We start from the raw sequence: 57671 nt of genomic DNA on the forward strand, positions 1-57671 counted from the left end.
CACAGGTTCCCCCGATGCGTCGGGGCTGTTTCCGCTACAAAAGCAAGAGAGTTTAGAAATAGATTCTCTTTTTTTATTTCAATTTGTAGCACGTCAGGCTCATATCCGACGTAGCCGACACAGGTTCCCCCGATGCGTCGGGGCTGTTCCCGCTACAAAAGCAAGAGAGTTTAGAAATAGATTCTCTTTTTTTATTTCAATTTGTAGCACGTCGGGCTCATATCCGCCGAGGCGGACACAGGTTCCCCCGATGCGTCGGGGCTGTTCCCGCTACAAAAGCACTATTTGGATAATATTGAATCCGGAACAAAAGGCAGAAGTAACGAAGTAATCATAGCTATTGAGAATAATGGCATGAGAAACTTATTTTAATCTAAAAAATTCGAACACTTACTGTATTGAATTTAACCCATTCTCCACAAAAAAATGTGACCTTTTAAAATAACCTGTGTCAAAACTGTAGAGTTGTGAATGAATTAAATTTTAGTTAGTACCGACATTTGTTTTTTAATTCTAATTAGAGTCATAAGGCTTTAAATTAGCCCCCATCTCAGAGAGAGACAAAAGATTCTTAGCATACAACTTCAATAAATGTCAAATTTTTGGCTGTATCCCTGTGGATGCAGCCATTTTATTTTGGACTGATTTAAAAATCTGTTCAACTCTTCTATTTTTTATTTAACTAATTATCAATTGAGTAAAAAATAAATATGTTAAAAATACACCTTTTTTTGTGACCCGGATATATTATCGGTGTCAAAAGAATGAAAGCCAAATAAGCAAGCTTTGGTATGAAAATAATGATAAATAAAAATCGGTTTCGTTTCGTGAGTAATAGGCAAAATGTTTTGCCCAATGCTCCGTTCTTCCCAAACGAATATGTAGAAGTAAATTCCCATATTTTAAACGGATTGACCGATGGCTCAAAATCAATTGAAAATTCTATCGAATTGCTTCAAAATTTTTATAACTTAGGAATCCGAAATATCCTATGCACTTTCCGTGTTTCAGATGGAGATTTGGATCATCAAACTTCCCGTACGTACGCTTGGTTTGAAAGTTTAAAAAAATGGGCTAACCAAGATCAACACCTGAAAAACCTCACTCTAAATCTGTCGGCTGTTTATGTCCTGGATGACCGTTTTCCGGAAATTTCACAAAAAGGAAAACTTCAATCCTACCAAAACAAATGGGTATTTTTGGAACTTCCCCAGTCCGGTTCCCTTTCAGATTGGAAAAAGCTCATCGGCCAATTACGTCAACAAGGGTATAACCCTATTCTAACTCAAACCGAAAGGAACCGGTGTTTTCATCATGACTTAGCTCAATTTTTTGAGCTAAAGTCAACCGGTTGTTTCTTTCAAATCGGACTGGATTCTTTCACAAAAGAGGAAGATCTGACCGCAAACACCATTTCTCACTGGCTTTTACGAAACCATTTGGTCGATTTTATCACTACCGATTTTTATGCTCCTAACCAATTTTATTTTATACCTAACTTAACCCAAACACCTTTTTTTAAAGAATCATTGGATCCAATGATTCGAAAAACAAAATTCAACTGAAAGGTTGATCAAAAAAGGGAACCAAATCAGGTTCCCTTTATTTTTTCTATACTCAATTGATTAAATCAAATCCTGTATAATTCCTTATTTTTTCCGGAATTTTTATACTCCCGTCTGCCTGTTGATGATTTTCCAATATGCACGCCATGATACGCGGTAATGCCAATGCACTTCCATTTAACGTATGGCAAAACTCGTTTTTACCTTCATTATTTTTAAATCGCAACTTTAATCGATTGGCTTGAAATGTTTCAAAATTGGAAACTGAACTCACCTCCAACCATTTTTCTTGTGCCGCAGAAAAAACCTCAAAATCATAGGTCATCGCCGACGCAAATCCGGTGTCACCACCACATAAACGCAAAATTCGATATGGTAATTCCAGATCTTCCAATAACCCTTTTACATGATCCACCATCGTTTCCAATGCCGCATAAGAATTTTCCGGCTTTTCAATGCGCACGATTTCTACTTTTTCAAATTGATGCAGTCGGTTCAATCCTCGAACATCCTTTCCATAACTTCCGGCTTCGCGACGGAAACAAGGCGAATAAGCCGTGAGCTGTATAGGCAATTGACTTTCGTTCAATAGTTCATCGCGATAAATATTGGTTACCGGAACTTCAGAAGTTGGAATCAAGTACAAATTATCTTCGTTTACAAAATACATTTGTCCTTCTTTGTCCGGCAATTGTCCGGTCCCATAACCGGAAGCTTCGTTCACCATAAACGGCGGAATGATTTCCGTATATCCGGCTTCCGTATTTTTATCGAGGAAATATTGGATCAAAGCGCGCTGTAACCTCGCTCCTTTTCCTATGTAAACCGGAAATCCCGCGCCGGTAATTTTTACGCCCAATTCAAAGTCTATCAAATTGAATTTTTTAGCCAATTCCCAGTGAGGAATCGCATCTGTTTTGGGACTTGCATCTCCATTTGTAAAAACGATTTCGTTGTCCTCTGCAGTTACACCAGCCACTACTTTTTCAGAAGGAACATTTGGGATTTGGTACAACATGGATTTTAAACTCTCTTCGTATTTCACGAGTAAATCCTGTGCTTCTTTGATTTGCGTTTTTTGTTCCGCCGTTTTTTCTTTTAAAACATTTGCTTCATCGGCTTTTCCTTGTTGAAACAATTGTCCGATTTCCTTCGACAATTTGTTGGATTCTGCTAGTAGGTTATCCAGTTCAAATTGGGTTTTACGGCGAAGTTCGTCCATATTTAAAACTTCGTCCACCAATTCCAATTGTTTGAAATTCCTCTTTTTCAGTCCTTCGATGACTTTTTCTTTGTTTTCCTGAATAGCAGATACAACTAACATTTCTTTATTTTTTTCACAAATTTAGACATAAGAGATTATATGATAAACATCTGATCTCAGAATATTTTTTATTTCAAATCCGGTCTTGTGGGACGAACTTCGATTTTGCTCGGTAAAGTTCTCGGATTCATTTTCAAAAGATCCAACACCAATTCCCCGATGTCTTCAGGTTGGATTTTCCATTTGTCAGAATCGCTTGGAACATGGTTATTAAAATTGGTAGCGACAGAACCCGGCATGATGGTCGAAACTTTTATATTGTACTTTCTCAAATCCAACATCGCAGCTTGTGTAAATCCAACAACGCCAAATTTCGTTGCATTGTAACCTGCACCGTTTTCAAAAAAATTGGTTCCTGCCAAACTCGCCAAAGTGATGTAATAACCTTCAGCCTTTTTCAATTCTTCCACACTCGCTTTTAAAGTATGAAAAACACCTGTTAAGTTGGTGTCAATCATCGCATTCCATTCGTCCAAAGACAATTCGTCCACCGGAGCAAAATTCCCCAATCCTGCATTGGCCAAAACCACATCCAATTGACCGAAATGATTTTTGATTTGCTCTATTGCATTGATTTCGTCCTGAAAGTTGGTCACGTCTGACTGAATGCCTATGATTTTAGACTCATCATCCAAACTCGCTGCTGCTTTCTGTGCGTCTTCTAACTTTCTTCCACTTATGGCAACACGCATTCCGGCATCTAGCAAAACCTTTGCAGTTCCAAGTCCTATTCCTTTTGTTCCGCCTGTGATATAGGCTACTTTATTTTTTAAATTCATATTTATTGATTTTTATTGATTTTTATTCGATTTCGTCTGTATTGATTTTTTCCGCTTTTTTTTCTTCTTTAACTGAAAACCCGATGGTTCCGATCATCATCACCAACATCGACCCCAAAATTACGACCAATAAAACTTTTTCGTTGATGGCTTTGCTTTGAAATTGAAATTCAGGAACGGATTGTAATTGCCAAAAAAGCAAAATGGTAATCAATCCACGTGGTGAGAAGAAAATCAAAGCTTTGGAATGATTTCTTTCAATTAAAAGCATATAAACCGCACGGATCAAAAGAATCGCTCCAACAATGATTCCGCCATTCATAAAATCTTCCACATCATAATAATTTCCAAATGTGATGGAAAAACCAAAGAGCAAAAAGAAAAATGTACGGACTAGAAAAGTCGATTCTGCGGTGATCAAATGAAATTCGTTTAGGGAATTTCCGGCTCTTAAAAAATGACGGTTGAGCAAAATAAATTTTGGAAATAATGTTTTGGAATTCCCTAAAAACACACCAAAAATAAATATCGTCACCAGCAGCGGCAAGTGATAGTATTTTCCAACTGCATAAAAAATCATCAAAATAGAGATGATCAAGAAAAACTTTACTTTATGGTTCAATCTTCCCATGAGTTGGAATAAAACCCAAACCAATAATCCTGAAAAGATGATGATTCCTATAATTTTTAAAACCAAAAATCCTAATGAACTTATGCTGACCAATGGTTGATGGCTAGTGAATTGTTCCAAACAATAATTGAAAAACATGATCCCGATTATATCTGAAAATGTAGATTCGTAAGTCACAAAATCCTGATCGTTTTTTCCCAATGCCGTGGCGCTTGGTATCGCAACCGAGCTACTGATCACGGAAAGCGGAATCGCATTTAAAACTGAAGCTTCCCATCCCATGTCCATATAATTCATAAAAATGGTTGTTAAACCCGCAGTTGTCAACAACAAAAGCATGAAAGCCGATAAAAAACTTTTATAAATTAAGGTTAATTTTTCTCGGTTTACTTCTAACTCCAATGCTCCTTCCAGAACAATCAATACTAAACCAACAGTCCCCATGAAAGGGATGATCTGGTTCAAATATTTGATTTCGTAACCCCAATAATCTGCTGCTGCACGACAAATCACACCTGTCAACATCAACAATATGACTGATGGAAATTTGGTCTTCCTAGCAAATAAATCAAATAAATAGGAAAAAACGATTAAAACCGAAATCAGTACGATAAGGTATTGGCTGTTGATCATAGGCAACACGATTGAGCACATCAGAAATGCACAGTTAGAACAAATATATCAATTTAGAAATAATGCTAACCTTGCAAGAATGGCACTAAAAATTTGGTTTTCTTTTCTCCAGAAATGCCGCTACACCTTCTTTAAAATCTTTTTCGTCAAATAATTCTCCAAAAGCCTTGATTTCAGCATCAAAACCTTTGTCCGTATCACTCAAATTGATGACTTGAATCGCTTTTTCAATTGCGGTCGATGAATTGGAAATAATTTTTGAAGCAATGGTTTTGGCTCTTTCGATCAATTCGGATTGAGGAACGACTTCATTGACCAAACCCATTTCATAAGCGCGATTTGCAGTGATCATTTCTGCCGTAAAAATCATTTGGGCAGCTCTTCCTTTCCCAATCAATTTAGGCAATCTTTGCGTTCCGCCATATCCCGGAATCAATCCCAAAGTAACCTCCGGAAGTCCCAATTTTGCGTTTTCAGAAGCAATACGAAAATGTGCCGACATCGCCAGTTCCAATCCTCCTCCTAGCGCAAAACCGTTTATCGCTGCAAGAATGGGTTTAGGGAAATTTTCCACTTTATTGAAAACATCATTTTGACCTTTTGCAGCCAATTGCTCTCCTTGCTGACCATTGAAATCACTGAATTCTTTGATATCCGCACCGGCAACAAATGATTTCTCTCCACTCCCTGTTAAAATGATGGTTCTGATTGCATCATTTTCTCTCGCCCCATCCAAAAATTGACTGATATCTTCCAGCAATCCTTTATTGAGCGCATTCAATGATGCAGGTCGATTTAAAGTTACAACCGCTATTTTATTTTCTATTTCAACTAATAAATTTTCAAATTCCATTTCTCTAATTTGTTGTAAAATAAGCGATATTTTTTAAGAAATCCCATTCTACGTAGAAAAAGCATTTTGAAAACAGATTCAAAACATTGACCTGAATTAACTACCTTTGCTTTTGAATTTTATCATTCTATGAATTTGGATACAGTCTTTATCTTAGAAAATAAATCTGATAAAAAGTTTCTTTCCGGCCTATTTCGGAAGGCAAAAAAAAACTACCCTGACATCATTGCATTCATTGACACACTGACACTTAAGTTAGAGGTAGATGACAATTTTCACAACCGATTTTTAACCGAAATTCACGAAGTTTTTCAAGGCGTTCGGTTCATCAAATACCTGACAACTTCAGGTTTGATGCAAGAGAATTCTTTCTTTTCCCTCATTCGAACCAAAATCTATGAAGTCATCCTTCCGGAAATCGAAGATGACCAAACGCTGACCTCGATCATCAACGATTTATTTTACCAACAATCCAACTTTAAAAATTTCAAACTGATTCCAAAAGATCGTTGGGAAAGATTTTATTCGGCTCTTTTTAGAAAATCAGAAAATGGTGAAATCAATTCGCTTCGCAAAAATCTCAGAAATCAAATCATCGAATCCATCAATATCTTGATGGACCGAATCAGCGGCGGATTTTCTGACAATGAGATGATGCGGTATCGTCCTCCCGGAGAATATGGAAAAACACCGTTTTATAAATTGTCCATCGACATCCGGAACATCATCGAAAATCCGGACAATCCTTTCGACATGTTGGAAATACGCCAATCCATCAAAAGTTGCAGCATTTACTCCAACGATATTTTGACCCAAAAGGACAACAAAGGAATTTCCCTGAAAGTCACGGTAAAAATCAACCGGATCATTCAAGAATTGCAACGACTTCAGGAAATTGTAAAAAATTTAAATGATTTAAAAGGAGATGCCTCAATCGTTACTTTTTTCTCCAATGCATCCAAAATGTGGGCAGAATACTATTCGCCTCGAAATTGGCTTTCCAAACAGGTTTCCGCTACGGTTTACTTGGTCACCTTTTTAGCGACTTATCACAACGGGAGAACAGGTGAGAAATACATAACCACAACTGCGAAAGAATACATTCGATTATTTTTAACGGCATGTGGAGGCGGTTTGATCGTTGCGGTTTGTTGTTACGTCAAACTTTGGGCAGGCCATATCGACAATATGTCACCATTTTCAAAGGCATTTCTATTTAGTGTGAATTATGCAATAGGATTTTCGGCAATCTATCTTTTTCATATGACGCTTGCGACCAAACAGCCTGCCATGACGGCTTCCTTGATTGCACATACTTTAAAAAACGATGACAACAGCAAAGACATCAATTACTCCGAATTTTCAAGATTATTTGCCCGACTCAGCCGAAGTCAATTCATTGCATTTCAGGGAAATGTCATCGCCAGCTTTGTACTTTGTACTTTGATTTTTTGGTTGTTCCGATATGTTTTTGGATGGAAAGTGATGAGCGTCAGCGAATCCTTAAAATACTGGGACGAAATGGCTTACATGGATCCCAAAATATTTTGGTTTGCTTCTATCGCAGGATTTTTTCTATTTGTTTCCGGATTAATTTCTGGACTGGTGATCAATAATCAACGCTATAACAACACACCAAATCGGGTTTACCATCATCCATTTTTAAAGAAATTTCTTCAGGAAAGTAAAAGAAAAAAGTTCGCATCATGGTTTGAAAAAAATTATGGGGGGCTGATTGGAAACGTCGTTTTTGGTTTCATGATGGGATCTGCATTTTTAGTAGGTGATTTTTTAGACATCCACTTTGACATCCGTCACATCACTTTTGCAGCAGGAAATTTGGCGATGGGAATGGCGGGTATCGACTATGGTGGCATCACTTACCTTACGATTTTTACGGCAATTGCTTCCGTTTTTTTAATCGGAAGTTTCAATTTTTTTGTAAGCTTCTTGCTGTCATTGGTTTTGGCAATGCGTTCCAATTCCATTCCGATTCACAATATTTTCTACATGTTTTGGGCGGTTTTCAAAGAATTTTTGAAAAATCCTTATAAATTTTTCTTTCCTCCCTTATTTAGCAAAAAGAAGAAAATCATTTCTTAAATTTTCTATTCCAACTCAAAAAAATAATTTGGAAATCAATTTATTTTACATTTACTTTGTACTTCAAAGTTCTTTATATGAATTCAAATCCTCAAGATCAACTCAAAGAAATTCGCTCATTGATGGAGCGCAGCACCAGGTTTATGTCTTTAAGTGGCTGGACGGGAATTATGGCTGGAATATATTCGCTCATCGGTGCTGTTGCTGCTTATTTTGTGATTTTTAAAATGAATTTCATTTCGACAATTTCTACAACAGAAATTGAAACCTACGGTTCCGGCCGCCCGATTCATTATAATTATTCGAATGGATTATTTGAATTGGCTTCAGATAAAAATCTTTTGCTTTTTTTGATCGCATTTGCTGTGATTTTCCTTTCTGCAACGACCGCATTTTACCAATCTTCCGTTCAAGCCAAAAAACAAGGTGTTAAACTTTGGAACTCCACTACGAAACGATTATTTGTTCAAGTTGCCATTCCGTTGGTGACAGGAGGACTGTTCTGCTTTGCTTTGCTGTATTACGGAAATGCAGGACTGATTGCACCTGCGATGTTGATTTTCTACGGACTTGCTTTATTAAATGGAAGCAAATACACCTTAAAAGAATTTCATTCGTTGGCGCTGTGCGAAATTGCTTTAGGATTAATTTCCTTGTTTTTCATCGGATACGGTTTGTATTTTTGGGCGATGGGATTTGGAATATTGCATATCATTTACGGCATTTTGATGCATAAAAGATACAACAGATGAGTATCATCGACGGACTAAATAAAAATTTTGAAAACCGTGTACGGCTTGGGTTGATGTCGGTATTGATGGTCAACGACTGGATCGATTTCACCGAAATGAAGGAATTGCTCGACGTAACGGACGGCAATCTGGCGAGTCATTCGTCTGCCCTCGAAAAAGCCGAATACATCGAAGTCAAAAAAGAATTTGTCGGCAAAAAACCCAAGACTTCGTATCGGGTAACGCAAAAAGGACGTGCTGCTTTTCAAGATCATTTGGCGGCATTAGAGAAATTATTAGGGAATTGATCTTAGATGTTAGAGAAAATTAAACTTTCAAATATGAACAGAATTCAAAAAAACAAACGCTTAGTTGTCATTTTATCCTTGGCAGCTGTAATCCTGAGCCTTCCTCTCATCGCGATGCAATTTACTTCCGAAGTAAACTGGAACGGGTCTGATTTTCTGATCATGGGAATTCTACTTTTCGGAACGGGAATCCTTTGTGAAATTATTTTACGAATGGTAAAAACGCCGAGACAACGACTGATTTTTTGTGGAATGGCAATTTTTTCTTTTCTAGTAATATGGGCAGAAATGGCGGTTGGAATATTTAATTCACCTATAGCCGGAAGTTAAAAAAATTTAAAAATCAACTTTGAAATTCAAAGTATATGAATCGAAGAAATTTTATTAAGAAATCCTTTTTAGGAACGATTGGTTTGGGTGTAGTCGGTGGAATTTACAGTTGGCAGATAGAGCCGTTTTGGGTGGAATTTATAAAAAAGAAAATGCCCGTTGTCAACTTGCCGGAAAACCTCATCGGAAAAACCATGATGCAGTTTAGCGATTTACATATCGGTGACCGATTTGATTACAATTTCATCATAGAATCTTTTGAGAAAGCAAAGGCATTTGCTCCCGACTTTGTGGTATACACCGGTGATTTTGTAAATTATGAATCACCCGAACAATTGGATCAATTGGAAGAAGTGCTTCCCTATTTTGTTAAAGGAAAATTGGGAACAATCGGTGTTTTGGGCAACCACGATTATGGTAAAAATTGGTTGGAAAATGAGGTGGCCGACGAAATCGCAACTCAATTGGAATCCATCGGAATTCAAATTCTCCGAAACGAAAAAACGGAAGTTTCAGGTTTGGATATCATAGGAATCGACGATTATTGGTCCATGAAATTTGATGCGGAAAAAGCCATGAGAAATTACGACTCCAGAGCTGCCACCGTCGTTCTATGCCATAATCCGGATGTTTGCGATTTGACAATTTGGAATAACTATCGAGGTTGGATTTTGTCGGGACATACACATGGCGGTCAAGTCAAAGCTCCATTTCTTCCGCCGTTTCTTCTTCCGGTAAAAAATCGGAGATATTCGGCAGGTGAAATTGATTTAGAAGATGGGCGCACGCTTTACATAAACCGGGCTTTGGGTCATCTGCATCAGATTCGATTTAATGTACGACCGGAAATAACGGTATTCACATTGGAACAAAAAATTTTATAATTACACTTTGCTTTTCAAAGTTCTTTTAAATAAAAAATTATGAACCTTCGATTAAAATTTATGTTGTGGCTGTACGATTGGTCACAGGTAGTTTACGCCAAAGTTTTCAAACGCAATAAAAAAGCTTGGGGCATTTCCAAATCCGAACTTTTATCATTTCCCGAAGGATCTCTCGGAAGAGCATTGGGAGAGTTCTACCAAACCAAAGGATTTGATGTGATGCCCAAACTGGAAAACCACGATGTTTTCCACATCCTGACCGAAACCGGAACAGAAATCCAAGACGAAATCGCGATGCAATATTTATTGTTTGGAAACGGAAAACGGAGTTTGTATCTATTTTCCATGATCGGAATCGGGACGGTTTTGTATCCGGAATTTTTGAATTATTATGTCAAAACCTATTATAAAGGAAAATCTTTTGCGAAATTCCACGACACGGAATTCAAGGAGTTTTTGGACATTTCCGTCCTCTATTTGCGTAGCTCGATACGCTCAGCTCATTATTTGTTTGTTTAACCCAAGACCTTCCAGGTTTTGAAAACCTGGAAGGTCTGAATTTGTTCATTTACTAGGAAACAAGGATTACATTTTCGTGTTGCGTAGTGGTAAATTTTAACCACAAAGTTTCACAAACCTGTCTGCCGACAGGCAGAGAAGATACAAAGGACACAAAGTCTTTTTTCTTTGATTTCAATTAACCGTCCGGCTATGGCTATTGTTTTAATTTAAACTAACTTCGCAGCAAAATTTTTTACAATGGAAATGATCCAATCCGTTATCGATTTTATTTTGCACATAGACCAGCATTTGGAATATTTTATCAATACGTATGGCTATTGGATTTATGCGATTTTGTTTTTGATCATTTTTGTCGAAACAGGTGTGGTTGTGATGCCTTTTTTGCCGGGTGATTCATTGCTTTTCGCGGCCGGAATGTTAGCCGCACAACCAAATGAACTCAACGTTTGGGTCGTCATCGTTTTACTGCTCATTGCGGCGGTTTCAGGCGATTCGCTGAATTATTCCATCGGAAAACGATTTGGGATGAAGGTCACCCAAGTCAAGATTTTTGGAAAACAATTCGTCCAACAAGAGCACATTGATAAAACCCATTCGTTTTACGAAAAATACGGAAGCAAAACCATCGTCATCGCGCGTTTCGTGCCGATTGTCCGTACGCTTGCGCCTTTTGTAGCGGGAATCGGGCGTATGAGTTATAAAACTTTCATTACGTATAACGTACTTGGAGCGATTCTTTGGGTCGTGGGCGTGACTTTAATCGGATACTTTTTGGGAAATATTCCGATCGTAAAAGAGAATTTCTCCAAAGTAGTCATCGGAATCATCATCGTTTCGATTTTGCCGATTGTGTACGAATTTATCAAAGAAAAATTCTTCAATAAAGAAGTTTCATAAAACCTTTTCAAAACATACACTGCTCTCCACATCCTTGTATGGACCATAGTTGGGGATGATTTGATATTGGGATTTTGTGTATAAACCTACTGCATCAACCATATCTTTTCCGGTTTCGAGAATGGATTTAACATATCCCAATTCTTTTGCCCAGATTTCCAATTCCTTTAAAACCAAAGATGCAATTCCTTTTCCTCTGAATGCCAAAGGGACAAACATTCGTTTGATTTCAACAACTCCAGTTTCGACTTCTTTACATGCGCCACAACCTACAACCCTATCATTTTCATACACCAAAACCACATGATGCAACTTTTCAATTTGGTTGAATTGCACAAAAAAATCGTTATTCTCACCATTTCGGATAGCCAAATACGCATCCAATTCGGCAACCAAACGGACAAAATCCGGATTTTCTGAAGTGGTTCTTTTGATTTGAAAAAAATTCATAATTGATTGAATTGTATAGATTTAGAAACATTTCGTCAGTTCGAGTAATTTTTTGAAATAAAATGAAGAAAAATTGTATTGAGAACCTTTTATTTAAAATCCTATTTTCGATACAATATCGGTTTCACCAAGATTACTCAAATTGACGGATTTTACGCTCTTACCATTAAAGCATTCCAAATTCATCCAATTTCGCTTTCAAATCTTCCGGATTGATAAAATGAATCGTTTCGATTCCAAACTGCCGTGAAGCTTCTACATTCTTTAAATTATCATCGATGAATAGACAATTTTCCGGTTTCAAATTAAATTTCTCCATCATCCGTTCAAATATCTTTTCGTCGGGTTTAATCAATCTCTCTTTTCCCGAAACCAAAATCCCATCAAATACTTGAAAAAATTCGAAACGATCCAATGCAATCGGAAAAGTTTCGGCCGACCAATTGGTCAATCCATACATTTTGTACTTCTTTTTCAGTTCGAAAAGAATATCTACGGTTTCATGGATGGCGTCCTTCATCATCGTTTCCCATTGGCCATAATACATTCTGATTTCTTTTTCCCAGTCCGGATGTTGTGCAACCAAAAGCTCCGTTGCCTCAGCCAAACTTCGACCTCGATCTTGTTCTATGTTCCATTCGTCGGTACAAATATTTGCAAGAAACCATTCCATTTTTTCATCGTCCTGAAAATAGTCACGGTAAACATAACGCGGATTCCAATCGACCAACACGCCGCCGAAATCAAAAATGATGGTATCGATCATTTCGATTTGAATTTTAATAAAGTTTCTTTTGTAAAGTCCGAAAGCACCAATCGGCCGCTCATCTCAGCGCGTTGTTCCATCAATTTCGGTAGATGATCTGTTCCTTGCCAAAATATAGATTTCAAATCGCGCATGGCTTCAAGGCTGTAGACCGATAAATTTCGTGCAAAGCTCAACGTTTCTTCTTCACAAGTTTTAGCATCTGCATAAACATGGTTGTAAATACCTTTTTCTTTCAACCATTGCGGTGATTTCCATTCGGTCGGATTCATGGTCATCTCGGAGAATGCAGTGATTCCAATTTTTCTGGTAATCGCAGGTTCGATGACAAACGGGCCGATTCCGATGGACAATTCGCTCAATCGGGCAGCTGCATTTTCGTCCGCCAATGCATAATCACAAGCCGAAGCCAATCCAACTCCACCTCCCACGACTTTTCCGGTGATGCAACCCACGATGAATTTCGGACAACGACGCATCGCCAAAATCACGTTGGCAAAACCGAGAAAGAATTTTTTTCCTTTGGAGAATTCATCTATGGTCAACAATTCGTCAAATGAAGCGCCGGCACTGAAAACCTTATCTCCTTCACTTTTTAAAATGATGATTTTCACTTCATCGTTTTGACCCAAATCGTCGATCATACGGATCAATTCATGCAATTGTGTGCTTGGAAACGAATTGCTTTTGGGATGGTGAAATTCGATGGTTGCGATACCATGTAAAATATCAGATTTTATGTAGTAAGATTCCATATTTATCGTTAATGGGTTAAACTTAGAAATTAATTTTTAATTTTCAGAATCGTAGTACAATTTATAGAATTTTTTCCCTTCCTCATCTGTTCCCTGCTCTATTCTTTTGCGATCTCCGTGTACATAAATATGGAAATTTTTATCGAGTTTGATGATGCTTTTGAAGAATCTGGCTTGTTTTTTCACTGCATTTTTGGAAATTTCGAAGTGATCATTTACGTCAACTTCATAGACTTCTTCAAATCGTTTTTTATAATCATCAAAACTTTGTTTCAATTCGTCTTGGACCAAAACATTTTCGGCAAATTCATTGATCTCAAATGTATCGGCTTCTTTGAAGAATTTCATGGTATTGTTCAACAAATCAACCTGATCGACTTTACTCACTTCAAATTCCTCCGGCAGTTTGTCCATCACATAACTTTTGCAAAGGTTGAGAGTGTTTTCCGTATCGAAATATTCGTTTTTAAGTTGGGTTACTTGAAGAAATTCATCATTCCAAATCCCAAATTCTTCACCTTTTGAATTGTCCACAGAAGCCACTACATAGCCATCTTCCTTTTCAGCATTAAAAATCAAACAACCTTTGTCTAATTTTGAAAGAAGAATTCCTTGTTCTGACCAAATTTTATAGGCATTTTCGTCGGGTTGGGTTTTCAGAAAATTATGTTTCGTTTCAGATTTAAAAATCCCAACTACCCGAACGTTTTCACCTTCCAACAAAGCATCTGGAAAGAAAACGACAAATAGTTCACCTCCTTTCACTTTTGGATGATGACTGGCTTTAAACAGGTGTTCTGCAAAAATGACCGATTGGGTAAAAAGTTGGGTTGGATCTTCAAATATTTTCTGAATCCCTTCAAAAACCGGATTTTCTTCTTTTTTAAAGTGGAAATATTCTTCGGTTTTAAAAGGTTTCATGAAGAAATTGTACAGCGTATCTGTGAGTTCAGGTGGATAGAAAGTCAAAGTTTTGGACAGGTGGATTCCTTCTTCCGCAGCTCGGTTTCCAACGCGGTGGATCACGAGATCAAATGTTTCTTCTGGATTTACAAAATGCATAGAATTGTATTGAATTGAATGGGCGAAATTAGATTTCTTCTTTCAAATTAAAAAACTTTGGACCAAGGAATTTCATTTCAAAAAAAACCTATTTAACGGTTTAGGAAATAAAAAAAATGATTAGTTTCGCATCATCTAATTTCCTATTCCTAAATAGATTATTACCTAATTATTCCTAAGTCTTTTTGTCCGAGAAGACCCATTTTTATTGAATTAATTTTAAAAGACAGGAATATGAAGTGCCTTCGATTTATTGCTTCAACCCTTTTATTTGGATTTGGTTATCTAAATGTTTGTGCGCAGGATTTCACTGCTGAGGTAGAGAATGATTATCTCAAAAATTCTTTTGAAAAGTCTGTACAGGAGATTTCAAATGAAGAAATTCAGACCCAACTTACGCAAAATTTTCAATTCAATCAAGCTTACTTAAGAGCACCTAATAGCTATATTTATGACCCGGAACTAGCCGAAAACAATCAGTATGCAGGATTGAAAATTCCTGTTACCAAAGCATTTGCTGTTTGGGAAAGCACAGACTGGTTCCTTAATCAACCCCTCAACACCAATCGTACCCTCTCTGCTTATGCCTATTGGGAAGACGTTCCGGGTCTTATTCAAAAAGTCGAAATTGAAACCGCAACTGAAATTGAGAATTCGAAAATCATCGTCAAAGTGAATCCGAAAAAAGGGGAAGGAAATGCATTGATTTCTTTGCATTTAGGCTCAAATGGAAATTCGAAAGATCCGGTTGTTTGGAGTTGGCACGTTTGGGTAACAGACGATCCTTCAAATGGAGTGGTTTACAGTCAAGGAATCGAGACGGACAAAGCCGGAAATCTTTTTGAGGCTAAATATATGGACCGAAACCTTGGTGCTGTTCACAATGAAATCAATGGAGACAATTGGCACAAAACCGCCGGACTCATGTACCAATGGGGACGCAAAGATCCAATCCCACCTTTGGTTCATAAAGATTATACTTTTTATGAAATCAGCGGATTGATCGGCATCGTCCGTAACCGTGAAGAAGGCTCTAGAAGCACCAAACTTCCTGAATACATACGACCCTTTGAAAACATCACCCAAAACTTGCGTCTTTCTGTAAAAAACCCATTGGTTTATTTGTTAAACAATGATACCGGAACTTGGTTTTCGTCTGAACAGTATAAAGTAAACCATTCTGATCCTGCCAACATCATCACTTGGGATTTATGGGGTGATAATTACCGTGGCGGTAATTCCAATGCTGACAGTAGCGATTCCGATAAAAAAAATGACAGCCGCTCTTACGAAAACAAATCGCCTTACGACCCTTGTCCAAACGGATGGCGAATTCCATCTTATATGGGACGAACCACTACCAACAACAGACATGCGCCTTGGGGAAGAAAAAACAGCGGTGGAAATGATGATACAAATCCGTCAAGAAGTGATTTTCTCCCTACTTCTCGCAACATATCTGCATTGGATGTTAAAATCCACAGCGGTTTGGGGATGGATTTTACCGGTTCTACTGATACCGGTGGAAACTCTCGGGATATCGGCGTCATCCCTATGACCGGATATTATGTAGCCTATACTAACAATGGATACCCAAGAGTTGTTTACCAAGATGAAAATGCTATTGCAGCTTTTTGGACGGCGACTTATAGTCTGGGAGGCGCGAGATACATGCGTTTGGTTAGCGACCCTCAAAGACCTGACATTGGGGTGTTTGGATTGAATCAAATCATGGTCAACCAAACTTCTACCAGTATGGAAGCCATGCCTATCCGATGTATGGAAGACCCAAATTTGTCCATTATAGGAAATTTTGAAACCGAATATATTCCGGCAACTAAAACTTATTTTACGGATGGATTGCATAATCCGAACAGCTATATCATCAATGGAGAAACGGAAATTCTGATTCCGGTAAACAAAGCTTTTTCTTCTTATGAACAATTGTTTCCGGAAGAAGATACCCTTCCAAATGATCAATTGGTAGCCAATGTTTATTGGACAGACAATGCTGATTTGGTGCAAACCATCCAAATCGTCAATTCAAGTGGTGATCATAGAAATGACTTCATACGCGTTCAATTGGAGTCAGGACAAAAAGGAAATGCGGTCATTTCACTTCATAATGGCTCAATTTCCAATCCGGTTTATTGGAGTTGGCATTTATGGTCGGTTGCAGATGAAATTCAAGAAATCACTTATGTCAACCAAAACGAACTAAGTGCTACCCATCATTTTGTCCATGCAACCGGAAATGAAAATCCGGTGTTGACCACGACTTTTATGGACAGAAATTTGGGAGCCATCCATGATCTCCCATTCGAAATTATATCCAATCCAAATTCACAAGAACTGCAAAATCAAGTAAAACATTCAGGAGGACTTCATTACCAGTGGGGCAGAAAAGATCCGATTCCTTCTTTCCAATTGGTCGGGGGCGAATCTTATGAAGTATTTGTAGGCGAATCCATTCAATCCAATGGAACGCCAAATTTCTCTTCATTGAATCAATTGAATTATCTCGAACAATTTACTGAAGTTTACTCCAGCTATAGAATGGCTTCAGGATTGGTCAGTGGTGACACCAAATATACTGAAGCCGACAAAATCATCCAATATTCGGTCAACCATCCTTTTACCTTTTTACACAAAGGAACCACCAACCCAACAGACTGGATTTCAGGGGAATTGAATTTAAAAGCGGACAGATGGGGGCATGGAGAAGGAAAATCCATTTATGACCCTTGTCCTGCCGGATGGCGAGTCCCAGACACATTTAAAGTTTATGAAAACGGAAGAGGAAGTTCACCTTGGTACAATGGAAAAAAATTGGGTTCATTACAGGGAAATCCTCAATTCTTAAACAGTCATTATGGCGGTCAGTATTTCCAATATGACAATCAATCCATCGGTTGGTTTTTTGCAGATGAAGATTATTCGATCGGACATTTCCCAACGACAGGGATCATCGGTAAATTCTCCCCGAATTCTATAGGTGGAAATAACATTTCACAATCCATAACAGGCGTATGGACGGCTGCGCACACCCAACAATTAAAAGGTTTGGCACTTGCCATGTCCATAGGTAAAGTATCTGGCTCTGATCAAAAGGTCATTGCGACGGGCAATATTTCTCCGGCTTTCGGGCTTAACGTTCGCTGCGCTAAAGATGAAGTCCGGTATGATGGAACGGTAGGGCAAGACTACTTCAAATTTGACAAACTAAGTAATTCAAAAACGTTCACTGAGGAAGAAATCCAATTTTTCCCCAATCCGGTTAAAGACATTTTGAATATTTCATCAGAGGCAGATTTTCAAATCGAAATCTACGATGTACAAGGAAGAATGGTAAAAAAAGGAAAATTTATCAACCAAAAAATCGACCTAAGTTCATTGAACAAGGGAATTTACATCGGATTATTGACACAAGAAAACACCTCGGAAATCACCACAATTAAAATCATCAAAAAATAATTTCCCCTCATTATATGCTGAAACGTCGGAGCATGTCTTCGGCGTTTCTTTTTTATCATAGAAATTCAAAATAAAAAAACGCTCGATAAAATCAAGCGTTTTAAAAGTGGTGACCTCGACAGGATTCAAACCTGTAACCTTCTGAGCCGTAATCAGATGCGCTATTCAGTTGCGCCACGAGGCCTTAAAATTGGATTGCAAATATACACATTCTTTCTTTTTTCACCAAATTCCTTAAATTGCAATCATGAAATATTTGCATATTTTTTGGATTTCGACTTTATTTCTCGTTGGATGCAACCAACCCAAAAAGGTTATCAATGAAACAGTTGGAACTGAATTAAAATTTTCGACTCAAATATCAATTGAGGAAAAAAATGGGGAAATTCAAATAAAATCGGGTGGAAAAACCACGATTTTTGACACAGAAGACTTACCAATTGCTACTGCAATGGTAGTTCCGGCGGCTGTCAATTCCTATATGGACGTACTCGGATTGGCTGAAAAAATCAAAGGTGTCAGTGAACCGGACTATATTTATAATGAAAAAATACAATCATTGATCCAACAAAAAAAAATTGAAATCATTGGGAATTTTAATGAGTTGGATATTGAAAAGATATTGATGAACAAACCCGATATTTTCATTTCTACTTCCAATCCAAATCTCGCAAAATTCCATGCTCAATTAGAATCCGAAGGAATTAAAATCATTTACATCGACGAATATTTAGAAGAAAGTCCAATCGGAAAAGCCGAATACCTGAAAGTTTTCGGGAAGTTATTTGGTAAAGAAAAAGAAGCCAATCAATTGTTTCAAGAAGTTGAACGTAATTATATGGAAATCCAAAATACGATTGGAAAACAGAAAAAAAATGCTCCAAAAATATTGTCCAATCAAATGTATGGTGATATTTGGTATTTGGCAGGTGGAAAAAGTTATCAAGCCAATCTTATAAAAGATGCCGGTGGGAAATATATTTGGGAATCTGACGAAAGCTCAAGAACGCTCAACCTTTCGTTTGAAACAGTTTTTGAAAAAGCGCATGATGCTGATATATGGGTCAATGCTGGCGATTTCGACTCAAAAGCTGAGCTATTGGCCAGCTACCCAAATTACGCATGGTTTTCGGCCTTCAAATCAGGAGAAATTTACAATTGGAGCAATAGAAAATCTCAGACTGGCGCCAACGATTATTTCGAAATGGGGACTGTACGTCCGGACTGGATTTTAAAAGATTTGGCTGCGATTTTCCATCCGGAATTGTTTCCCGGCCATGAGCTTTATTTCTATAGGAAGTTGGAATGATTAAGTTAATTCATCTTTTTCATCCACACCAAATATTTAGAACGTTATCGAAATTTTAGGTGTAATTATTAGAATTGAGAATAAAAAATTTCTTGAGATGAACTATCACCAAAACAGAACCATAGAAATATACTTCGCACCTACAGATTTCGCTCGATCCCCTTTGACTTAAGGGTCAATAGCAAAACCCGACGCAAAGCATCAAGGAATTTATAGATTAAAACAACTCCGATTTAAACTGTTCCAAAAATCGGATGTCATTTTCCGTATACATGCGGATGTCACCGATTTGGTACAACAACAAAGCGATTCTTTCAATTCCCATTCCGAAGGCAAATCCGGTGTATTCTTCCGGATCGATATTGACGTTTTTCAATACATTTGGATCGACCATTCCGCAACCCATGATTTCCAGCCAACCGGTTCCTTTGGTCATGCGGTAATCGGTTTCGGTTTCCAATCCCCAATACACATCCACTTCCGCACTCGGTTCCGTAAATGGAAAATAAGATGGTCGCAAACGGATTTTGGATTTCCCAAAAAGTGCTTCCGTAAAATAACTCAAAGTTTGGCGCAAATCGGCAAAGGAAACGTCTTTGTCGATGTACAAACCTTCGATTTGGTGAAACATCATGTGTGAACGAGCGGAAATTGCTTCGTTACGGTACACACGTCCCGGTGATAAAATTCGGATGGGTGGTTCGTTGTTTTCCATGTACCGAATCTGAACCGAAGAAGTATGCGTGCGCAAAACTACGTCCGGTGATTGTTCGATGAAAAACGTATCCTGCATATCTCTCGCCGGATGGTATTCCGGAAGATTTAAGGCGGTAAAATTATGCCAATCATCTTCGATTTCAGGACCGTCAGAAAGCGTAAAACCGATACGGGAAAAGATCTCTACGATTCTATTTTTCACACTATTGATCGGATGCCGAGATCCCAATTCAAATGGCTCGCCTGGACGGGTCAAATCCGTTTCTGATTGGGTTGTATTGGTATTTTCAAAAGCCGCTTTATAAGAAGTAACTTTATCATTTACAATCGTTTTCAACTCATTTAAGATTTGACCAAAATCCTTTTTTTCTTCATTTGGCACCGATTTAAATGCCACAAACAAATCATTTAAAATTCCTTTTTTTCCTAAATATTGGATACGAAAAGCTTCCAATTCGGCAGGGGTTTTGGGTGAAAAGACTTTGGCTTCTTCTATGTGTTTTTTGATTTGATCAATCATTTGAATCGGTAATTTAGAACTGCAAATTTAATTTTTCCTATTGAAACAAAAAACTTTGGCACAATCTAGAATTGAACCAAAGTTAATTTGATTTATTATAATTTTTAAACCGTTGTCAATCGAACGGTATTGGTCATTCCTTTTTCAAAAACCGGCATGGCATTTAGATTGATGACATAATCACCTAACTCTACATAGCCAAATTCCATAGCCAATCGATTGACGTCAATGACGGTTTCATCTGTACTTTTATTGACCGGATTATAGTACATGGCTTTCACGCCCCAAAGGAGATTTAACCTCCTCACGATGTGTTTATTAGGCGTGTAAACCAAAATATAAGCAATCGGACGGTAAGAAGAAATTTGAAATGCGGTATAACCCGAATAAGTCAAAGTTGAAATCGCCTTTGCACCGGTTAATTTGACCATTTCAGATGCGTTATAGCAAATGATTTTGGTAACAAATCGATCGTTTTTATTGTTGGGTTTTAAGGTTGGAACATTGATCAATTCCGAATCTTCTACACGTTGGAGGATTTTGGTCATGGTTTCAATTACCTGCACCGGATATTTTCCTACGGAGGTTTCTCCGCTCAACATCACGGCATCTGCACCATCAAAAACAGCATTGGCCACATCGTTTACTTCAGCACGAGTTGGTGTCAAACTGGTGATCATGCTTTCCATCATCTGTGTTGCAACGATGACCGGAATTCTACGCAACTTGGCTTTTGCGATGAGCATTTTTTGGTTTTGAGGCACAACTTCCATCGGCATCTCCACTCCTAAATCTCCGCGAGCTACCATCAAACCATCTACAACTTGAATGATTTCGTCAATATTTTCAAGGGCTTCCGGTTTTTCAATTTTTGCGATGATCGGAATTTTATAATCAGCCTCGGAGTCGATTAATTCTTTTAAATCCATCACGTCCTGAGCCGTTCTCACAAAAGAAAGTGCAATCCAATCCACACCTTTACTGATGGCGAATTTCGCATCTTCAATATCTTTTTCAGTCAATGCGGGAAGCGAAACTTTGGTGTTGGGCAAATTCACGCCTTTTTTTGAAGAAAGCGGACCTCCTTGGATCACTTCTGCTTTTACTTCGTCTTTTTTATTGGTTTCTATCACGCGAAGCACCAATTTCCCATCATCAATTAAAATATTTTCACCAACTTTTACATCGGTTGGAAATTTTTGATAGGTCATGTAAGCCCTTTCTTTATTTCCGATCATTTTTTCATTGGTAAACGTAAAAATATCACCCGCAGAAAGGATCACTCCTTCTTCCATCACACCGATTCTAAGTTTTGGTCCTTGTAAATCGGCCAAAATCGCCGTGTTATATCCGTATTTTTCATTTAACTTAAGGATGAGTTGGATGTTGCGCTCAACGATCTCATAATCGGCATGCGAAAAATTAATCCGAAAAACATCTACTCCTTTGTCCATCATTTCGCGAAGTCTTTCTTCACCATCTGTAGCAGGCCCAAGGGTGGCTACTATTTTCGTCTTCTTTAGATATTTTGGATTGTAATATTGCATTTTAAGTATTTTTTAGGTTAAAAAATTAATCTATTAATGGTTTTTATACCGTCGGTTTCCAATTCGCTGATCAATTGTATGAAATTATTTTCATCAAAAGGCAATTCTTCAGAAGAATCACCGCTAACTTTCAGTAAAAAATTATATTGTTTATAGGCTTGGATCAGAACAGGCGTCACATCAAATAACGTGGACAAATTTCCGAAATTATCGGTAGAATTCAAGGAATAAGATGCATTTTTAATGATATGATAATATGTTCCGGTTTCCAAATTTTCCCATTCAAACACAGGGAAATAGGTGATTTGGTTTTCAATCACCACATCCAAATCTGCACATCTGATAAATTGGGTTTCAAAACTTCTATTGATGTGATAGACCATTTGCGCTGGGTCGGCATAAGCGGACACCAGTCCGTAGAGCTGAAAATCGATGAATTCAGCTTCGTCCAATAATAGAGTTTTAATGGCCATTTAAACCGCGTTTTCCATTTTATTTTGCAGAAAATAGTAGGCTCTTTTTGAAGCATTTTCTTCTGCTCGTTTTTTTGAAGTCCCCCTCCCTTTTGAAATTACTTTTTCATTTAGCCTAACCACCGAAACAAAAACGATTAAATCCTCGGCGTTGTCTTCTTCAAATGTATTGAAACTCAATTTGTTTTTTGTTTTTTGCCCCCATTCGAGAATCAGACTTTTGTAGCTGGAAATGGTTTTTTCCAGTTTTTCCATATCGAAATGTTTGTCGATGATTTTGGTAAAAATGAATTTGGCAGTGGTATCAAAACCCTTGTCCAAATAAACAGCACCGATCAGGGCTTCTACCAAATCACCATTTATATCTTCACCTAAATTAGGATTCCCTGCCGGATGAAGTCTTTTGACAAGTTGCATCTGTTTTCCTACGCCGTTTAATTGGCTTCGCGAAACAATTTTGGATCGCATTTTTGTCAAATAACCTTCTTGTTTATCGGGTGCTTTTTCAAAAATAAAGACTGATATAATCAATCCAAGTACTGCGTCACCTAGAAATTCGAGTCGTTCAAAGTTGACATCGTTTCCATTTTCGTCTTTCACTTGGGCGGATCGATGAACAAATGCTTTTTTGTAAATTGCCAAATTGAGGGGTTTGAAACCGAGAATTTTGGTCAGAAATCTTTCAAGTTCAGGATCTTCTGCTGTATACTTGCGATCGTTCTTTTTCGAAAAATTTCTTTTGAATTTATCCCAAAACAGCATAATCTGATTTAGATTTTTCTAAACACAACGCAAGCATTATGACCTCCAAAACCAAACGTATTACTCATCGCCACATTTACCTCCCTTGTAACAGCTTGATTAAATGTAAAATCCAATTTCGGGTCTAAATTTTCATCATCTGTAAAATGATTGATGGTAGGTGGGACTATATCATGCATAATAGCGCCAACTACTGACAATGCTTCTATTGCTCCGGCAGCACCAAGTAGGTGACCGGTCATCGATTTAGTAGAATTGATCTGAATATTATAGGCCTTTTCTCCAAATAATTTTTGAATGGCTTTTGATTCGGCAATATCACCCAGTGGAGTTGATGTTCCATGCATGTTGATATGATCCACTTCTTCCAAACCGATTTGGGCATCTTCAAGTGCATTTTTCATCACATTATAAGCACCCAATCCTTCCGGATGTGGAGCAGTTAAATGGTGAGCGTCGGCAGACATTCCACCACCTATAAATTCTGCATAAATCTTGGCTCCTCTTGCCTTTGCATGTTCGTACTCTTCCAAAATCACAACGCCACTTCCTTCTCCCATAACAAAACCATCACGGTCTTTATCAAAAGGACGAGAAGCTGTTTTTGGGTCGTCATTTCTAACAGATAGAGCATGCATCGCATTAAACCCGCCTATACTCGCTGCTGTAACAGCCGCTTCAGAACCGCCACTGACGATGACATCTGCTTTTCCAAGTCGGATGAGCATCAAAGCGTCAATAAAAGCATTGGTAGAAGAAGCACAAGCCGATACTGTCGTATAATTAGGTCCCATAAATCCATATTCCATAGAAATATGACCTGGCGTAATATCTGCAATCATTTTAGGAATAAAAAAAGGATTGAATCGAGGCGTACCGTTTCCGGTTGCATAATTGGAAACCTCTTCTTCAAAAGTTTTGATCCCACCTATTCCGGATCCCCAAATCACACCAACGCGTTGTTTGTTGACATTGGATTCAAGGATTCCACTATGGGCAACCGCTTCACGGGCTGCCACTATCCCCAATTGACCACACCGGTCCATCTTTCTCGCTTCTTTGCGATCAAAATGATCCTCTGCATTGAAGTTTTTCACCTCACAAGCAAATTGGGTTTTAAACATTTGGGCATCGAACAGGGTAATGGGTGCTGCTCCACTTACGCCATTGGTCAATGCATTCCAGTACTCCTGAAAGTTATTTCCAATGGGTGTGAGCGCACCTATACCTGTTACTACAACTCTTTTTAATTCCATACAATTGGAAAAAGGATGAAGGAATTATTTATTTAAATCTTCAATATATTGAACGGCTTGTCCAACTGTTGAAATTTTCTCTGCTTGGTCGTCTGGGATTTGAATGTCAAATTCTTTTTCAAATTCCATGATTAATTCTACTGTATCCAAAGAATCAGCTCCTAAATCATTAGTAAAGCTTGCTTCTAAAGTTACTTCACTCTCATCAACGCCTAATTTATCAACGATGATCGCTTTTACTCTTGATGTAATGTCAGACATAATTATTGTTTTAATTGTTTTTTGATTTGGCAAAAATAAAAAACTTTACATAAAGTTTTGAAAAATTATAATGCAAACATAATGAACTGTTCTATCATATCAAACTAATCATTTGGTATTTATTGATTTAAAACCCCAACTTACATAAAAATAACTTCTTAACAAATCGAATATTCTTCACAATAAATCAAAAGAGGTTATAATTATCTGATGAATATCATTATTTTTACCAATTCTAGAAACCACTAATTTTCTAATTTTGGTGTCGAAACGCAAACTTAAAAACAAACAAATAGCTATGAAAAACAGCAATGTAATCCGGGAACTTCATGAACTTGGCATTAAAGGAGATCATGAAGTCGTTTATAACCCGACTTTCGAAGAGCTTTTCAAAGCCGAAATGTCCGAAAAAAACACTGGATTCGAAAAAGGAATTGTTTCTGAATTGGGAGCCGTGAATGTAAAAACAGGCGTTTTTACAGGTAGATCTCCCAAAGATAGGTACATCGTCCAAGATGAGATCACAAAAGATACCATTAACTGGGATGGAAAAGTAAACTTACCCACTACGCCGGAAATTTTTTCACATTGTAAAAATTTGGTAGTAGATCAATTGGCCAAATCCGACAAATTATACGTTGTAGATGCTTTTTGTGGAACCAACCCTGATACCCGATTGAAAGTTAGGTTCATCATGGAGGTAGCATGGCAAGCTCATTTTGTAACCAACATGTTCATCCGCCCATCCAATTATGAATTGGAAAATTTCGGAACACCGGATTTTATCATCATGAATGGCTCTAAAACTACCAATCCAGATTGGGAAAGTCAAGGACTACATTCTGAAAATTTTGTCATGTTCAATTTGACAGAAAAAATCCAGATCATCGGTGGAACTTGGTATGGTGGTGAAATGAAAAAAGGAATGTTTGCCATCATGAATTATTATCTTCCACTCAGAGGAATTGCTTCTATGCATTGTTCCGCAAACGTGGGAGAAGAAGGTGACGTTGCCTTGTTTTTCGGTCTTTCAGGAACCGGTAAGACTACGCTTTCTGCTGACCCTAAACGCTATTTGATCGGAGATGATGAGCATGGTTGGGATGATGAAGGTGTATTTAATTTCGAAGGCGGATGTTATGCAAAAGTGATCGATTTAAGCGAAGAAAAAGAGCCAGACATCTATCGCGCTATCAAAAGAGATGCTTTGCTAGAGAATGTTATGGTAAAAGACAATGGCGAAATTGATTTTACAGACGGTTCTATTACTGAAAACACCCGTGTTTCTTATCCGATTTATCATATCAACAAAATTGTCCTTCCTTCCAAGGCCGGACATGCTAAAAAAATTATCTACCTTTCTGCTGATGCGTTTGGCGTTTTGCCTCCGGTTTCGATCTTAAGCGATGATCAGGCTCAGTATCATTTTTTATGTGGATACACGTCTAAATTGGCTGGAACAGAACGAGGAATCACAGCACCTCAACCATCCTTTTCACCGGCATTTGGTGAAGCATTTTTGACGCTTCATCCGACGATGTATTCTAAAACGCTCATCAGCAAAATGAAAGAACATAACGCCAAAGCTTATTTGGTCAACACAGGTTGGAATGGTACCGGAAAAAGGATTTCGTTAAAAGATACCCGAGCTATCATTGATGCTATCATCGATGGTTCAATTGACGCTGCTCCAAAAACGAAAATTCCGGTATTAAATTTGGAAATCCCTACCAAACTTCCAAACGTATCAGAAGGCATTTTAGACCCAAGAGATACTTATGGTCATGCAGCGGAATGGGAAACTAAAGCCAAAGATTTAGGTGCAAAATACATTGAAAACTTTAAACAATATTGTGATAATCCTGAAGGAGAAAGACTAGTTCCTGCAGGGCCTCAATTGTAAAATAAAATAGATTTAGAGCCCGAAACAAGTTCGGGATGACAATTTCAGCGGAAACCTCGAGGCAAGCCTCGAGGAATTCTTTAGATTAAAAATCGTTTCAGTTGCAAAAGCTGAAACGATTTTTTTTATTTAACCTAAGTTCAATATAAAAACATTAAGATTTAAGGTAGACATGAATTGGTCAAAATTCATATTTATCTATAATTCAATTTATTAAGATTTTTATGATGTCTTATTAAACTTTTTGTCACAATTCAAAAATGACTTAAATCGAACGATGTTATTTATGACTTTTGATTCCGGCTTGGTGCGCAAAATTCTCTGCAAATTCGATGATCGCACCAGCTACTTCATCCTCACTGGTCGCCCGTTGGTAAGAGTTGGCCATGGAAATGAAAATCTGGTGGTAAAACCGTTTCATGTCATCCATCGGCATTTCTTTGGTCCATAGATCGATGCGCAATGCTTCTTTCTCCTTATCATCCCAAACCGAAATCATTGCGGCTTTTGTTTCTTGATGGTCTATTCCACCATCTGTTGCATGCCATGTCATTTTTTCCGGCACATGGTTTTCATCCAACTCTACATCTACTATGATTTGTGTTTTTTTCATTTTCAATTTTTATTAATTCTCGTATTTTTCCAATTCATCATTTGAAGTGCTTTCTTTTGGAGCATAATTCCCTTCTCCTTTTTTGGGTTTGTATTTGGAAGCTTTAAAGATCTCTTGTGTGTCTTTTTGAAGGAATTCTTTCAAAGTAATTTCAGGGTTTTCATCCAAATATTTTCGGCAAATCTGCCAGCCGACCCAAGCACCGATTCTTCCGGGAGATTCGGTTTCAATTTCATTTAAAAATTTGGAGAATGGACCCGGTTGCAAAAATCGCTCTCTGTAGGATTTATCGTTGGAAAAAATCAGGCTTTGTTCGACGAAATAATTCCAAATATCACCTTCATTCCCTATCGCCCATTCCAATTGTTCTTTTGTATAACCAATTTTCAATTCGTCAGCAGATTTGGGTAAAAGCGCATCAGCCAAAATCAATTTTTTCCCTTCATCCACCATCATATCTACAAAAGTTTGTTTCCTCGGATCAAATGGAATGATTTCACGACCAATCGCTTTTACAACTGATGGTGCTATGTCTTCCGGATTCATATTTTTCGCTACATATGGATAAACCCTTTCTTTCTGGTACCAACTACTGTTGCTCCCCAAAAACCCATCCAATGCGATGAACAACATTCCCTCTTTCCTTCCATAAATCACCGGCTCGTAAATACTTTGCAATCCTGAAGAATAGGTATAAATCTGTGGCAGCATTTCTTCAGGGAAATAATGTTTGTAATAGGCAAATAAACTTTCTAATTCGTCTTGATAATTTGACTTTGCAAATGTTTTTTGAACCGAATCAAATACTGCCAATTCCGTAGTATCTTTTCGCTGTTCTTCCCAAACTGCATTTTCTACAGAATTGTCAAAAAAGAAAGGATATTTGGACTGCAGGACATTTAAATTAACCTTTTGATCAAAAAAATCTTTGCTGATGTCTGTAAATTTCAATTCGACTTTTTCTTTTGGTAATTCCACATCCCATCGGTTTTCATTTCCACAGGAAACAACTAGAAAAACCATCAAAATCAATAACCAATTTATTGTTTTCATTTCGTTGAATTTTAATATTTCGCAAAGGTTAAGAAGTTGAACTAATTCTTATCTTTGAGAAATCAAGCCACAAATTTAAACATATAATGCAGACGGAAAAAATTGTAAATCACATTGTCAATTGGTTGACTGATTATTTAAAAAATTCAAAACAAAAAGGATTTGTCATCGGAATTTCAGGCGGAATCGATTCTGCCGTAACTTCTACACTCTGCGCCAGGACAGGCTTCCCGGTTTTATGTTTGGACATGCCGATTCATCAGGCAGAAAATCAAGTTTCCCGGGCTTGGAACCATATCGAATGGCTGAAAAAGAATTTTGAACGAATAGAAGGGAAAACCGTTCATCTTACCCCAGTTTATGATGAATTTGTAAAGGAAGTGGAAAAATCTGAAAACGAATACAGCTACAACCTTTCACTTGCCAATTCGCGAGCGCGTCTGCGGATGACTTCGCTTTATTATTATGCCGGACTCCATGGTTATATCGTCGCCGGAACAGGTAATAAAGTGGAAGATTTCGGTGTAGGATTTTTTACCAAATATGGTGATGGCGGCGTGGACATCAGCCCCATTGCAGATTTGATGAAATCGGAAGTTTATAAAATCGCCGAATTTCTCGGCATCAATCAAGAAATTCAAAAAGCAGCTCCAACCGATGGTTTATTTGGAGACAACCGGACGGACGAAGACCAAATCGGTGCAAATTATGACGAACTTGAATGGGCGATGAAAGCGGTGGAAAAAGGGCAGATTTCAAAAGATTTTTCCGGTCGTGAGCGTGAAGTGATGGAAATTTATGAAAAACGCCATCGCGCCAATTTACATAAAATGGTTCCGATTCCAGTTTGTGAGATTCCGAAGGAATGGAAAATTTAGGTTTTAGAAATAAGAATCAAAACATTAAATTTTAGCCTTTAAATAAAAGACTTTAGTTATTCAAAACCCGAAAATGCAGGTTTAACTCTGCTTTCGGGTTTTTAAATTTACCTAGGATAGGGTATTTTATGAATAACTGAGAATAAATAAATTGGCCAAAAAATAACTTCAACATCCCCCGAAATGAATCAAAAAATTTTTACGATTAAAAAGAAGTCTTTTTTTGGTATATTGATTTTCAGTTTTCTATTGGCTTCCTGTGGAACAAAGTTAACGCAGGTAAAATTTGGGAAAATTGCTACTCCCGATGTCACGATCAAGGCGGAAGACGGCTCTTTTGAACTAAAAAGCGAAGAGACTTGGGATCCACCATTTTATGCGTTGGATCAATATGATGTTTTACAAATGCATTATCTTGAAATCAACAAGGATATTGCCAGCCAATATGACTATGCGATTGAAAAATTAAGTGCAAAAAAAGTTCGCATCAAAACACCTTATTCTGAAAAAGAATTGTATGGTGTCATTTTATTTAACAAAGTAATGGAAAAATGCAAGTTACCCGTTACGAGAAGTTACCAAATTACGATACCTGAAGAATATGTGCACCAAGCCATGAATGGACAAGTTTCTGTTCTTTATGAATATTATGAGTGTGCCAATTTCCCACTGAAAACTTGGGTGCTCTGGATGAGCGATGTCCCATTCTAACTAAAAAATAAATACTTAATTTAAAAACAACTCAAAATGAAAAATTTCAACTACAGTAAAGCAGAATTTAGAATTAAAGCTTTCACAAAATTGATCATCGGAGGATTCATACTAACTGTATTCTTTTCTTGTGGGACAAATTTTACACCGATTAATTATGGAAATATCACTACACCGGGCGTAGAAATTACAGCAGATGATGGATCATTTTATTTGACCAGCGAAAACAGTTGGAGTCCACCTTTTCAAAGCACGGTTTCTGGCGTAGATGACATGGAAGACATCAACAATAGAATTACAAGTCAATATGATTTTGCCATGCGGTTCAACGCAAAAAAGGTAAAGGTAAAAACCCCGTATTTAAACAAAGAATTATTTGGTGTTTTAATGCTAAATCCAGCAATTGACGGATGCGAAAACACGGCAACTAGAAGCTATCAAATTGCCATCCCTGAAGAGTATGTTCACCAAGCATTGAATGGTCAAGTTTCTGTTTTATATGAATACTATGATTGTGGAAAATTAAATGCAAAAACTTGGATTTTGTGGTTGAGTGATGTTCCTTTTTAATTTAATCGAATGAAAAGTTTAGGCCTTTTTGTATTCGTTTTTTTCACGGCTCAATTTTCTTGGGCGCAAAACCTGTTATACCTTGAAAAAACAGGGATAAAATTTGAAGACAAAGAACAATTACGAGATTTATACCAGCAATACAATCAATCCATATTGGTCGTTGAAGACTATATCTATCTGATTCCTTGTGAATGTGTTGCTTGCCGAAAGTTAAGTGGTGACAATGAAGGTCGAAACCTTGGAGGAGATGGTGATAACCGAAATTTCTCTGGTGATAGTAGCGACCGAAACAGTGGAGGCGACATAGACGGGAGAAACCAAGGTGGTGAATCAGATGAAAGGGGTTTTTCTGGCGAAGGTGAAGGCAGAAATTTTGCTGGAGAATCTGGCAACCGAAACCAAGGTGGAGAATCTGGAGAGCGAAATCAAGGCGGCGATTCTAACAAAAGAAATTCCGGTGGTGATGTCGATGGAAGAAATGCTGATGGCGAAATTGAAGGAAGACGCGCAGGTGGTGAAAATGACCAAAGAAATTCTGGAGCTAAAGCGGATTTCAGAATGAACGGCGGCGAATTAAGTGCGTTTGAATGCTACAAAAAATCAAGAAGCAAATTTATTTTAAGTGGGATTCATAAAAATGCTGAAGTGTATTTTTATGATGGAACAAATTTGATAGAAGTTGATCTAAAAGAAGACTTTGTAAAGTTTTAATTTGATCCTTCAAGAATTTTTAGTGATAGCGCGAATGGTAAATTTGCGCTATCATTTTTAGTTAGAGAACTGAATCGTCCTAATGGCTATGGTTCTCTCCATTGATTTCCAAACTTTCCAATGCCGGAGAAACATACGGAATATCAAGATTTAAACCTCTGAGGATAAAAAGAATCCCAAGCAACACCATCAAATAAGGTAGAAATTTTAGGATTTTTTGTCGGATTTGGAGACTGACTACATTTCCTGCAAGTACAGAAGCAAACATCAAAGGAATCGTCCCTAACCCAAAAAAAGTCATAAACAAAGCGCCTTCCCAGATTCCTCCCATCGCCATAGAACCGGTAAGCGCAGCATAAACCGCACCACAAGGTAACAATCCATTTAAAAGTCCGGTGATGTAAAGTGACGAATAATTTTTTCTTCTCAGAAATTTCCCCAAACCTGATTTGATTTGGTACATGATGCGGGCAAAGGGTTTCATCCCGAGATTTTCCGCTCCTAAATTTTTGGGTAATAGCGCAATTAAAATCATCAAAATTCCAACTCCTATGCTCAATGGATTTTGCAGTCCGGCAAAGGAAACGCTATATCCAATGATTCCTAAAATGGAACCCAGAATTGTATATGTAGTTACACGCCCGAATTGGTACGTAAAATTTCGCAATGTAAAATCCAATTTATTTTCGGGATTTAATCCTATGGAAAATGCAATCGGCCCGCACATCCCTACACAATGTAAACTGGAAGCGAGTCCTAAAAGAAGTGCAATTATGAGGAAGGAGCTTTCCAATTCACCGTTTGTTTGAGCAAATAATTCTGACCGTTTTGTTTCCAGCGGATGGAAACTTCGTATTCGCCATTTTTTAAATCGAGCGCATGCACCAATTGTTCCTTTCTGGTATTCAATTTTAACGATTGTTTGACATCCTCATCGCTGTTATTGGAACGCAAAAACCAAATTTCACCTGATTCGGGTTGGTCGTAGAAACGAATGAGAAATCCGTTGGCTTGTTCTATGATTTCCGGTTTTTTATCAAGGGTTTTGACGCGTTGGGCGGCATCAATTTCGTCTTGGTAATGAACAGTTTTCTCGTAATAATTTTCTTCGACCATTTCGCCCATATTTCCAGCAAAAAATATAAGAGACAGTATGAATATCATAAAACTCCCCAATGCGATCATCAGGCCGTGCGCCCAAGTAAATTTAAATTTCGCCATATCAATAAGGTGCTGAGAAACTCGTTAAATATTCATCCAATTCTTTTCCATTTTCGTCTAAAGCCACCATCGTAACAGGTTCTTTATAGGAGCTTACATCCGCCATCGGGATACGTACTTCCACTACTCCTTGCTGGACATTTCCTTTGGTTAAAACAATGGTGGAAGGTCCGTCTAAAACACGGATTTTACCGTCATCATGTGATTTTAATCCAAACTTCACCCTTAAGTCACCATTAGTTTTATTGTACATTGTATATTCGTAAACATTGGAAATGCTTTCTCCTTCTATTTTGTAATTTTTCCCCGGAACATGTAAAAATTTCACTTCGACATCATTTCGACTAAATAAAAATGAATTGATTGCTACGACCATCGCTATCAACACCAAGGTATAGGCAATCATGCGTCCGGTAAATTTAAATTTCTGTCCGGTTTCGATGTTTTCTTCAGAAGCATAGCGGATCAAACCTTTCGGCAAATTCACTTTTTCCATCACTTCATCACAAGCATCGATACAGGCAGTACAATTGACACATTCCAATTGCGTTCCGTTCCGGATGTCAATTCCGGTAGGACAAACTACCACACATTGTTTACAATCGATACAGTCTCCTTTTCCTGCCGCCTTTCTATCTTCTCCTTTTCTGAATTTCGAACGACCGGCTGTGGATTCTCCTCGTTTAAAATCATAGGCTACTATGATGGTTTTCTTATCAATCAATACGCCTTGTAGTCGACCATAAGGGCAAACCAATGTACAAACTTGTTCTCTGAACCAGGCAAAAATAAAATAGAACAATCCGGTAAAAACTATTAACCCGATGAACGTACTCCAGTTTTTATTGGGTCCTTCTTTTACCAATTCCAATAATTCATCAGACCCGATGACATAGGCGAGAAATACATTGGCAATCAAAAAAGAAATCAAAGAAAAAATGGTCCATTTTAATAATCTTTTTCTGATTTTTTCTTCGTCCCATTCTTGTTTGGCGAGTTTCATTTGCTTAGGACGATCTCCTTCTATCCAATATTCAATTCGGCGAAAGACGTGTTCCATGAAAATGGTTTGTGGACAAATCCATCCGCAGAAAATTCGACCATAAACCACGGTAAATAAAACGATAAATACAATCGTTGCAATCATCCCAATCGCCAAAAGGAAGAAATCCGAAGTGAAAAATGGAAAACCAAAAATGATGAATTGTCCTTTCGGAATATTGAACATAAATAACGGGTTACCATTTGGAAGCTTCACAAAAGGAGCAATTACCAAAATGGCCAACAAAAAGTAGCTTACCCAAGTTCTATACTTTGTAAATTTTCCGGAAGGTTTTTTAGGAAACACCCATTGGCGTTTTCCTTTACTATCCATTGTACCAATGCTGGATCTAAAAGCTTCTTCCTCTTCAGAAAGTTTTGCTAAATCCTGATCTTTGATTTGAGAATCGTCCATATTCATTTTTCGATCCCATTTCTAAAGTCAAAAAAATGGGAATATTTATTGGGCAGAATCTTTAGGTGAAGTTTCTGTATTTTTTGTTGTTGCACCCTCATCCGTAGATGGTTCTGTAGAAGCCGAAGCCGTTGCACCGCTTTTTGCCCATTCTGAAATTAAATCTCCTTGTGGAGCTGCTCCACCTTCATTTTCAGTAACATCTGCTTCTTCTTGATTCATATGATAAACATAAGAAGCTACCTTTTCAATCGCCAAACCAGTAAGCTCACCTCTTTTACCAAATGCTCTCATCTGTGCATTGTTCGGGCTACCATTATAGACGATATCGTAAATATTATAGAACAAACTGTCTTGTGTTTTGTTTACCCAATAGTCATCTGTTAAATTGGGACCAATTCCACCACCACCGTTTGCGGTATGACAAGTTGCACAAATTTGCTCGAAAGTTTTCTTTCCTTCTTCGATAGCTTGAGCGTCTAAATATTTATTTTTAGCACCCTCTATGGTAATATCGTTTTCCAAAATCCATTTATCCACTCTTGCTTGCTCTTTGGTGTTGAATTCTTCATACTCAACTTCAGGGTGCGCAAAATCAGTAAAACTATAGGCCAAAACATAGACCACCATAAAAACGATTCCCATATAAAACATCGCCAACCACCACTGTGGAAGTGCGTTGTCCAACTCTTTGATTCCATCAAACCCATGATCTAGAATAATGGCTTGTTCTTCTTCGTCTGATTGACGTTCTCTACCACTGCTGATCAATCGTTTGAAATAATTTTGTTTGGACATCACCACGTACTGCTCTTGTTGTTCAGCAGATAATTTTTTGAATTTTTGACTTTCAACTACTTTATTAATCGCATTCACGATCAGAAGCATGATGAAAGCGATCAAAATGATCCCAATAGCCATTCCGTTTGAAAAGGTTTCCACAAAATGGTTCCAAGTATTGCTAAAAAAGCCCCAAAAACCTGTACTTCTATCAAATCCAATCGGTGTAACCATCATGACGATTGCGATGATGGAAACCATGATAATCGGGATAAAAATTCTACCTGGCGTGCGTTGTTTCATTAGTCTTAATTTTTTATTTCAATCGAATTAAATCGAATTCATCTATTTTTGATCGTCTTTGTCCAAAGGCAATTCAGAATCTTCTTTGTAATAATCTTTTGGTCGGTTCCAAATAAAGTACATCAAGGCCAAAAAGAAGATCACAAATAAAAGCAAAGAAATGGTTTGCAAAATATCTGCATTTTCATAATTGGTGAAAGTATCTTTAAAATATTTTAACATCTTTATTTAGCTCCTGAACCTATAATACTCGTAGTTTCTGTTTGCTCCGTCGAAATGTCCGTACCCAATCGCTGTAAATAAGCAATCAACGCAGTAATTTCACGGTCTCTTAAAGGTACGAAATCCTCGCCTTTTTCTTTGGCCTCACGGTCATATCTTTCTTTCAACTTAACATCTGCATCAAAAATGCTTGTTTCAATCGCTATCGCTTGTTTATCCATTGAAGTTGTGATACTGTCAAAGTCTTCTTCTTCATAAGGAACACCCAATTTTACCATGGTTTCCATTTTTGCTACAGTATTACTACGATCCAATTTATTGGCAATCAACCATGGATATCTCGGCATGATGGAACCTGGTGAAGTATCCCGCGGATCCCACATGTGTTTATAATGCCATGCATCTGGATTCTTACCACCTTGTCTATGCAAATCCGGTCCAGATCTTTGAGATCCCCAAAGGAATGGATGATGGTAAACATATTCACCCGGTTTTGAGTATTCACCATAACGTTTCACTTCATCACGGAACGGTCTGATCATCTGTGTATGACAAGCATTACATCCTTCCCTTATATACAAATCCCTACCTTCTAATTCTAGTGCTGTATAAGGCGTTACCGATGCAATAGTCGGTACGTTTGATTTCACAACTATCGTAGGAATGATTTCCACTGCTCCACCTATCGCTACCGCAACAAAAGAAAGCACTGTCATCAAAGTAGGCATTCTCTCTAACCAAGTATGCGCTCCTTCTCCTTTTTTACGGGCAGAACTGATTTTTGCCAATGCAGGCGCTTCTGCAGCTTCATTTGGTACATATTTCCCGGTTTTGACTGTTTTCCAAACGTTGACCACCATCATTAATCCTCCGATCAAATAAAGCAATCCACCAAATGCACGCAACGGATACAACCAATCTTTTAAGATCGTAACGGTTTGTAAGAAGTTTCCATATTTTAATGTTCCGTCTTCATTGAATTGTTGCCACATCAAACCTTGTGTCCAACCCGCAACATACATCGGGATAACCCAGAAAAGAATACCCATCGTTCCAATCCAGAAATGTGCATTGGCCATTTTGTTTGATGCCAATTTGGTATTGAACATTCTTGGAATTAACCAATAAATCATCCCAAATAATATAAATCCATTCCAACCTAAAGTCCCTACGTGTACGTGTGCCGGAACCCAGTCGGTAAAGTGTCCGATTTTATTTAAAGTTTTGGTCGCCAATAAAGGTCCTTCGAAAGTTGCCATACCATAACAGGTAATCGCCACTACGAAAAATTTCAAAACAGGCTCTTCTCTAACTTTATCCCATGCTCCTCTCAATGTCAACAATCCATTCAACATCCCTCCCCAAGAAGGCGCAATCAACATGATGGAAAACCCTGTTCCTACTGCTTGAACCCACGCCGGAAGCGACGTGTACAACAAATGGTGAGGACCAGCCCAGATGTAAATAAAGATCAAAGACCAAAAGTGAACAATCGATAATTTATAAGAGAAAACCGGACGGTTTGCTGCTTTTGGAACGAAATAATACATCAATCCCAAAATTGGTGTCGTCAATACAAATGCCACCGCATTATGACCATACCACCACTGAACCAATGCATCTTGAACACCCGCATACAATGAATAACTTTTTGGTGCAGTCAAACTCCAACTGATCGGAATCTCTAAGTTGTTGAAAATATGCAACATCGCTACCGCTACCCATGTACCCAAATAAAACCAAATCGCCACATAAAGGTGTCTAACTCTTCTTTTGTAAATGGTTTTCAGCATATTCACACCAAAAATCACCCAAGAAAGTGCAATCAAAATATCCAAAGGCCATTCGTGCTCTGCATATTCTTTTGATGTATTGAATCCTAAAAGGAAAGTAACCAAAGACAAAACGATAAACAACTGCCAACTCCAGAAATGCGTCCAACTCATGATGTCGCTCCCCATTCTTGCTTTTAACAATCTTTGCATGGAATAATAAGCTCCTGCAAAAAATCCATTCCCCACAAATGCAAATACAGCAAACGTGGTATGAATCATCCTTAAACGACCAAATCCGGCCATACCATTTGTAGCGGCTAGACCGTCAATGCTCCCTCCAATCCTAGGATCGTCTGAACCAAAAATATAATCCGGTAATTCAGGGAAAAATTTCAAGGTCGCTACCAAAAAACCAAATGTGAAGGCCATAATCGCCCAAAAAATAGTAGCGTACAAAAAGTACTTTACGATTCGGTTATCGTAATTAAACGTTTGCATTTGCATTATCAATCAATTTTTTCTTTAACTTTTTTATCATCCATGAGCATTCTCACAGCCGGAGATTCGTCTTCATCAAACTGCCCCTTTTTAGCTCCCAGTAAAAATAAACCTAAAAATACTGCGGCTAGAGACACACTTGCTATTACCATTAAAATCACGATTCCCATAGCGTCTACAAATGTACAATTGCAAGCGTAAAATTGTCATGATTTTGGTCAGAGCCTATGATTTGATGGTTAATTTATACTCATTCTAAATTCTTAAAAACAAATTTAGATGCAATCCTTGTGCTCAAAGTCGCAAAAATCACCACTGAAATCGAACTGATCGGCATCAAAATAGCCGCTACAACCGGTTCTAAATTTCCGGAGATCGAAAATCCTAAGCCAACGATATTGTATAAAAAACTAATCAAAAAAGCAATCCAAATCAAGCGAATGGCCAATTTGGAAAATCGTAAAAATTGAGGCAAATGATCAAACGCTTTGGCATCCAAAATGGCGTCACATGAAGGCGAGAAATTATTGACATCTTCTGAAATCACAACACCCACGTCACTTTGCTTTAATGCTCCGGAGTCGTTTAAACCATCTCCCAACATCAAAACTTCCTTTCCTTCATCTTGCACATTTCTTACGTAAGCCAATTTATCTTCCGGACTTTGGTAAAAAAGAAGTTGGGTTTGGATAGGAAATATCGTTTCGAGTTTTTCTTTTTCTGAATCATTATCACCCGACAAAACAGTCAAACCATAATTATCCAGCCCTTTAATTACGTTCTCCAATCCTTTTCTATAAGAATTCTGAACTATAAATTTCCCTTTAATTTGCTGGTCAATGGAGACAAAAACCTGAGTTTGGTTCAATAACTTCGACTCTTCTGAACCTACAAATGAACGAGAGCCCAATTTGATTAATTTCCCGTTGACTACACCGTTTTGCCCTTTCCCCATTTCTTCATGGTAATCTGAAACCGGTAAAATTTCTTTTTCGTTTAAATGCTTATATAAAATTCGACTCAAAGGATGACCCGAATTTTTTAAAACCGATTGAATTTCTTTTCGTTCAATTTTCGTCAATTCTCCGCCGACGAATTCAACACCCGATTCTTGACTTTCCGTAATCGTACCAGTTTTATCCAAAATAATTTCATCCAATTTCGCCATGGATTCGATCACAGCCGTATTTTTGATATAAAATTTCTTTTCACCAAAAATCCGCATCACATTCCCCAAAATAAACGGCGACGAAAGCGCCAAAGCACATGGACAAGTGATGATCAAAATCGCTGTAACCACTTGTAAAACTTGAGTTGAATCTCTAAAATACCAAAAAACACCAGAAGCAATTGCGATACTCAATATCGTCCAGACGAAATATCGGCTGATGGTATTGGTCAAACGATTCAAACCCGATTCTACTTTTCTGAAAGCTTCATTGTTCCAAAGCTGCGTCAAATAACTTTGGTCTACTTCTTTGATGATTTCCAATTCGAGTGCAGTTCCAGATTGTTTGCCACCTGCAAAAATCTTATCACCCGGATTTTTAGAAATTAACCTAGATTCTCCCGTCACAAAACTATTGTCAATCATGGCTTCGCCTTTGATCAAAATTGCATCAGCCGGAATGATTTCTTCATTTCTTATAACGATGCGGTCACCAATTTTTAAATCAGCAACCAATGTGGGCTCTTCAATCCCATTTGAAATTTTCACAACCGCAATCGGATAAAAAGATTTGTAATCCCGATCAAATGCCAATGATTTATAAGTTTGTTGTTGAAACCATTTCCCGATCAACATAAAAAAGGCCAATCCTGCAATGGTATCAAAAAACCCTGGACTTATATCCAATACAATGTCGTAGGTGCTTCGTAAAAACAAAACCCAAAATCCAATTGCAATCGGTAAATCTATGTTGATGTATCGGTGTTTGATTCCCAACCAAGCCGATTTAAAATAGTCCGTCGCTGCAAAAAACATCACCGGAAGCGAAAGCAAAAACATCCCCCAACGGAAAAACTCTTTGTTTCCTTCCAACCAAGCTTCTGGGCTCGTATTTGAAAATGGCAGCGTATATTCAGGAAAAGCCAAAAGCATGATATTCCCAAAGCAAAATCCGGCAACACCAATTTTTAAAAGCAATCCATTGTCGCGTTTGGATTCCGTTTTATCAAAAGTTTGAAGATTGATCGATGGTTTATACCCTAATTGGGTGACGAATTTGGCGATTTCACTCAATTTGACATTTTCACTCCGATAAGAAATTTGAAGATCTTTTTTGGAGAAATTTACAGTCGAATAAATAATTTCAGGATGGATTTCATGCAAACTTTCCAAAAGCCAAACACATGAAGTACAATGAATGACCGGAATATGAAATTTCACCAGGGTTACACCATCTTCTGAGAAGTCGACTACTTTCTCGAAAATCTCAGGCGTATCCAGAAAATCAAAATGACGATTGGCTTTATCGTCCGGACGAATTCCGGCATCGCGGTTCATCGCATAGAAATTCTCTAGCCCATTTAAGTTGAGAATTTCATAAACGGTCTTACAGCCGACACAACAAAAATTTTTTTGGTCGAAGTGTATATCTTCATCCTCTATTTTTTGACCACAATGAAAACAGCTTTCCGCCATAGATTTTGCAAAATTACTTCCTTATTCAAGCGAATTAACTTAAATTTGTGCTGATTTAAGTCATACCCTATGTCCGATATCTTAGAAAACGTTACAAATATCTGCGAATTATTTGAAAATCAAGAAATTCTAAAACACTTCACCAAAGAAGAACTCGCTGAATTGAGCCATGAAAAAAAGATCATTTCTTATAAAAAAGGCGATTTGATCATCGAGGAAGGTGCAACTCCCAAAGGAATTTATTATCTGGACAAAGGAACTGCCAAAATGTTCAAACTAGGGTTTAACGGTAAAGAACAGATTTTAAGGTTCATCAAATCAGGCGACATCATCGGTTACAGGTCTATTCTATCCAAACAACCTTATGGCGCTTCTGCAACTGCGATGGAAGATACCGAAGCTTGTTTCATCCCTGAAAAATTTTTCTTGAAAGTACTGGAGCATCATCCGAAATTGGCTTTTGATATTTTACGACGTATTTCGGAAGATTTAGGCGAGTCAGCTCAAACCATCACATTTTTAGCGCAGAAAACCGTTCGAGAACGTTTGGCTGAAGTCCTACTTCTACTTGAAAAGAAATTGGGCAATGACAAAGACGGATTTATCAAAATCTCGTTGACACGTGAAGAAATGGCCAACCTCATCGGAACGGCTACCGAGTCAGCGATTCGTCTGATTTCAGAATTCAAAGCAGACCATCTCATCGAAGTAGAAGGCCGAAAAATCAAAATCCTAGATCACCAGAAATTGGTGAAGTTGGGGCATGTGAATTGATTTGCCCCTTCGACATGCTCAGGATGACAGTAATTTGAAAATGAGTTGATTTGAAAATATTTTCAATAATCGGATTGGGGCTTTTAATTCTTTTATTTCTCTTTCTATTTTTTTGGAAGATTGAATTATTTCCTACAAATCCATTTCGATTCAACTCAAGACCAACAATCTTATTCATCAGCATTCTCTTTTCGATTTTTGCGGTAACATTTCTTCCTGGAAAATCGATTATAAAATCTTTCCATTTACTTTGGTTAATTCCAATTTTTTATTTGTTTTTCTTATTTACGATCAATTGGAAAATCATTGAAAAATTTGATTATTTTTTAAGTAAGAATGTAGATTTTAAAGTAGAACAACATATTGACACTAAATTTTGGCTTTCAAATTATATCATAATTGAAAATCAAGACACTAATTTTTATAACCAAAATTCGAATTTGGAAAATTGGTTTTCTAAAGAAGAATTAAAAAAATTGGAAGTCAGAAAAAGTCTAATTCAGAAATATTATCATTTAAGAATGAATTAATTTTTAAATCTTCAAATTAGCTCATTTTCTAATTCTCCTCTTCAAAATACTCAAACAAAAAGTCATTGTACGGAAATCTTGTGATATGAATTTTCTTCACTTCTTCGTAAATCGTTTTGCGCAGTTCGTCCAGATTTTCTCTTTTCGTTGCGGAAATAAATAGTGTCGGGTTTTCGTTTTTCGCCATCCAAGTTCGTTTCCATTCGTCCAACGAAATATTTTCCCGTTTTACTTCCGTTAAATCATCTTCGTCTTTTTTGACATAAGAAAAATTGTCAATCTTATTAAAAACCAAAACGGTAGGCTTGTCTTTACTTTCAATTTCGTCGAGAATTTGGTTAACCGAATGGATATGATCCTCAAAACTCTCATGCGAAATATCCACCACATGCACCAACAAATCCGCTTCGCGAACTTCATCCAAAGTCGATTTAAAAGATTCTACCAATTGCGTCGGTAATTTTCGGATGAATCCCACCGTATCGGTCAACAAAAACGGCAGATTTCCGATTACCACTTTCCGAACCGTTGTGTCCAAAGTTGCAAATAACTTATTCTCTGCAAAAACCTCTGATTTACTCAAAACATTCATCAGCGTAGATTTCCCAACGTTTGTATAACCGACCAAAGCCACACGGACTAGTGCGCCACGGTTTTTACGCTGCGTTGCCATTTGTTTGTCTATGTCTTTGAGTTTGGCTTTTAACAAGGTAATCCGGTCGCGGATGATCCGTCTATCCGTTTCGATTTCCGTTTCACCAGGGCCTCGCATCCCGATTCCACCCCGTTGTCGCTCCAAGTGTGTCCACATACGGGTCAATCTTGGCAATAAATATTCGTATTGTGCCAATTCCACTTGGGTGCGGGCGTAGGAAGTTTGGGCGCGTTGCGCAAAAATATCGAGGATCAATTGTGTACGGTCGATGATTTTCCGCTCCACCACTTTTTCAATATTTTTCAATTGTGAAGGCGTCAATTCATCATCAAAAATGATGGTATCGATTTCATTTTCTTCTACAAATTCTTTGATTTCGTTTAGTTTCCCTGAACCGACAAAGAATTTTGAATCCGGTTTGTCCATTTTTTGGGTAAAACGCATTTCAACTTCTGCTCCGGCCGTGTACGCCAAGAACTGAAGTTCGTCCATGTATTCTTCCAATTTTTCTTCAGGTTGTTCACGGGTTATCAAACCTACTAAAACGACTTTTTCGTATTGTGCTTCTTTTTTTTCTAACATAATTCAATTTGCAAAGATACGAGAATTGAAATTTTTACCATTCATTATTCTTAATGTCAAATCTTGAGCATGACCAATATCAAAAAAGTCCAATCAAAGAATTAATCGAATATAAGAACTGATGTTATATTTTTGAACTAAATTTGAGAAAATAAATTCTAAACAAATAAAAAATGAAACATCTTCTTATTCTCTCGATTTTTTCATTGTTCACGCTTGGCCTAAATGCGCAAGTTTCAACTCCTCAACCCAGTCCTTCAGCGGAATTGGAGTTCAAAGTAGGATTGACAGACATTGAAATTGAATATTCAAGACCGAACAAAAATGACCGCGAAATCTTTGGCGATTTGGTTCCTTATGGAAAAATATGGAGAACCGGTGCCAACAAAAACACGACCATCGAATTCTCTGACGATGTAGTGGTAGATGGACAAACGATCAAAGCCGGGAAATATGCCATTTTCACCAAACCTGAAAAAGACAATTGGGAAATTTATTTTTATTCGGATACTGAAAATTGGGGAACACCTGAAAAATGGGACGATAAAAAAGTTGCTGCAAAAACGACAGCGAAAGCCCATAAAATACCAATGGTCATCGAAACTTTTTCTATTTCAATCGATGATTTGACTTATGATTCTGCCAAACTAAATTTCCTTTGGGACAATGTTTATGTGGAAACCAAAATCGAAGTTCCAACTGACAAAAAAGTGATGGCTTCTATCGATGCTGCAATGAAAGGATCGCCTACTGCTCAGGATTACATGGCGGCAGCCAATTATTATTTCACTACCGAAAAGGACATCAACCAAGCCAAAAAATGGTTTGATGAAGGAATGAAGTTAACCAAAGAACCTAAGTTCTGGCAATTCCGTCAACAATCTTTGATTTATGCGAAATCCGGTGATGTGAAAGGTGCAATTTCTTTGGCACAAAAATCCCTTGATGGTGCAAAAGCTGCAGGAAATTCAGATTACATCAAGATGAACGAAGAATCGATCAAAGAATGGTCTAAGAAATAATTTGAAGGACGATTTACGAAGGATGAATTCCGAAGTAGGTACGAAACAAATAATTTAAAAAAGGTGGCTTCGAGAACCTCAGCCACCTTTTTTATTTTCTCTACTTTTCAAAATTAATTTTTTTATCTCTGATTGTTTTGACAAATTCTCCTATTTTTTCCGGCGAATTTTCCGCAATAAATTTCACAAAAGCAGAACCGATGATCGCACCTTCTGAAAATGCTGTTGCGGTTTCAAAAGTTTCTCTATTACTGATCCCAAATCCGACGATTTGTGGTGTTTTTAAATTCATGTTTTGAATGCGTTTGAAATAATCGGTTTGTATATCGCCAAACGCATTTTTCGCTCCGGTCACACTCGCCGAACTCACCATATAAATAAATCCGGTTGAAATTGAATCAATTTGTCGAATTCGCTCATCGCTTGTCTGTGGTGTGATTAGAAAGACATTGACCAATGCATATTTCTCAAAAGTCGATTTGTATTCAGATTCATACACATCCAACGGCAAATCGGGAATGATGAGTCCATCGATTCCGATTTCGGCGCATTTGGCACAAAAATTATCTACTCCAAATTGTAAAATTGGATTAAAATATCCCATGATAATCAATGGAATTTTGACCGTTTCCCGGATATTTTTCAATTGTTCAAATAAAATTTGGGTCGTCATTCCATTTTTCAAAGCTTGCGTGGAACTTGCTTGAATGGTCGGACCGTCCGCAAGCGGATCGCTAAATGGCAATCCGATTTCGACCATATCCACACCCGATTTTTCCAGATTTTCAATGATGGATTTTGTATCATTTAAATTTGGAAATCCTGCCGTGAAGTAAATGGACAATAATTTTTTATTTTCAGCTAATTTTTGATTGATTCGATTCATTTGATTTACGATTTTTAAATTCCAAAATACTTGATATAAGTACTCAAATCCTTATCTCCTCTTCCACTCAAGTTCAATACAACGATGTCTTCTTTATTCAATTGGATTTTATCCAAAGCCGCCAAAGCATGTGCGCTTTCAATTGCCGGAATGATGCCTTCTAACCTCGTCAAATTCAAACCGGCTTGCATCGCTTCATCGTCAGTTACGGCAATGAATTTGGCTCTTTTACTTTCAAACAAATGCGCATGCATAGGCCCAACGCCCGGATAATCCAATCCTGCCGAAATCGAATAAGGCTCCGTAATCTGCCCATCATCGGTTTGCATCAAAAGGGTTTTGCTTCCATGGATGATCCCCAATTTCCCGAGAACTGAAGTGGCAGCACTTTCACCCGAATCCGCGCCTTTTCCGGCTGCCTCCACCGCAATTAATTTCACATTTTCATCGTCCAAATAATGGTAAAAAGCACCAGCGGCATTGCTTCCTCCACCCACACAAGCGATCATATAATCCGGGTTCTCTTTTCCTTCTTTTTCTTTCAATTGAATTTTTATTTCTTGTGAAATCACACTCTGAAATTTTGCTACCAAATCCGGATAAGGATGCGGTCCGACTACTGAACCGATGATATAATGCGTATCTACCGGATTGTTAATCCAATCTCTGATCGCTTCGTTGGTCGCATCTTTCAGGGTTTTGCTACCCGAAGTTGCGGGAATAACCGTCGCACCGAGCATTTTCATTCGGGCAACGTTTGGTGCTTGTCGGGCAATGTCAATTTCGCCCATATAGACGATACATTCCAAACCCATTAAAGCACAAGCCGTTGCTGTCGCCACACCATGTTGTCCGGCACCGGTTTCGGCGATGATACGCTTTTTTCCTAATTTTTTGGCTAAGATGATTTGACCGAGCGTATTGTTCACTTTATGTGCTCCAGTGTGGCAAAGATCCTCGCGTTTTAGATAGATTTTTGTGTTGTATTTTTCAGAAAGACGGTTCGCAAAATACAATGGCGTTGGTCGACCTACATAATCTTTCAATAGTTTCTGGAATTCGATTTGAAATCCATCTGAATCAATTATCTCCAAATAATTATTCTTCAATTCTTCAATGTTTGCATACAGCATTTCGGGAATAAAGGCTCCACCAAATTCGCCATAATAGCCATTTTTGTCAATTTGGTATTTTTTTGTTTCAGGTTTCATGTTTAAAGTTTATTGTTTTTTAACTTTCATCTCATTTAAAAATTCTTTGACCATTTCCACGTCTTTCAGTCCCGGACTCAATTCAAATTTACTGTTGATGTCGATGGTTTTGATTTGGGGGATTTTTTTTGAGAGATTTTGGATTTCAAACCAATCATCCGGCGAAATTCCACCGCTTAAAATGATGTCTTTGTCTAATTGGTATTTTTCTAAAATAGTCCAATCGAATTTTTTTCCGTTGCCACCGTAATTTCCCCCTTTTGTATCCAATAAAATGGCGTCTGCATTTTGATAAATATTCATTGCCTCAAAATCAAAGCTTTCGTCTACTGGAAGAGCTTTCCAAATTTCAACTTCTGGTTGAAACTGTTTCAATTTGGCACAAAAATCATCCGATTCGTCACCGTGCAATTGAATAACTTTTAGTTGATGCGTTTTGGTTTTTTCAAGAATTTCATCTAAAGAAGCATTCACAAAAACGCCCACTTTTTTTGTTTTGGGCGAAGTTTCAATAGGTTTATCTTCATAATTTCGCAAAGAATTGGCATAAAAAATAAAACCGAGATAATCCGGTTTCAAAGCGGAAACAGCTTCGATATTCTCCCTGTATTTCATCCCGCAAACTTTTAGTTTCATCGTTCTAAATTTTGAATGAATTTTCGCGCACTCTCACCCGGATTTTCTGTTTTCATAAAATTCTCCCCGATTAAAAATCCTTGAAAACCATAATTTTTCAGCTCTTTAATCGAGTCCACATCCGAAATTCCACTTTCAGAAATTTTGACATATTCGTTTGGAATAAATTCAGCTAAACTTTTACTCGTTCCCAAATCAACTTCCATCGTTTTCAGATTTCGGTTGTTTACTCCTATCAAATCCAAACTCGGCATGATGGATTTCTCCAATTCTTCGCGGTTGTGAACTTCCAATAAAACTTCCAAATCCAATTGCTTCGCCAATTCCGAAAAAGTTTTGATTTCTTCTTTTGTCAAAACGGCCGCAATCAGCAAAATGAAATCTGCTCCCGAGGATTTTGCTTCCAGGATTTGGAATTCGTCCACGATAAATTCCTTACGCAACAACGGTAAATCGCAGCTCGCTCTCGCTATAATCAAATCCTCCAAACTTCCGCCGAAATATTTCAAATCCGTCAAAACCGACATTCCAGCAACGCCTGCTTTTTCATAGCCTACAGCAACATCACCGACATTGGCGGTTTGATTGATCATCGATTTGGAAGGAGAGCGACGCTTAAATTCAGCAATGATTCCGCTAGTCGAATTCTTTAATTTTTGACGAATCGAAATCGTTTTTCGTTCAAATAATTTTGAATTCTCCAATTGAGAAAAAGTAATGACCGACTTTTTGAGTTCGACTTCCTTTCGTTTATCTGCAATTATTTTGTCTAAAATGTTCATTTGTTCAATATTTTCATTCGCTTAACCTCCATAGTTGATTTTCAATACGTTGATAACCTTAGAAGATAATTTAATCATTCGTAATTTTAATTAATTTATCCAAAGCCATTTTCGCTTTACTATTCAGTAAATTTTCTTTTGCCAACTCAAATCCTTCTTTTATTGAAACTCCTTTTACCATGGAAACCGCCAAACCGGCATTGGCAGCAACGACATGATTCTGGGCTTCTGATCCTTTTCCCGAAATGATTTTTACGAAAATTTCAGAAGCTTCTTTTTGTGAATTACCACCAAAAATTTCTTCATCCAAAACTTGATTTGCACCAAAATCCGAAGGAGAAAGGACACCTTCTTTTTGGTTGGAAATAAATTTCGCATCAGTTGTAAGCGAAATCTCATCGTGACCGGAAAACGAATGCAAAATCGTATAATTTTTCTCTCCTTTTTGATACAAATAACTGTACATCCGCATCAATTCCAAATCATAAACACCGACCAATTGATTTCGAGGAAATGCAGGGTTGATCATAGGCCCCAGCATATTGAAAAAAGTTTTGACACCTAAATCTTTTCTGATCGGCGCTACATTTTTCATGGCCGGATGAAACAAGGGCGCATGCAAAAAACAAATGCCGGCCTCGTCCAAAGTTCGTTTCAAAAAATCATTATCCGCACTAAATTTCACACCTAAACTCTCCAAAACATTGCTGCTTCCACTTACTGAAGAAACGCCGGAATTCCCATGTTTAGAAACCGGAATACCACAGGAAGCCACTACAAACGAAGCCAAAGTGGAGATGTTAAACGTATTTTTTCCATCGCCTCCTGTACCGCAAAGATCGATGGTTTCTACACCGCCAAAATCCACTTTTTTGCATAATTCCAACAATGCATCCCGAAATCCTTCCAATTCAGCAACCGTAATCGGACGCATCATGAAAACGGTAAGTAAAACGGCAATAGAGCTCGGATTGTACATACCTTCCGAAATCTCCACCAATAGCTGAAAGGCTTCCTCTTTGGAAAGTTGGTCGTAATGCGTGAGTTGTTGTATCGTGTTTTTCATATCGTATTGTTTTGAATGAATCTTGACAAGGTTAGGAATTCACCCAATTTTCTATCATCTTTTTTCCGTTTGGAGTCAAAATACTTTCAGGATGAAATTGGACACCACGAACATCCCATTCTCTGTGGCGCAATGACATAATCTGACCATTTTCATCAACCGATGTGATTTCCAATTCTTCAGGAAAATTCTCTTTTGAAACCACCCATGAGTGGTAACGTCCTATTTCAAAATGAGTTGGAACATTTTGAAATAAAAGTTCGTCGTTCACTCTTACGATCGCATAGGTCGAAACACCATGGTAAACATTATCCAAATTTTCCAATTTTCCACCAAAGACTTCGCCGATGGCTTGTAGTCCAAGACAAACTCCCAAAATGCTTTTGGAGGGTGCGAATTTTTTGATGATCTCCATCATTTTACCGGCTTCAACCGGAATTCCCGGCCCAGGTGACAACAGAATTTTATCGAATGCATTTATTTCATCCAATTCGATTTGATCATTGCGTTTCACCGTGACTTCACAATCCAATTCTTCTAAATAATGCACCAGATTGTACACAAAAGAATCGTAATTATCGATGACTATTATTTTCTTTTTATTCGCATTCATTTTATTTGTTTTTGATGTTCGTGAATCTGCGATTTCATAAATTTAATGTTCTTATTCTCTGCATTCTTTGCGTTTCCTCTGTTTCTCTACAGTAAATTTTAACTGCAAAGAGCGCCAAGTATTACGCAAAGGGCATTATGATTTATTTAAATATTTTCTGCCAATTCCAATGCTTTATTTAGTGCGCCTAATTTATTATACACTTCCTGTAATTCATTTTCCGGTTTGCTTCCAGAAACAACTCCGGCTCCTGCTTGATAATGCAAATGATGGTCTTTGCTCAAAAACGATCGGATGATAATGGCATGGTTAAAACTTCCGTCAAAACCCATAAAACCTATGGCTCCTCCGTAAAATTCGCGGTTGATGTTTTCATATTTTTCCAGCAAAGACATCGCCATGTGTTTGGGTGCTCCTGACAAAGTCCCGGCTGGAAAAGTGTCTGCAACCACTTGAAATGAATTGATTTCTGGGCGAATTTCACCTGTTACTTTACTGACCAAATGGATGACGTGAGAGAAAAATTGAACTTCCCGGAAAGTTTCGACTTTTACGTTTTTGGCATTTCGACTCAAATCATTTCGTGCCAAATCAACCAACATCACATGTTCTGATTTTTCTTTTTCATCATTGCTCAATTTTCTGGCAAGCAAAGCATCTTCTTCGTCATTTCCGGTTCGCTTTATCGTTCCGGCAATCGGATGAATCTCCGCAATTCCTTTGTTGATAACCAATTGCGCTTCAGGAGAACTACCAAATATCTTAAAATCCCCATAATCAAAATAAAACAAATAGGGCGAAGGATTTACACTTCTCAGCGTTCGGTAAACATTAAATTCGTCTCCAGAAAATTTTTGGCTAAATCGTTTAGACGGGACAATTTGAAAAACATCTCCTCGCTGACAATGTGCTTTGCATTTTTTTACCAAATCCATGAAATCATCATCTGAAATATTTGTCGCTGGATTACCTTGTCTTTTAAATTCAAATTCAGAAAATGATTTGATCTTCAATAAATTGGAAATTTCCTCCACGTTATCAGCCCCATCCAAACTATGACTGAAAATATAGCCTTCGTTTTTAAAATGGTTGATCGCGATAATGTTTTGATAAACTGCATAATGCAAGTCAGGAATCTCCAAATTCCCTTGTTTTTTATCCATTTCGATATCTTCAAAATATTGAACCGCATCATAATTCATGTAGCCAAAAAGTCCGTTATTGATGAATTTATGTTCGGTTTTTTCTGATTCAAAAAGGGCAGCAAAAGATTGAATTTCTGAAACAAGATTGACCGATTTATCCATCTGTATTTCTACCAATTGACCATCTGGAAACTGTTTGATGATTCGATTATTTTTCACTTTTATCGATGCGATGGGTTGAAAACAAATGTAGCTGAACGCATTTTCATTGGCATGATAATCAGAACTTTCCAAAAGTATGGAATGAGGGAATTTATCACGCAAACGCAGATAAATAGAAACCGGCGTGATGGTGTCTGCGAGTATTTTTTTGCTTTTTGTATGGAGTTTAAATTTTTTCATTTTATTCAATTTTGGGTACAAAAAAAGCCCGTCGTGAAGGACAGGCTTGGTTCTATGGGATACAACAAGTTTGCTTCACTACTTTCGAAGTTGCGAAGTCCACCACCAGTTGTTATTTGATACTAAATTTTTCATTTTGATTTTTCAAATGTAGAAATTGATTTTGAATTGGCAAATTTTAATTTCCAATTTCTTCCAATTCTTCTAAATTTTTATCTTCCTTATTCCAAATCGTTTGAATCAAAATCGCAATCATAATCACCAACGCGCATCCAAATAAATTCAACCATAAATAAGGCATCCAATCAAATTTCCAACCAATGATAACAATGACTTGCGTAAGGATCGCTGCGATAAAAACCGAATGGGACTGTATGAATTTGAAGAAAAATGCCAGAAGAAAAATCCCCAACACATTGCCGTAAAAAATCGAACCGATAATGTTCACCAATTGGATTAAATTATCAAATAAATTGGCCACGCATGCAAATATAATGGCTAAAATCCCCCATAAAAGTGTAAACCATTTCGTAGCAGAAATATAGTGTTCATCCGATTTTTCTGATTTTTGATTTCGTTTGTACAAATCCATCGTAGTTGTCGTTGCCAAGGCGTTCAATTCGGAAGAAGTCGATGACATCGCCGCGCATAAAACCATCGCCAACAACAATCCAATCACGCCTCGCGGTAAATAATTTAAAATAAAATGAATGAAAACGTAGTCTTTGTCGTTTGTTTCTACCTTTAAATTTTGTTCTGCAGCTGCTTTTTCGATGATTTTTTTTCCTTCTTCACGCAAAGATTTTTCTTTTTGATTCAAAGAAATTGATTCCGAAGGATTTTGAATTCGGGTTTCAACCAATTGGCTTAAATCTGAATTGACTTTTTGATAATCCTCTTTGTAATTTGATTCCAAAACCAATTTTTCTGCAGCTGGATTAAAATTCAACGGCGAAGGATTGAATTGGTAAAAAACAAAAACCAAAACCCCTACCAACAAAATAAAAAACTGCATGGGAACTTTTAAAAATCCGTTCATGATCATTCCCAACTGACTTTCCCGAATGGATTTTCCCGATAAATAACGCTGAACTTGACTTTGATCGGTTCCGAAATACGACAACGCCAGAAAAGTTCCACCGATGATGCCGCTCCAAAACGTATAACGATTGTCAAAATCAAAGGAGAAATCGAGAATGTCCATTTTCCCACTTGCTCCGGCGATTTCCAATGCATTGGAAAAATTGATATTTTCCGGTAAAGAATACAGCAAAATCCCAAATGTCGTAACCATTCCCAGCATAATGATGGCCATTTGTTGTTTCTGGGTTACGTTGACCGCTTTTGTTCCTCCAGAAACGGTATAAATGATGACCAATGTTCCAATGATAATGTTCAAATACGTCAGATTCCAACCCAAAACGGCCGATAAAATAATCGAAGGCGCAAAAATGGTGATTCCGGCAGAAAGTCCGCGCTGGATGAGAAACAAAGAAGCGGTTAAGGTTCTGGTTTTCAAATCAAATCGGGATTCTAAATATTCGTAAGCCGTATAAACATTGAGTTTGTGGTAAATCGGAATAAAGACCAAACAGATAATAACCATCGCGATGGGCAATCCGAAATAAAATTGGACAAAACCCATTCCGTCGTGAAAAGCTTGTCCGGGCGTAGAAAGAAAGGTAATCGCACTGGCTTGTGTTGCCATCACTGAAAGTCCGACCGTCAGCCAATTGGAATCGTTTCCTTTGATGAAATCTTGTACATTTTTCTGACCGCGCGTTTTCCAAACACCGTAAAAAACGATAAATGCCATCGAACCAATCAATATAATCCAATCAATTCCGTGCATCAACTAAATATTTTCATTAGCAAATAAAAAAATACGATGTAAACTGCATTTACAACCAAAACCCAGGTGTAAGCAGCTTTCCATTTTAATTTGATCTCCGAATTTTTCATTTCCCTAAAGATAAAAGATTTGCAAACAACCGATAGGCACCTGAAACACCTTCCGGCAATTCACGGAAGAAACTCAATCCAGTATAAACATAATGACCTTTTCCGTGCTGAGCAACCAGTAAACTCCCTTTCATAGCCGATTCTCCTTTGTCGTGCATCGATAAAATCAGGGTGAATTCTTTGCTCCATTTGTCCGGAAAATACAATCCGCGTTCCTGCACCCAACCTTCAAAATCTTGTTGTGTAATTTTATTCGGATAATTTAAAACCGGATGATCTGGCGCTAAAAATTTCACCTCCGAATTTTCGTTCGTCACGCGATCTCGTGAAAGTTGCAAATCATAAGGCGCTATTTCAGATGTCAAAACCTCGCGAGAAGTATTGTATTGCACTACCAAAGTCCCGCCGTTTTTTACATAATCAAACAAGATTTTATTTTTATAAGTCAATTCAGGAATGACATTGAACGCCCGAATTCCCAATACCACTGCATCAAATGCATTTAAATATTCTTCTGTGATATAATTCGGTTGGATGATCTGCACATCGTAACCGATTTGGCGTAAACTCTGCGGAATTTCATCTCCGGCTCCCATGATGTACCCGATTTTTTCGCCTTTTTTCTGAATGTCCAATTTGGCAACTTTAGCCGATCCCGGCAAAACCACAAATTGTTCGGGTATATGCGGATAATTGATTTCTACGACTTGATTTGTTATTGTTTTTCCGTCAATTTCCACTTCGGGAATCAATTCGATTTCGCTTTTTTCGTTTGGAGGTTGCACCTCAAACCAGAAGATTTTTTCTTCGTTTTTTGCCAATTGAACCGATTGGTTTTCTGGCGAAATCCTCCAAGCGGAATTCGCTTTCAATTTCAAATTCCCCTTAAGATTTTGACCAAAGGATTTGACTTTTACCGAAACTCTTTTTGGCTCTCCATTTCCAAACAAAATCACTTTTTCCTGTACCTGAACCGATGCTTTTGGCACAACAGTAAAGGGTTTATACACTTCGCCATCCACCGCATCATTGTATTTGTAAACGATAGGTTTTTCAAACTCTATTGAATATCCATTGATCGCAATTATAAAAGATACATTATAAGGTAATTCATTTACAGGCTTTCCTATCAAAGAATTATCAGAAACTTTATATAATCCCTGCGTCCCTTTTTCATTTAACCAATATGGATTTGAAAATGGAGAGTCTGAAGGAATTAAAAAATTTATTTCATAATTGAACTTTACATTCTCAAATAACACATCATATGGATTTAATGTTTTTTTTAAGGACGGTATTCCTACACTTCTCAACTTTAATTCTAAGTCGCTTCGGTTGATGGCTTCGATTTTCAATTGGATTTCATCCTGAATGGTTGCCGTTTGCGTATCGGAAACCGCTTCCAAATACAATCCCAAACAAGCGGAAATAATCGTTTTGATTTCTTCCGATTTGATTTCTTTCCAATGTTCATTTTCTAATTTTTGAATCATTTGGTATGCTGAAACCAGTTCGGGAACGGATTTAGAAGGATTTTTAAAGTCAAATTCTCTTTCAACTTTCGCCAACAAATCACCAATCGGTTTTCCTCCTTTCACCCGATTCCAACTCGTGTCGATTCCTTCAAAAACATCTTTTTCGGGTTTTGTTCCTTTCACGATTTCTAAATATTCTTCCGAATTCCCACGCACAGCCGTGTTTCCAAAACCTTGGGATTTATGTTGGCTTCGGCTTTGTGCTGCAATTTCTTGGTTGCTCACGCCCAAAGTCGGATAAAAAGTTCCGATGTCCAATTTCATCAAATTGGTTTTGTCAACTTGATCAAATTTCTCTTGACTTCCATAAAAAAACCAAGATTGGTTCCAAAACAAACGTTTTGGCTCCCAGACAGTAACTGTCTTTAGATGTTCAGGGAAACTATTTTTATCCTTTGCCAAATCAAATGCTTCCACGCTCAACATCGCAGAACCTGTGTGGTGACCGTGTGTGGTGCCGGGCGAACGATGATCAAATCGGTTGATGATCACATCCGGCTGGAATTTTCGGATGACGTATACTAAATCGCTTAAAACTTCCTGTTTATCCCAAATCGAAAAGGTTTCGTCGGGATGTTTGGAATACCCAAAATCGTTGGCGCGGGAAAAGAATTGTTCGCCGCCGTCTATTTTCCGTGCCGCCATTAATTCTTCGGTTCGGATGACGCCCAATAATTCCCGTAATTCATTCCCGATTAAATTCTGTCCGCCATCACCACGTGTCAACGAAATATAAGCCGTCCGTGCGTGAACGTCATTGGCAAAATAGGAAATCAGATGCGTATTTTCATCGTCAGGATGCGCTGCCACATAGAGAACCGAACCGAGAAAATTGAGTTTTTGGATGGACTCATAAATTTCTGCTGAATTGGGTTTTTTGGGTGTTTGGGCAAGTATGAATTGATTGAAAATAAATAGAATAGCAATAAAATACGACTTCTGCATTTTAGGTTTTAATTTTTATAGTGCTAAAATTAAGGTTTAAAAAATTAACCACAAAGGTCACATCCGCCGCGGCGGACACTAAGTGCACAAAGGTTTAACTTTTTGCATTCCATTCCTCATAAAACCGCTCCAAAAATTCTTCTAAATATCGATGTCGTTCTTCAGCGATTTTTTTAGCAGAACTTGTATGCATCAAATCTTTCAATTTCAAGAGTTTATCATAAAAATGCTGAATTGTGCTCGTTTCCGGATTTTCAGGATTCCACATTTCCCTTTCTTTGCTTCCACCATATGCAAAACAACGTGCGATTCCGATGGCGCCGATGGCATCCAGTCTGTCGGCGTCCTGAACGATTTTGGCTTCGAGCGAAGTCGGCTGATTTCCTTTGCTGAACGAGACTTGAGAGACGATTTCGATGATTTTTTGAATGATTTCATTTGGAATTTCTAATTCATTTAGAAAATCGGTAATCAATTCTTCTGATTTGTCTATTCCATCGTTTAATTTGTAATCACCGACATCATGCAGCCAAGCGGCCATTTCGACTAAAGATTCATCGGCATTTTCTTCTTTGGCAATTCGTTTGGCGGAATTAACTACGCGTTCTATGTGGAAATAATCGTGTCCGGTAGTTTCTCCAGTAAATTGGTTTTTTATGAATTCTTGTGCAGATTTTAAAATTTCTAATTCATTCATTTATAAAACATTAAGGCATTAGTCATTAAAATTTAGCTTTTAACATTAATAAGATTATCTTTACGCAAAAAAAGTAAAAAACTAACACAATGAAACAATTATTTACCTTAATTTTTTCCTTTCCGATTTTAAGTTTTGTAATGGGACAGGATATTTCCCTGAATGCACCTACGCATTTAGAGGCAAAAGTTAATTCGAATCAATTCGATGATCAAATTGCGGCTTATGAAGCTTTTTGGGAAAACAGAGATCCCAATAAAAGAGGGAGTGGATTCAAACAATTTCAAAGATGGAAACAGCTCTGGATGTATGAAGTAAAAGAAGACGGAACACTTCCCACCGCTCAGGAATTAGCTCAGAGTTGGAATAACTTATTGAAGTTACAACAAAATAAGTTTACGGGTATGAACAATAGTGACTGGACTCCACTGGGGCCTTTTACTCATTCCAATCAAGGTTCTTGGAGTGCAGGACAAGGTCGTGTAAACATCAGTTTGGTTGATCCAAATGACCCAAATAAATTATTTGTAGGCACACCTGATGGCGGTCTTTGGGTTTCTCCCGATCATGGAGATTCTTGGGAGCCTTTGACTGAATATTTACCTTCTTTGGGGGTTTCCGGAATTGCGGTAGACTATAACAATTCAGATATTATTTATATCGCGACAGGTGATGAAGATGCTTCTGACAGTTATGGAATAGGCGTTTATAAATCTGTAGATGCTGGAGCAACATGGAATCCTACTGGCGTAACAATAGAGGGAGGAAGTTCTCTCATGGGAGAAATCTATATGCATCCTGATAATTCCAATATCTTATGGGTTGCCAGTACAGAAGGTTTATTTAAAACAACTGATGCTGGTACCTCTTGGACCAAAACTCAAGTTGGGAGGATCAAGGAAATCAGGTTAAAGCCGAACAATCCAGATGTTATTTATTTGGTGCAACAAGCAGGCACAACCATTAATTTATTGAAATCTACTGATGGCGGAAATAGTTTTTCTAATATTCAGGAATTAGCCAATTCCGGCAGAACGGTCATAGATGTAACTGACGCTAATCCTGAATATCTCTATGTTTTGGTTTCCAACACCAACGATACTTTTAAACAATTGATGCGTTCAGCGGATTCAGGCGCAACTTTTGAAATAAGAAACAACACGACCGATATTTATGATGGAAGCCAACAGGCTTGGTTTGATCTAGCTTTGGCAGCATCTGACACAAATGCAGAAATGATTTTCACCGGAACTTTAAATGTTTGGAAGTCTACCAATGGGGGGACAACTTTCGTAAGAGGAGCGGAATGGAGTGAACCCGACGCTGTAAATTACACGCATGCGGACATTCATGATTTAAAATTCTTCAATGATAAATTGTATGTAGGTAGTGACGGAGGAATTTTTATTTCAGATGATAACGGAGCTAGTTTTTCAGATAAAACGAAAAACGGATTGAACATAGGTCAGTTTTACCGTATAGATGTTGCTCCTGAAACTTCATCAAAAATCGTTGGTGGTTTACAAGACAACGGCGGTTATGCTTTTGTAGACAACAACTGGATTAACTTTTATGGGGCAGATGGAATGGATGCCGCTATCAACCCTACGAATTCCAATCTTTATTATGGTTTCATACAATTTGGGGCTAATATGTATCGGTTCAATGCCAGTAACCCAAGTGGAAATGGCCAGTTTATGGCCAATGGACCTGAATCAGGAAACTGGATTACACCATTGGAATATGGAAGCACAAACATTATGTATGCAGGATATTCAAAACTCTATCGCTCTACCGGAGGAGCTTTTGTAAATTCTTCTTCTACAACTTTTAGTCCGAAATTAGACCATATAAGAGTAGACCCTACAGACGACAAACGAGTATTGGTGGCCAACATCAACACAGTAAGAATCGCTCAAAACCAAACCAGTTATCCACTTGATTTCACCATACTCGGTCCTCCTGCTGGTGGTTG

At 37.7% G+C, this 57671-nt stretch carries 53 protein-coding genes and 1 tRNA gene (1 of these 54 only partly in view); 18 read left to right on the plus strand and 36 right to left on the minus strand.

Annotated elements, in window-relative coordinates:
• The first annotated feature begins 827 nt into the window (after positions 1-827).
• A complete protein-coding gene (locus HU137_RS02485; protein WP_182042225.1) occupies positions 828-1565 on the plus strand; it encodes a CpsB/CapC family capsule biosynthesis tyrosine phosphatase in 738 nt (245 codons plus the stop codon).
• A gap of 52 nt (positions 1566-1617) precedes the next feature.
• Here HU137_RS02485 and serS read toward each other — a convergent pair whose 3' ends face one another.
• From serS to HU137_RS02505, 4 genes are all read right to left on the minus strand, one after another.
• The gene (serS, locus tag HU137_RS02490) at positions 1618-2889 is read right to left on the minus strand and encodes a serine--tRNA ligase (protein WP_182042226.1); all 1272 of its coding nucleotides are present in this window, start codon (positions 2887-2889) and stop codon (positions 1618-1620) included.
• Between the two features lie 68 nt (positions 2890-2957).
• Positions 2958-3668, minus strand: a complete 711-nt coding sequence (locus HU137_RS02495) for an SDR family oxidoreductase (protein WP_182042227.1) — start codon at positions 3666-3668, stop codon at positions 2958-2960.
• A 22-nt stretch (positions 3669-3690) separates the two neighbouring features.
• A complete protein-coding gene (locus HU137_RS02500; protein ID WP_182042228.1) occupies positions 3691-4953 on the minus strand; it encodes a cation:proton antiporter domain-containing protein in 1263 nt (420 codons plus the stop codon).
• A 64-nt stretch (positions 4954-5017) separates the two neighbouring features.
• Positions 5018-5785 (minus strand): enoyl-CoA hydratase-related protein, encoded by a 768-nt coding sequence (locus tag HU137_RS02505; protein WP_182042229.1) that lies wholly within the window; start codon positions 5783-5785, stop codon positions 5018-5020.
• A 129-nt stretch (positions 5786-5914) separates the two neighbouring features.
• Here HU137_RS02505 and HU137_RS02510 point away from each other — a divergent pair, with 129 nt between their 5' ends.
• The 7 genes from HU137_RS02510 (at position 5915) to HU137_RS02540 (ending at position 11560) form a co-directional block, all read left to right on the plus strand.
• Positions 5915-7888 (plus strand): site-specific recombinase Gcr, encoded by a 1974-nt coding sequence (locus HU137_RS02510; protein ID WP_182042230.1) that lies wholly within the window; start codon positions 5915-5917, stop codon positions 7886-7888.
• Between the two features lie 77 nt (positions 7889-7965).
• Complete coding sequence (locus tag HU137_RS02515; RefSeq protein WP_182042231.1) at positions 7966-8640, plus strand: hypothetical protein; 675 nt, start codon at positions 7966-7968, stop codon at positions 8638-8640.
• Complete coding sequence (locus tag HU137_RS02520; RefSeq protein ID WP_182042232.1) at positions 8637-8927, plus strand: winged helix-turn-helix domain-containing protein; 291 nt, start codon at positions 8637-8639, stop codon at positions 8925-8927. The genes HU137_RS02515 and HU137_RS02520 overlap by 4 nt, the downstream gene beginning before the upstream one ends.
• A gap of 33 nt (positions 8928-8960) precedes the next feature.
• Positions 8961-9257: a hypothetical protein gene (locus tag HU137_RS02525; protein ID WP_182042233.1), complete on the plus strand. Its 297-nt coding sequence runs from the start codon at positions 8961-8963 to the stop codon at positions 9255-9257.
• Positions 9258-9292: 35 nt separating this feature from the next.
• Positions 9293-10141 (plus strand): metallophosphoesterase, encoded by an 849-nt coding sequence (locus tag HU137_RS02530; protein WP_182042234.1) that lies wholly within the window; start codon positions 9293-9295, stop codon positions 10139-10141.
• Between the two features lie 39 nt (positions 10142-10180).
• On the plus strand, positions 10181-10660 hold the full coding sequence (locus HU137_RS02535) for a hypothetical protein (RefSeq protein ID WP_182042235.1): 480 nt from the start codon (positions 10181-10183) through the stop codon (positions 10658-10660).
• A gap of 240 nt (positions 10661-10900) precedes the next feature.
• Positions 10901-11560 (plus strand): DedA family protein, encoded by a 660-nt coding sequence (locus HU137_RS02540; protein ID WP_220457171.1) that lies wholly within the window; start codon positions 10901-10903, stop codon positions 11558-11560.
• On the opposite strand, the gene HU137_RS02545 is transcribed toward HU137_RS02540, so the two are convergent.
• From HU137_RS02545 to HU137_RS02560, 4 genes are all read right to left on the minus strand, one after another.
• Positions 11555-12010, minus strand: a complete 456-nt coding sequence (locus HU137_RS02545; protein ID WP_182042236.1) for a GNAT family N-acetyltransferase — start codon at positions 12008-12010, stop codon at positions 11555-11557. The genes HU137_RS02540 and HU137_RS02545 overlap by 6 nt on opposite strands.
• A 166-nt stretch (positions 12011-12176) precedes the next feature.
• A complete protein-coding gene (locus HU137_RS02550; protein WP_182042237.1) occupies positions 12177-12776 on the minus strand; it encodes an HAD family hydrolase in 600 nt (199 codons plus the stop codon).
• On the minus strand, positions 12773-13531 hold the full coding sequence (locus tag HU137_RS02555; RefSeq protein WP_182042238.1) for an enoyl-CoA hydratase/isomerase family protein: 759 nt from the start codon (positions 13529-13531) through the stop codon (positions 12773-12775). The genes HU137_RS02550 and HU137_RS02555 overlap by 4 nt, the downstream gene beginning before the upstream one ends.
• Before the next feature lie 36 nt (positions 13532-13567).
• Positions 13568-14593, minus strand: a complete 1026-nt coding sequence (locus tag HU137_RS02560; protein ID WP_182042239.1) for a nucleoid-associated protein — start codon at positions 14591-14593, stop codon at positions 13568-13570.
• Between the two features lie 234 nt (positions 14594-14827).
• On the opposite strand from HU137_RS02560, the gene HU137_RS02565 reads away from it, so the two are divergent.
• Positions 14828-18067 carry a T9SS type A sorting domain-containing protein gene (locus HU137_RS02565; RefSeq protein ID WP_182042240.1) on the plus strand — a complete coding sequence of 1080 codons (3240 nt, stop codon included), beginning with the start codon at positions 14828-14830 and terminating at the stop codon, positions 18065-18067.
• A 107-nt stretch (positions 18068-18174) separates the two neighbouring features.
• Here the strand turns inward: HU137_RS02565 and HU137_RS02570 are convergent.
• Positions 18175-18251, minus strand: a tRNA-Arg gene (locus HU137_RS02570).
• 63 nt (positions 18252-18314) lie between these two features.
• Between HU137_RS02570 and HU137_RS02575 the strand changes: the two genes are divergently transcribed.
• Entirely contained in the window at positions 18315-19376 is a 1062-nt protein-coding gene (locus HU137_RS02575; RefSeq protein ID WP_182042241.1) for an ABC transporter substrate-binding protein, read from the plus strand.
• 217 nt (positions 19377-19593) lie between these two features.
• Here HU137_RS02575 and pheS read toward each other — a convergent pair whose 3' ends face one another.
• The 6 genes from pheS to HU137_RS02605 form a co-directional block, all read right to left on the minus strand.
• The gene (gene pheS, locus HU137_RS02580) at positions 19594-20613 is read right to left on the minus strand and encodes a phenylalanine--tRNA ligase subunit alpha (protein ID WP_182042242.1); all 1020 of its coding nucleotides are present in this window, start codon (positions 20611-20613) and stop codon (positions 19594-19596) included.
• A 104-nt stretch (positions 20614-20717) separates the two neighbouring features.
• Positions 20718-22160, minus strand: coding sequence for a pyruvate kinase (pyk, locus tag HU137_RS02585; protein WP_182042243.1), 1443 nt, complete (start codon positions 22158-22160; stop codon positions 20718-20720).
• A gap of 17 nt (positions 22161-22177) precedes the next feature.
• Positions 22178-22633, minus strand: a complete 456-nt coding sequence (locus tag HU137_RS02590; protein WP_182042244.1) for an IPExxxVDY family protein — start codon at positions 22631-22633, stop codon at positions 22178-22180.
• Positions 22634-23395, minus strand: a complete 762-nt coding sequence (gene rnc / locus HU137_RS02595; protein WP_182042245.1) for a ribonuclease III — start codon at positions 23393-23395, stop codon at positions 22634-22636.
• An 8-nt stretch (positions 23396-23403) separates the two neighbouring features.
• Complete coding sequence (fabF, locus tag HU137_RS02600; RefSeq protein ID WP_182042246.1) at positions 23404-24651, minus strand: beta-ketoacyl-ACP synthase II; 1248 nt, start codon at positions 24649-24651, stop codon at positions 23404-23406.
• 24 nt (positions 24652-24675) lie between these two features.
• Positions 24676-24912: an acyl carrier protein gene (locus HU137_RS02605; RefSeq protein WP_182042247.1), complete on the minus strand. Its 237-nt coding sequence runs from the start codon at positions 24910-24912 to the stop codon at positions 24676-24678.
• 298 nt (positions 24913-25210) lie between these two features.
• Between HU137_RS02605 and pckA the strand changes: the two genes are divergently transcribed.
• On the plus strand, positions 25211-26815 hold the full coding sequence (pckA, locus tag HU137_RS02610; protein ID WP_182042248.1) for a phosphoenolpyruvate carboxykinase (ATP): 1605 nt from the start codon (positions 25211-25213) through the stop codon (positions 26813-26815).
• Positions 26816-27095: 280 nt separating this feature from the next.
• Here the strand turns inward: pckA and gldC are convergent, their stop codons facing one another.
• Positions 27096-27428, minus strand: a complete 333-nt coding sequence (gene gldC, locus HU137_RS02615) for a gliding motility protein GldC (RefSeq protein ID WP_182042249.1) — start codon at positions 27426-27428, stop codon at positions 27096-27098.
• A 12-nt stretch (positions 27429-27440) separates the two neighbouring features.
• Positions 27441-28481, minus strand: a complete 1041-nt coding sequence (gene gldB / locus HU137_RS02620; RefSeq protein WP_182042250.1) for a gliding motility lipoprotein GldB — start codon at positions 28479-28481, stop codon at positions 27441-27443.
• Between the two features lie 86 nt (positions 28482-28567).
• Here gldB and nadE point away from each other — a divergent pair, with 86 nt between their 5' ends.
• The 4 genes from nadE (at position 28568) to HU137_RS02640 (ending at position 31354) form a co-directional block, all read left to right on the plus strand.
• On the plus strand, positions 28568-29359 hold the full coding sequence (gene nadE, locus HU137_RS02625; RefSeq protein ID WP_182042251.1) for an NAD(+) synthase: 792 nt from the start codon (positions 28568-28570) through the stop codon (positions 29357-29359).
• Between the two features lie 183 nt (positions 29360-29542).
• The gene (locus HU137_RS02630) at positions 29543-30070 is read left to right on the plus strand and encodes a hypothetical protein (protein ID WP_182042252.1); all 528 of its coding nucleotides are present in this window, start codon (positions 29543-29545) and stop codon (positions 30068-30070) included.
• 36 nt (positions 30071-30106) lie between these two features.
• A complete protein-coding gene (locus HU137_RS02635; RefSeq protein WP_182042253.1) occupies positions 30107-30640 on the plus strand; it encodes a hypothetical protein in 534 nt (177 codons plus the stop codon).
• A 9-nt stretch (positions 30641-30649) separates the two neighbouring features.
• On the plus strand, positions 30650-31354 hold the full coding sequence (locus tag HU137_RS02640; RefSeq protein WP_182042254.1) for a hypothetical protein: 705 nt from the start codon (positions 30650-30652) through the stop codon (positions 31352-31354).
• 79 nt (positions 31355-31433) lie between these two features.
• Here the strand turns inward: HU137_RS02640 and HU137_RS02645 are convergent, their stop codons facing one another.
• The 8 genes from HU137_RS02645 to HU137_RS02680 all read right to left on the minus strand — a co-directional run bounded on the left by HU137_RS02645 (position 31434) and on the right by HU137_RS02680 (position 40253).
• Entirely contained in the window at positions 31434-32147 is a 714-nt protein-coding gene (locus tag HU137_RS02645; protein WP_182042255.1) for a sulfite exporter TauE/SafE family protein, read from the minus strand.
• Positions 32126-32575 (minus strand): FixH family protein, encoded by a 450-nt coding sequence (locus HU137_RS02650; RefSeq protein WP_182042256.1) that lies wholly within the window; start codon positions 32573-32575, stop codon positions 32126-32128. Before HU137_RS02650 ends, HU137_RS02645 begins: the two co-directional genes overlap by 22 nt.
• Before the next feature lies 1 nt (position 32576).
• A complete protein-coding gene (gene ccoG, locus HU137_RS02655) occupies positions 32577-34037 on the minus strand; it encodes a cytochrome c oxidase accessory protein CcoG (RefSeq protein ID WP_394367597.1) in 1461 nt (486 codons plus the stop codon).
• A gap of 39 nt (positions 34038-34076) precedes the next feature.
• Positions 34077-35114: a cbb3-type cytochrome c oxidase N-terminal domain-containing protein gene (locus HU137_RS02660; protein ID WP_182042257.1), complete on the minus strand. Its 1038-nt coding sequence runs from the start codon at positions 35112-35114 to the stop codon at positions 34077-34079.
• Between the two features lie 42 nt (positions 35115-35156).
• On the minus strand, positions 35157-35336 hold the full coding sequence (locus HU137_RS02665) for a cbb3-type cytochrome c oxidase subunit 3 (protein ID WP_182042258.1): 180 nt from the start codon (positions 35334-35336) through the stop codon (positions 35157-35159).
• Between the two features lie 2 nt (positions 35337-35338).
• Positions 35339-37615, minus strand: coding sequence for a cytochrome-c oxidase, cbb3-type subunit II (gene ccoO / locus HU137_RS02670; protein WP_182042259.1), 2277 nt, complete (start codon positions 37613-37615; stop codon positions 35339-35341).
• Positions 37616-37617: 2 nt separating this feature from the next.
• Positions 37618-37779 carry a cbb3-type cytochrome oxidase assembly protein CcoS gene (gene ccoS, locus HU137_RS02675; protein WP_182042260.1) on the minus strand — a complete coding sequence of 54 codons (162 nt, stop codon included), beginning with the start codon at positions 37777-37779 and terminating at the stop codon, positions 37618-37620.
• An 80-nt stretch (positions 37780-37859) separates the two neighbouring features.
• Positions 37860-40253, minus strand: a complete 2394-nt coding sequence (locus HU137_RS02680; RefSeq protein WP_182042261.1) for a heavy metal translocating P-type ATPase — start codon at positions 40251-40253, stop codon at positions 37860-37862.
• Positions 40254-40322: 69 nt separating this feature from the next.
• Between HU137_RS02680 and HU137_RS02685 the strand changes: the two genes are divergently transcribed.
• On the plus strand, positions 40323-41027 hold the full coding sequence (locus tag HU137_RS02685; protein WP_182042262.1) for a Crp/Fnr family transcriptional regulator: 705 nt from the start codon (positions 40323-40325) through the stop codon (positions 41025-41027).
• A 558-nt stretch (positions 41028-41585) separates the two neighbouring features.
• On the opposite strand, the gene hflX is transcribed toward HU137_RS02685, so the two are convergent.
• A complete protein-coding gene (gene hflX / locus HU137_RS02690; RefSeq protein ID WP_182042263.1) occupies positions 41586-42794 on the minus strand; it encodes a GTPase HflX in 1209 nt (402 codons plus the stop codon).
• A 173-nt stretch (positions 42795-42967) separates the two neighbouring features.
• Between hflX and HU137_RS02695 the strand changes: the two genes are divergently transcribed.
• Positions 42968-43816 (plus strand): DUF2911 domain-containing protein, encoded by an 849-nt coding sequence (locus HU137_RS02695; RefSeq protein WP_182042264.1) that lies wholly within the window; start codon positions 42968-42970, stop codon positions 43814-43816.
• Between the two features lie 100 nt (positions 43817-43916).
• Here HU137_RS02695 and trpA read toward each other — a convergent pair whose 3' ends face one another.
• The 10 genes from trpA to HU137_RS02745 form a co-directional block, all read right to left on the minus strand.
• Positions 43917-44702: a tryptophan synthase subunit alpha gene (gene trpA, locus HU137_RS02700; protein ID WP_182042265.1), complete on the minus strand. Its 786-nt coding sequence runs from the start codon at positions 44700-44702 to the stop codon at positions 43917-43919.
• Between the two features lie 14 nt (positions 44703-44716).
• Entirely contained in the window at positions 44717-45913 is a 1197-nt protein-coding gene (trpB, locus tag HU137_RS02705; protein ID WP_182042266.1) for a tryptophan synthase subunit beta, read from the minus strand.
• 9 nt (positions 45914-45922) lie between these two features.
• Positions 45923-46549 carry a phosphoribosylanthranilate isomerase gene (locus HU137_RS02710; protein ID WP_182042267.1) on the minus strand — a complete coding sequence of 209 codons (627 nt, stop codon included), beginning with the start codon at positions 46547-46549 and terminating at the stop codon, positions 45923-45925.
• Positions 46546-47331, minus strand: a complete 786-nt coding sequence (gene trpC, locus HU137_RS02715) for an indole-3-glycerol phosphate synthase TrpC (RefSeq protein WP_182042268.1) — start codon at positions 47329-47331, stop codon at positions 46546-46548. The genes HU137_RS02710 and trpC overlap by 4 nt, the downstream gene beginning before the upstream one ends.
• Before the next feature lie 70 nt (positions 47332-47401).
• Positions 47402-48397 carry an anthranilate phosphoribosyltransferase gene (trpD, locus tag HU137_RS02720; protein ID WP_182042269.1) on the minus strand — a complete coding sequence of 332 codons (996 nt, stop codon included), beginning with the start codon at positions 48395-48397 and terminating at the stop codon, positions 47402-47404.
• 31 nt (positions 48398-48428) lie between these two features.
• A complete protein-coding gene (locus HU137_RS02725; RefSeq protein ID WP_182042270.1) occupies positions 48429-49010 on the minus strand; it encodes an anthranilate synthase component II in 582 nt (193 codons plus the stop codon).
• Between the two features lie 146 nt (positions 49011-49156).
• The gene (locus HU137_RS02730) at positions 49157-50557 is read right to left on the minus strand and encodes an anthranilate synthase component I family protein (RefSeq protein WP_182042271.1); all 1401 of its coding nucleotides are present in this window, start codon (positions 50555-50557) and stop codon (positions 49157-49159) included.
• Between the two features lie 178 nt (positions 50558-50735).
• Entirely contained in the window at positions 50736-52409 is a 1674-nt protein-coding gene (locus HU137_RS02735) for a sodium:solute symporter (protein WP_182042272.1), read from the minus strand.
• Between the two features lie 106 nt (positions 52410-52515).
• Entirely contained in the window at positions 52516-54999 is a 2484-nt protein-coding gene (locus HU137_RS02740) for a PIG-L family deacetylase (RefSeq protein WP_182042273.1), read from the minus strand.
• Positions 55000-55093: 94 nt separating this feature from the next.
• Positions 55094-55696, minus strand: a complete 603-nt coding sequence (locus HU137_RS02745) for an HD domain-containing protein (RefSeq protein ID WP_182042274.1) — start codon at positions 55694-55696, stop codon at positions 55094-55096.
• 89 nt (positions 55697-55785) lie between these two features.
• Here HU137_RS02745 and HU137_RS02750 point away from each other — a divergent pair, with 89 nt between their 5' ends.
• Positions 55786-57671 carry the 5' portion of a VPS10 domain-containing protein gene (locus tag HU137_RS02750; protein ID WP_182042275.1) on the plus strand. The gene runs 637 nt beyond the window's last position, so the window shows 1886 of its 2523 coding nt (coding positions 1-1886); the start codon lies at positions 55786-55788; its stop codon lies off the right edge, out of view.

The sequence above is a fragment of the Moheibacter lacus genome (assembly GCF_014042165.1).
GTDB classification, from domain to species: domain Bacteria; phylum Bacteroidota; class Bacteroidia; order Flavobacteriales; family Weeksellaceae; genus Moheibacter; species Moheibacter lacus.

Coding starts and splice junctions, on each gene's coding strand:
- trpA (WP_182042265.1), bottom strand. CDS start 44,702: ATGAATCGAATCAATCAAAAATTAGCTGAAAATAAAAAATTATTGTCC.
- HU137_RS02640 (WP_182042254.1), top strand. CDS start 30,650: ATGAAAAGTTTAGGCCTTTTTGTATTCGTTTTTTTCACGGCTCAATTT.
- HU137_RS02505 (WP_182042229.1), bottom strand. CDS start 5,785: ATGGAATTTGAAAATTTATTAGTTGAAATAGAAAATAAAATAGCGGTT.
- pheS (WP_182042242.1), bottom strand. CDS start 20,613: ATGATTGATCAAATCAAAAAACACATAGAAGAAGCCAAAGTCTTTTCA.
- nadE (WP_182042251.1), top strand. CDS start 28,568: ATGCAGACGGAAAAAATTGTAAATCACATTGTCAATTGGTTGACTGAT.
- gldC (WP_182042249.1), bottom strand. CDS start 27,428: ATGAAAAAAACACAAATCATAGTAGATGTAGAGTTGGATGAAAACCAT.
- HU137_RS02500 (WP_182042228.1), bottom strand. CDS start 4,953: ATGTGCTCAATCGTGTTGCCTATGATCAACAGCCAATACCTTATCGTA.
- HU137_RS02665 (WP_182042258.1), bottom strand. CDS start 35,336: ATGTTAAAATATTTTAAAGATACTTTCACCAATTATGAAAATGCAGAT.
- HU137_RS02680 (WP_182042261.1), bottom strand. CDS start 40,253: ATGGCGGAAAGCTGTTTTCATTGTGGTCAAAAAATAGAGGATGAAGAT.
- fabF (WP_182042246.1), bottom strand. CDS start 24,651: ATGGAATTAAAAAGAGTTGTAGTAACAGGTATAGGTGCGCTCACACCC.
- trpB (WP_182042266.1), bottom strand. CDS start 45,913: ATGAAACCTGAAACAAAAAAATACCAAATTGACAAAAATGGCTATTAT.
- rnc (WP_182042245.1), bottom strand. CDS start 23,395: ATGCTGTTTTGGGATAAATTCAAAAGAAATTTTTCGAAAAAGAACGAT.
- HU137_RS02540 (WP_220457171.1), top strand. CDS start 10,901: ATGGAAATGATCCAATCCGTTATCGATTTTATTTTGCACATAGACCAG.
- HU137_RS02710 (WP_182042267.1), bottom strand. CDS start 46,549: ATGAAACTAAAAGTTTGCGGGATGAAATACAGGGAGAATATCGAAGCT.
- HU137_RS02630 (WP_182042252.1), top strand. CDS start 29,543: ATGAATCAAAAAATTTTTACGATTAAAAAGAAGTCTTTTTTTGGTATA.
- HU137_RS02535 (WP_182042235.1), top strand. CDS start 10,181: ATGAACCTTCGATTAAAATTTATGTTGTGGCTGTACGATTGGTCACAG.
- HU137_RS02525 (WP_182042233.1), top strand. CDS start 8,961: ATGAACAGAATTCAAAAAAACAAACGCTTAGTTGTCATTTTATCCTTG.
- HU137_RS02725 (WP_182042270.1), bottom strand. CDS start 49,010: ATGAATGCGAATAAAAAGAAAATAATAGTCATCGATAATTACGATTCT.
- gldB (WP_182042250.1), bottom strand. CDS start 28,481: ATGAAAACAATAAATTGGTTATTGATTTTGATGGTTTTTCTAGTTGTT.
- trpD (WP_182042269.1), bottom strand. CDS start 48,397: ATGAAAAACACGATACAACAACTCACGCATTACGACCAACTTTCCAAA.
- ccoG (WP_394367597.1), bottom strand. CDS start 34,037: ATGAATATGGACGATTCTCAAATCAAAGATCAGGATTTAGCAAAACTT.
- pckA (WP_182042248.1), top strand. CDS start 25,211: ATGAAAAACAGCAATGTAATCCGGGAACTTCATGAACTTGGCATTAAA.
- HU137_RS02565 (WP_182042240.1), top strand. CDS start 14,828: ATGAAGTGCCTTCGATTTATTGCTTCAACCCTTTTATTTGGATTTGGT.
- HU137_RS02660 (WP_182042257.1), bottom strand. CDS start 35,114: ATGAAACAACGCACGCCAGGTAGAATTTTTATCCCGATTATCATGGTT.
- ccoS (WP_182042260.1), bottom strand. CDS start 37,779: ATGGGAATCGTGATTTTAATGGTAATAGCAAGTGTGTCTCTAGCCGCA.
- HU137_RS02550 (WP_182042237.1), bottom strand. CDS start 12,776: ATGATCGATACCATCATTTTTGATTTCGGCGGCGTGTTGGTCGATTGG.
- pyk (WP_182042243.1), bottom strand. CDS start 22,160: ATGCAATATTACAATCCAAAATATCTAAAGAAGACGAAAATAGTAGCC.
- HU137_RS02555 (WP_182042238.1), bottom strand. CDS start 13,531: ATGGAATCTTACTACATAAAATCTGATATTTTACATGGTATCGCAACC.
- HU137_RS02515 (WP_182042231.1), top strand. CDS start 7,966: ATGAATTCAAATCCTCAAGATCAACTCAAAGAAATTCGCTCATTGATG.
- HU137_RS02635 (WP_182042253.1), top strand. CDS start 30,107: ATGAAAAATTTCAACTACAGTAAAGCAGAATTTAGAATTAAAGCTTTC.
- HU137_RS02745 (WP_182042274.1), bottom strand. CDS start 55,696: ATGAATGAATTAGAAATTTTAAAATCTGCACAAGAATTCATAAAAAAC.
- HU137_RS02560 (WP_182042239.1), bottom strand. CDS start 14,593: ATGCATTTTGTAAATCCAGAAGAAACATTTGATCTCGTGATCCACCGC.
- HU137_RS02520 (WP_182042232.1), top strand. CDS start 8,637: ATGAGTATCATCGACGGACTAAATAAAAATTTTGAAAACCGTGTACGG.
- HU137_RS02530 (WP_182042234.1), top strand. CDS start 9,293: ATGAATCGAAGAAATTTTATTAAGAAATCCTTTTTAGGAACGATTGGT.
- HU137_RS02735 (WP_182042272.1), bottom strand. CDS start 52,409: ATGCACGGAATTGATTGGATTATATTGATTGGTTCGATGGCATTTATC.
- HU137_RS02605 (WP_182042247.1), bottom strand. CDS start 24,912: ATGTCTGACATTACATCAAGAGTAAAAGCGATCATCGTTGATAAATTA.
- serS (WP_182042226.1), bottom strand. CDS start 2,889: ATGTTAGTTGTATCTGCTATTCAGGAAAACAAAGAAAAAGTCATCGAA.
- hflX (WP_182042263.1), bottom strand. CDS start 42,794: ATGTTAGAAAAAAAAGAAGCACAATACGAAAAAGTCGTTTTAGTAGGT.
- HU137_RS02575 (WP_182042241.1), top strand. CDS start 18,315: ATGAAATATTTGCATATTTTTTGGATTTCGACTTTATTTCTCGTTGGA.
- HU137_RS02545 (WP_182042236.1), bottom strand. CDS start 12,010: ATGAATTTTTTTCAAATCAAAAGAACCACTTCAGAAAATCCGGATTTT.
- HU137_RS02730 (WP_182042271.1), bottom strand. CDS start 50,557: ATGAAAAAATTTAAACTCCATACAAAAAGCAAAAAAATACTCGCAGAC.
- HU137_RS02590 (WP_182042244.1), bottom strand. CDS start 22,633: ATGGCCATTAAAACTCTATTATTGGACGAAGCTGAATTCATCGATTTT.
- ccoO (WP_182042259.1), bottom strand. CDS start 37,615: ATGCAAATGCAAACGTTTAATTACGATAACCGAATCGTAAAGTACTTT.
- trpC (WP_182042268.1), bottom strand. CDS start 47,331: ATGAACATTTTAGACAAAATAATTGCAGATAAACGAAAGGAAGTCGAA.
- HU137_RS02495 (WP_182042227.1), bottom strand. CDS start 3,668: ATGAATTTAAAAAATAAAGTAGCCTATATCACAGGCGGAACAAAAGGA.
- HU137_RS02695 (WP_182042264.1), top strand. CDS start 42,968: ATGAAACATCTTCTTATTCTCTCGATTTTTTCATTGTTCACGCTTGGC.
- HU137_RS02510 (WP_182042230.1), top strand. CDS start 5,915: ATGAATTTGGATACAGTCTTTATCTTAGAAAATAAATCTGATAAAAAG.
- HU137_RS02650 (WP_182042256.1), bottom strand. CDS start 32,575: ATGGCGAAATTTAAATTTACTTGGGCGCACGGCCTGATGATCGCATTG.
- HU137_RS02740 (WP_182042273.1), bottom strand. CDS start 54,999: ATGCAGAAGTCGTATTTTATTGCTATTCTATTTATTTTCAATCAATTC.
- HU137_RS02685 (WP_182042262.1), top strand. CDS start 40,323: ATGTCCGATATCTTAGAAAACGTTACAAATATCTGCGAATTATTTGAA.